The 57,671-nt window shown below is 36.7% G+C and carries 59 protein-coding genes (2 of these 59 cut by a window edge); 12 read left to right on the top strand and 47 right to left on the bottom strand.

The window, feature by feature from the left end; translation table 11 throughout:
* The 5 genes from V6C17_RS14660 to motA form a co-directional block, all read right to left on the bottom strand.
* Positions 1 to 305, bottom strand: the start of a protein-coding gene (locus V6C17_RS14660; RefSeq protein ID WP_333523324.1) for a PAS domain S-box protein. It extends 1,687 nt beyond the left edge of the window; 305 of the gene's 1,992 nt are visible here — the first part of the coding sequence; its start codon is at positions 303 to 305; its stop codon lies off the left edge, out of view.
* 27 nt (positions 306 to 332) lie between these two features.
* The gene (locus tag V6C17_RS14655; RefSeq protein WP_333523323.1) at positions 333 to 1,187 is read right to left on the bottom strand and encodes a CheR family methyltransferase; all 855 of its coding nucleotides are present in this window, start codon (positions 1,185 to 1,187) and stop codon (positions 333 to 335) included.
* 8 nt (positions 1,188 to 1,195) lie between these two features.
* Complete coding sequence (locus tag V6C17_RS14650; RefSeq protein WP_333523322.1) at positions 1,196 to 3,898, bottom strand: response regulator; 2,703 nt, start codon at positions 3,896 to 3,898, stop codon at positions 1,196 to 1,198.
* Positions 3,899 to 4,028: 130 nt separating this feature from the next.
* A complete protein-coding gene (locus tag V6C17_RS14645; protein WP_333523321.1) occupies positions 4,029 to 4,778 on the bottom strand; it encodes a flagellar motor protein MotB in 750 nt (249 codons plus the stop codon).
* Positions 4,779 to 4,781: 3 nt separating this feature from the next.
* The gene (motA, locus tag V6C17_RS14640) at positions 4,782 to 5,567 is read right to left on the bottom strand and encodes a flagellar motor stator protein MotA (RefSeq protein ID WP_333523320.1); all 786 of its coding nucleotides are present in this window, start codon (positions 5,565 to 5,567) and stop codon (positions 4,782 to 4,784) included.
* Positions 5,568 to 6,005: 438 nt separating this feature from the next.
* Between motA and V6C17_RS14635 the strand changes: the two genes are divergently transcribed.
* Positions 6,006 to 6,647 (top strand): L,D-transpeptidase, encoded by a 642-nt coding sequence (locus V6C17_RS14635; RefSeq protein ID WP_333523319.1) that lies wholly within the window; start codon positions 6,006 to 6,008, stop codon positions 6,645 to 6,647.
* A gap of 91 nt (positions 6,648 to 6,738) precedes the next feature.
* Here V6C17_RS14635 and splB read toward each other — a convergent pair whose 3' ends face one another.
* The 4 genes from splB to V6C17_RS14615 form a co-directional block, all read right to left on the bottom strand.
* Positions 6,739 to 7,764 (bottom strand): spore photoproduct lyase, encoded by a 1,026-nt coding sequence (splB, locus tag V6C17_RS14630; RefSeq protein WP_333523318.1) that lies wholly within the window; start codon positions 7,762 to 7,764, stop codon positions 6,739 to 6,741.
* 78 nt (positions 7,765 to 7,842) lie between these two features.
* Complete coding sequence (gene hydE / locus V6C17_RS14625; RefSeq protein ID WP_333523317.1) at positions 7,843 to 8,883, bottom strand: [FeFe] hydrogenase H-cluster radical SAM maturase HydE; 1,041 nt, start codon at positions 8,881 to 8,883, stop codon at positions 7,843 to 7,845.
* 159 nt (positions 8,884 to 9,042) lie between these two features.
* Positions 9,043 to 9,669, bottom strand: a complete 627-nt coding sequence (locus V6C17_RS14620) for a peptidoglycan-binding protein (RefSeq protein WP_333523316.1) — start codon at positions 9,667 to 9,669, stop codon at positions 9,043 to 9,045.
* Between the two features lie 9 nt (positions 9,670 to 9,678).
* A complete protein-coding gene (locus V6C17_RS14615; RefSeq protein WP_333523315.1) occupies positions 9,679 to 10,446 on the bottom strand; it encodes a serine hydrolase in 768 nt (255 codons plus the stop codon).
* Positions 10,447 to 10,667: 221 nt separating this feature from the next.
* On the opposite strand from V6C17_RS14615, the gene V6C17_RS14610 reads away from it, so the two are divergent.
* A complete protein-coding gene (locus tag V6C17_RS14610) occupies positions 10,668 to 11,183 on the top strand; it encodes a hypothetical protein (protein ID WP_333523314.1) in 516 nt (171 codons plus the stop codon).
* A 56-nt stretch (positions 11,184 to 11,239) separates the two neighbouring features.
* Here V6C17_RS14610 and V6C17_RS14605 read toward each other — a convergent pair whose 3' ends face one another.
* From V6C17_RS14605 to pdxR, 3 genes are all read right to left on the bottom strand, one after another.
* Entirely contained in the window at positions 11,240 to 12,211 is a 972-nt protein-coding gene (locus tag V6C17_RS14605) for a D-2-hydroxyacid dehydrogenase (protein WP_333523313.1), read from the bottom strand.
* A gap of 26 nt (positions 12,212 to 12,237) precedes the next feature.
* Complete coding sequence (locus tag V6C17_RS14600) at positions 12,238 to 13,146, bottom strand: sugar phosphate isomerase/epimerase family protein (protein WP_333523312.1); 909 nt, start codon at positions 13,144 to 13,146, stop codon at positions 12,238 to 12,240.
* A gap of 109 nt (positions 13,147 to 13,255) precedes the next feature.
* The gene (gene pdxR / locus V6C17_RS14595; protein WP_333523311.1) at positions 13,256 to 14,641 is read right to left on the bottom strand and encodes a MocR-like pyridoxine biosynthesis transcription factor PdxR; all 1,386 of its coding nucleotides are present in this window, start codon (positions 14,639 to 14,641) and stop codon (positions 13,256 to 13,258) included.
* Positions 14,642 to 14,813: 172 nt separating this feature from the next.
* Here pdxR and pdxK point away from each other — a divergent pair, with 172 nt between their 5' ends.
* The 3 genes from pdxK (at position 14,814) to V6C17_RS14580 (ending at position 17,095) form a co-directional block, all read left to right on the top strand.
* Positions 14,814 to 15,617 (top strand): pyridoxine/pyridoxal/pyridoxamine kinase, encoded by an 804-nt coding sequence (gene pdxK, locus V6C17_RS14590; protein ID WP_333523310.1) that lies wholly within the window; start codon positions 14,814 to 14,816, stop codon positions 15,615 to 15,617.
* Between the two features lie 214 nt (positions 15,618 to 15,831).
* The gene (locus tag V6C17_RS14585; RefSeq protein WP_333523309.1) at positions 15,832 to 16,254 is read left to right on the top strand and encodes a universal stress protein; all 423 of its coding nucleotides are present in this window, start codon (positions 15,832 to 15,834) and stop codon (positions 16,252 to 16,254) included.
* A gap of 148 nt (positions 16,255 to 16,402) precedes the next feature.
* Entirely contained in the window at positions 16,403 to 17,095 is a 693-nt protein-coding gene (locus V6C17_RS14580; RefSeq protein ID WP_333523308.1) for an FkbM family methyltransferase, read from the top strand.
* Between the two features lie 65 nt (positions 17,096 to 17,160).
* On the opposite strand, the gene V6C17_RS14575 is transcribed toward V6C17_RS14580, so the two are convergent.
* The 14 genes from V6C17_RS14575 to V6C17_RS14510 form a co-directional block, all read right to left on the bottom strand.
* Positions 17,161 to 17,361 carry a small, acid-soluble spore protein, alpha/beta type gene (locus tag V6C17_RS14575; protein ID WP_333523307.1) on the bottom strand — a complete coding sequence of 67 codons (201 nt, stop codon included), beginning with the start codon at positions 17,359 to 17,361 and terminating at the stop codon, positions 17,161 to 17,163.
* Between the two features lie 178 nt (positions 17,362 to 17,539).
* Positions 17,540 to 18,031, bottom strand: a complete 492-nt coding sequence (locus V6C17_RS14570; protein ID WP_333523306.1) for a ferritin — start codon at positions 18,029 to 18,031, stop codon at positions 17,540 to 17,542.
* A gap of 110 nt (positions 18,032 to 18,141) precedes the next feature.
* Complete coding sequence (locus V6C17_RS14565) at positions 18,142 to 20,220, bottom strand: thioredoxin domain-containing protein (RefSeq protein ID WP_333523305.1); 2,079 nt, start codon at positions 20,218 to 20,220, stop codon at positions 18,142 to 18,144.
* A gap of 129 nt (positions 20,221 to 20,349) precedes the next feature.
* A complete protein-coding gene (locus tag V6C17_RS14560) occupies positions 20,350 to 21,033 on the bottom strand; it encodes a 4Fe-4S double cluster binding domain-containing protein (protein WP_333523304.1) in 684 nt (227 codons plus the stop codon).
* Between the two features lie 93 nt (positions 21,034 to 21,126).
* Positions 21,127 to 21,996: a LysR family transcriptional regulator gene (locus tag V6C17_RS14555; protein WP_333523303.1), complete on the bottom strand. Its 870-nt coding sequence runs from the start codon at positions 21,994 to 21,996 to the stop codon at positions 21,127 to 21,129.
* 222 nt (positions 21,997 to 22,218) lie between these two features.
* Complete coding sequence (locus V6C17_RS14550) at positions 22,219 to 23,139, bottom strand: DUF6612 family protein (RefSeq protein ID WP_333523302.1); 921 nt, start codon at positions 23,137 to 23,139, stop codon at positions 22,219 to 22,221.
* Positions 23,140 to 23,389: 250 nt separating this feature from the next.
* Entirely contained in the window at positions 23,390 to 23,611 is a 222-nt protein-coding gene (locus V6C17_RS14545) for a helix-turn-helix domain-containing protein (RefSeq protein ID WP_333523301.1), read from the bottom strand.
* Between the two features lie 10 nt (positions 23,612 to 23,621).
* Positions 23,622 to 24,095 (bottom strand): DUF2975 domain-containing protein, encoded by a 474-nt coding sequence (locus V6C17_RS14540; protein ID WP_333523300.1) that lies wholly within the window; start codon positions 24,093 to 24,095, stop codon positions 23,622 to 23,624.
* Between the two features lie 456 nt (positions 24,096 to 24,551).
* Entirely contained in the window at positions 24,552 to 27,239 is a 2,688-nt protein-coding gene (locus V6C17_RS14535; RefSeq protein ID WP_333523299.1) for a 7TM diverse intracellular signaling domain-containing protein, read from the bottom strand.
* 61 nt (positions 27,240 to 27,300) lie between these two features.
* A complete protein-coding gene (locus V6C17_RS14530; protein WP_333523298.1) occupies positions 27,301 to 28,317 on the bottom strand; it encodes a hypothetical protein in 1,017 nt (338 codons plus the stop codon).
* 139 nt (positions 28,318 to 28,456) lie between these two features.
* Positions 28,457 to 29,065, bottom strand: coding sequence for a dienelactone hydrolase family protein (locus V6C17_RS14525; protein WP_333523297.1), 609 nt, complete (start codon positions 29,063 to 29,065; stop codon positions 28,457 to 28,459).
* Between the two features lie 101 nt (positions 29,066 to 29,166).
* Positions 29,167 to 29,901: a sulfite exporter TauE/SafE family protein gene (locus V6C17_RS14520; RefSeq protein WP_333523296.1), complete on the bottom strand. Its 735-nt coding sequence runs from the start codon at positions 29,899 to 29,901 to the stop codon at positions 29,167 to 29,169.
* Positions 29,902 to 30,071: 170 nt separating this feature from the next.
* Positions 30,072 to 30,725, bottom strand: a complete 654-nt coding sequence (locus V6C17_RS14515; RefSeq protein WP_333523295.1) for a trimeric intracellular cation channel family protein — start codon at positions 30,723 to 30,725, stop codon at positions 30,072 to 30,074.
* A gap of 108 nt (positions 30,726 to 30,833) precedes the next feature.
* Positions 30,834 to 34,493, bottom strand: a complete 3,660-nt coding sequence (locus V6C17_RS14510; protein WP_333523294.1) for a dynamin family protein — start codon at positions 34,491 to 34,493, stop codon at positions 30,834 to 30,836.
* A 335-nt stretch (positions 34,494 to 34,828) separates the two neighbouring features.
* On the opposite strand from V6C17_RS14510, the gene V6C17_RS14505 reads away from it, so the two are divergent.
* The 3 genes from V6C17_RS14505 (at position 34,829) to V6C17_RS14495 (ending at position 37,178) form a co-directional block, all read left to right on the top strand.
* A complete protein-coding gene (locus V6C17_RS14505; RefSeq protein WP_333523293.1) occupies positions 34,829 to 35,752 on the top strand; it encodes a hypothetical protein in 924 nt (307 codons plus the stop codon).
* Between the two features lie 82 nt (positions 35,753 to 35,834).
* Complete coding sequence (locus V6C17_RS14500) at positions 35,835 to 36,614, top strand: transposase (protein ID WP_333523292.1); 780 nt, start codon at positions 35,835 to 35,837, stop codon at positions 36,612 to 36,614.
* Between the two features lie 63 nt (positions 36,615 to 36,677).
* Positions 36,678 to 37,178 carry a GNAT family N-acetyltransferase gene (locus V6C17_RS14495; RefSeq protein ID WP_333523291.1) on the top strand — a complete coding sequence of 167 codons (501 nt, stop codon included), beginning with the start codon at positions 36,678 to 36,680 and terminating at the stop codon, positions 37,176 to 37,178.
* A 246-nt stretch (positions 37,179 to 37,424) separates the two neighbouring features.
* On the opposite strand, the gene V6C17_RS14490 is transcribed toward V6C17_RS14495, so the two are convergent.
* The 7 genes from V6C17_RS14490 to V6C17_RS14460 all read right to left on the bottom strand — a co-directional run bounded on the left by V6C17_RS14490 (position 37,425) and on the right by V6C17_RS14460 (position 43,714).
* Positions 37,425 to 38,039: a class I SAM-dependent methyltransferase gene (locus V6C17_RS14490; protein WP_333523290.1), complete on the bottom strand. Its 615-nt coding sequence runs from the start codon at positions 38,037 to 38,039 to the stop codon at positions 37,425 to 37,427.
* Between the two features lie 25 nt (positions 38,040 to 38,064).
* Positions 38,065 to 38,877 carry an amidohydrolase family protein gene (locus tag V6C17_RS14485; RefSeq protein WP_333523289.1) on the bottom strand — a complete coding sequence of 271 codons (813 nt, stop codon included), beginning with the start codon at positions 38,875 to 38,877 and terminating at the stop codon, positions 38,065 to 38,067.
* A 416-nt stretch (positions 38,878 to 39,293) separates the two neighbouring features.
* Positions 39,294 to 39,890, bottom strand: a complete 597-nt coding sequence (locus V6C17_RS14480; protein WP_333523288.1) for a DJ-1/PfpI family protein — start codon at positions 39,888 to 39,890, stop codon at positions 39,294 to 39,296.
* A gap of 42 nt (positions 39,891 to 39,932) precedes the next feature.
* Positions 39,933 to 40,982, bottom strand: a complete 1,050-nt coding sequence (locus V6C17_RS14475; RefSeq protein WP_333523287.1) for an aminotransferase-like domain-containing protein — start codon at positions 40,980 to 40,982, stop codon at positions 39,933 to 39,935.
* Positions 40,983 to 41,481: 499 nt separating this feature from the next.
* Positions 41,482 to 41,874, bottom strand: coding sequence for a VOC family protein (locus V6C17_RS14470; protein WP_333523286.1), 393 nt, complete (start codon positions 41,872 to 41,874; stop codon positions 41,482 to 41,484).
* A 193-nt stretch (positions 41,875 to 42,067) separates the two neighbouring features.
* The gene (locus tag V6C17_RS14465) at positions 42,068 to 42,799 is read right to left on the bottom strand and encodes an AAA family ATPase (protein ID WP_333523383.1); all 732 of its coding nucleotides are present in this window, start codon (positions 42,797 to 42,799) and stop codon (positions 42,068 to 42,070) included.
* A 27-nt stretch (positions 42,800 to 42,826) separates the two neighbouring features.
* Positions 42,827 to 43,714: a LysR family transcriptional regulator gene (locus tag V6C17_RS14460; protein WP_333523285.1), complete on the bottom strand. Its 888-nt coding sequence runs from the start codon at positions 43,712 to 43,714 to the stop codon at positions 42,827 to 42,829.
* A gap of 151 nt (positions 43,715 to 43,865) precedes the next feature.
* Between V6C17_RS14460 and V6C17_RS14455 the strand changes: the two genes are divergently transcribed.
* The 3 genes from V6C17_RS14455 (at position 43,866) to V6C17_RS16000 (ending at position 45,717) form a co-directional block, all read left to right on the top strand.
* Positions 43,866 to 44,513: a LysE family translocator gene (locus V6C17_RS14455; protein WP_333523284.1), complete on the top strand. Its 648-nt coding sequence runs from the start codon at positions 43,866 to 43,868 to the stop codon at positions 44,511 to 44,513.
* A gap of 217 nt (positions 44,514 to 44,730) precedes the next feature.
* The gene (locus tag V6C17_RS14450) at positions 44,731 to 45,483 is read left to right on the top strand and encodes a hypothetical protein (RefSeq protein ID WP_333523283.1); all 753 of its coding nucleotides are present in this window, start codon (positions 44,731 to 44,733) and stop codon (positions 45,481 to 45,483) included.
* A 9-nt stretch (positions 45,484 to 45,492) separates the two neighbouring features.
* Positions 45,493 to 45,717, top strand: a complete 225-nt coding sequence (locus tag V6C17_RS16000) for a helix-turn-helix transcriptional regulator (protein ID WP_442891510.1) — start codon at positions 45,493 to 45,495, stop codon at positions 45,715 to 45,717.
* Positions 45,718 to 46,078: 361 nt separating this feature from the next.
* Here V6C17_RS16000 and V6C17_RS14445 read toward each other — a convergent pair whose 3' ends face one another.
* The 12 genes from V6C17_RS14445 to V6C17_RS14390 all read right to left on the bottom strand — a co-directional run bounded on the left by V6C17_RS14445 (position 46,079) and on the right by V6C17_RS14390 (position 55,175).
* Positions 46,079 to 46,516 (bottom strand): hypothetical protein, encoded by a 438-nt coding sequence (locus tag V6C17_RS14445; protein WP_333523282.1) that lies wholly within the window; start codon positions 46,514 to 46,516, stop codon positions 46,079 to 46,081.
* Between the two features lie 11 nt (positions 46,517 to 46,527).
* The gene (locus V6C17_RS14440) at positions 46,528 to 46,974 is read right to left on the bottom strand and encodes a LytTR family DNA-binding domain-containing protein (protein WP_333523281.1); all 447 of its coding nucleotides are present in this window, start codon (positions 46,972 to 46,974) and stop codon (positions 46,528 to 46,530) included.
* Between the two features lie 216 nt (positions 46,975 to 47,190).
* The gene (locus tag V6C17_RS14435) at positions 47,191 to 47,622 is read right to left on the bottom strand and encodes an N-acetyltransferase (protein ID WP_333523280.1); all 432 of its coding nucleotides are present in this window, start codon (positions 47,620 to 47,622) and stop codon (positions 47,191 to 47,193) included.
* Between the two features lie 69 nt (positions 47,623 to 47,691).
* Positions 47,692 to 48,036: a PAS domain-containing protein gene (locus V6C17_RS14430; protein ID WP_333523279.1), complete on the bottom strand. Its 345-nt coding sequence runs from the start codon at positions 48,034 to 48,036 to the stop codon at positions 47,692 to 47,694.
* A 152-nt stretch (positions 48,037 to 48,188) separates the two neighbouring features.
* Positions 48,189 to 49,340 carry an aldo/keto reductase gene (locus V6C17_RS14425; RefSeq protein ID WP_333523278.1) on the bottom strand — a complete coding sequence of 384 codons (1,152 nt, stop codon included), beginning with the start codon at positions 49,338 to 49,340 and terminating at the stop codon, positions 48,189 to 48,191.
* Between the two features lie 19 nt (positions 49,341 to 49,359).
* Positions 49,360 to 50,127 (bottom strand): EFR1 family ferrodoxin, encoded by a 768-nt coding sequence (locus tag V6C17_RS14420; protein WP_333523277.1) that lies wholly within the window; start codon positions 50,125 to 50,127, stop codon positions 49,360 to 49,362.
* Positions 50,128 to 50,140: 13 nt separating this feature from the next.
* Positions 50,141 to 50,443 carry an ArsR/SmtB family transcription factor gene (locus tag V6C17_RS14415; RefSeq protein WP_333523276.1) on the bottom strand — a complete coding sequence of 101 codons (303 nt, stop codon included), beginning with the start codon at positions 50,441 to 50,443 and terminating at the stop codon, positions 50,141 to 50,143.
* A gap of 234 nt (positions 50,444 to 50,677) precedes the next feature.
* Positions 50,678 to 51,439 carry a 4Fe-4S binding protein gene (locus tag V6C17_RS14410; protein ID WP_333523275.1) on the bottom strand — a complete coding sequence of 254 codons (762 nt, stop codon included), beginning with the start codon at positions 51,437 to 51,439 and terminating at the stop codon, positions 50,678 to 50,680.
* A 101-nt stretch (positions 51,440 to 51,540) separates the two neighbouring features.
* Positions 51,541 to 51,933 (bottom strand): MarR family winged helix-turn-helix transcriptional regulator, encoded by a 393-nt coding sequence (locus tag V6C17_RS14405; RefSeq protein ID WP_333523274.1) that lies wholly within the window; start codon positions 51,931 to 51,933, stop codon positions 51,541 to 51,543.
* A gap of 335 nt (positions 51,934 to 52,268) precedes the next feature.
* A complete protein-coding gene (locus V6C17_RS14400) occupies positions 52,269 to 53,633 on the bottom strand; it encodes a DUF3360 family protein (RefSeq protein WP_333523273.1) in 1,365 nt (454 codons plus the stop codon).
* Between the two features lie 160 nt (positions 53,634 to 53,793).
* Positions 53,794 to 54,168, bottom strand: coding sequence for a DUF2294 domain-containing protein (locus tag V6C17_RS14395; RefSeq protein WP_333523272.1), 375 nt, complete (start codon positions 54,166 to 54,168; stop codon positions 53,794 to 53,796).
* Positions 54,169 to 54,308: 140 nt separating this feature from the next.
* On the bottom strand, positions 54,309 to 55,175 hold the full coding sequence (locus V6C17_RS14390) for an MBL fold metallo-hydrolase (protein WP_333523271.1): 867 nt from the start codon (positions 55,173 to 55,175) through the stop codon (positions 54,309 to 54,311).
* Between the two features lie 257 nt (positions 55,176 to 55,432).
* Between V6C17_RS14390 and rsgA the strand changes: the two genes are divergently transcribed.
* Positions 55,433 to 56,512 (top strand): ribosome small subunit-dependent GTPase A, encoded by a 1,080-nt coding sequence (rsgA, locus tag V6C17_RS14385; protein ID WP_333523270.1) that lies wholly within the window; start codon positions 55,433 to 55,435, stop codon positions 56,510 to 56,512.
* Positions 56,513 to 56,555: 43 nt separating this feature from the next.
* On the opposite strand, the gene V6C17_RS14380 is transcribed toward rsgA, so the two are convergent.
* Both V6C17_RS14380 and V6C17_RS14375 read right to left on the bottom strand, forming a co-directional pair.
* Positions 56,556 to 57,134, bottom strand: a complete 579-nt coding sequence (locus V6C17_RS14380; RefSeq protein ID WP_333523269.1) for a hypothetical protein — start codon at positions 57,132 to 57,134, stop codon at positions 56,556 to 56,558.
* Between the two features lie 185 nt (positions 57,135 to 57,319).
* A protein-coding gene (locus tag V6C17_RS14375) for an AraC family transcriptional regulator (protein ID WP_333523268.1) crosses the window boundary here: on the bottom strand, positions 57,320 to 57,671 show its end. The gene runs 521 nt beyond the window's last position; the window shows 352 of its 873 coding nt (coding positions 522-873); the start codon falls outside the window, past its right edge; its stop codon occupies positions 57,320 to 57,322.

Here is a 57,671-nt window from a genome sequence, read left to right as displayed (position 1 = left end):
CCTACTGAATATCCCTCACTTATATAGTCAGGTGGGTGATTAATAGCTGTAATAAAAACTATCGGTATATGCCTAGATTTCTCCCTTGCTTTGATAAGCTTGGCTGTTTCAAAGCCATTAAGTCCAGGCATTTGCACATCTAATAAAATGACAGCAAAATCTTCTTGTAATACATACCTTAATGCCTGCTCTCCTGAATCCGCACTAATTAAGTTATATTCTTCAGACGCTAAAACTGCTTCTAAAGCCAATATATTTTCAGGATGGTCATCAACCATTAAAATATTAACCTTTTGCTTAGTCACTATCGCAACATCCCTTTGTTAATTTTATTACTCGGTAAAGCTAATTTTCTTATATATTCTTTGCTCAGCATCAAGCTCAGCATAAGAGTTAGAGATACTTGAATACTTCAAAACTTCTTTATCCCCTAACCCCAAAATGCCATTTTTCCCTAAACTTTGATTGAACAAGTTATAAACTCGTTCCTGCAGTGTCTTGTTAAAATAAATAGTAACATTACGACATATTATTACGTGAAATTCGTTAAAAGAATGATCTGTAGCTAAATTATGCTGAGCAAATATAATGTTCTTCTTTAAGTCTTGAGAGAAAAACACCTCACTATTTTTTACCGAATAGTACTCTGAAAACTCACAATTCCCCCCCGCTTTATGGTAGTTTTTTGTATATTCCTGCATTTTCTCTAATTTGATAATTCCTTGTCTAGCTTTATTCAAAGCCTTGTCACAAATATCGGTCGCATAAATCTTGGTCTTATGGTAGAGCCCTTCTTCATGCAAGAGAATGGCCATTGAGTAAGCCTCTTCGCCACTTGAACAGCCCGCGTGCCATATTCTAATAAAGGGATATTCCCGAAGCTTAGGAACAACTTTAGTTCTCAAGGACCTAAAAAAATCTGGATTTCTAAACATTTCGGTCACATTAATAGATAAATCCGAAAACAATTTTTCCATTACCTCAGGATTGTGCAGCACTTTCTCCTGCAGACCTGATATAGAGTTAAGGCGTTCTGCCATCATCCGCCGAAAAATACGTCTTCTAATAAACTGCTGTGAGTAATTACGAAACTCCAAACCATATACACGATAAATAGCCTCAAGCAAAAGGTCAATTTCAGTTTTTTCTATTTCACATTTTAAAGCTTCATTTAATTTAAATTCCACGTTTGCACCTATCTGTACAGCCAAACACGCATTAGTGACAAAAGTTGTTCCAAGTTAATGGGTTTACTTATGTAGTCAGAAGCCCCAGCCTGCAGGCAATATTCCCGATCATTCTTCATAGCCTTTGCGGTAAGCGCAATAATCGGAATATCTTTAAATTTAGGGATATCACGGATAATTTGTATTGCTGTATATCCATCCATCTCAGGCATCATTACATCCATTAAAATTATGTCAATATGAGGCTGGACCTTTAATATTTCAATTCCCTCTTGGCCATTTTCTGAAACTAAAACCTCCATCTTCTGGTTCTCTAAGGCAGTAGTAAGTGCAAATAAGTTGCGCATATCATCATCAATAATTAACACTTTTTTACCTTCAAGAACCTCTTGCTGAGTGTAGAAATCGTCAAATTCTATTGAACTTGTCTCAGTTAGGCTTGCTGCAGCCTCATGGACAACTGCGACATGAGTTTCTTTGGCATAGTTTGGTATATATAGAGTAAAATTACTTCCCTGACCTAGCGAGCTTTTCACGTCAATAAATCCACCGATAAGTTTAGCTATATCTCTACTGATAGTTAAGCCTAAGCCAGTGCCGCCGTATTTGCGGCTTGTTGTGCCGTCAGCCTGCCTAAACGCTTTAAAAATAATATCCTGTTTATCACTTGCAATCCCAATACCAGTATCAATAACAGAAATAGCAACTACATTTTCAATGTTTCGTTCACCTTTTACAGAAGGCAGTAAATCAATACTAGTCGGTTTAAATTCCAATCGTATACTACCACTTTCAGTAAATTTTAAAGCATTAGAAAGCAGATTTTTTAAGACCTGTTTAAGGCGATGCTCATCAGTATAGATTAACGTAGGAGTATCTGTATTAATATCAGTAATGAATTCAAGCCCTTTACGACGTGCAATTATTTTAAAGGAATTGCCTATATCTTCACATAATTCTTCTACCTTAACTTCGGTAAGATTTAATTCCATCCGTCCAGATTCTATTTTAGATAAATCTAAGATATCGTTTATTAAATTCAGCAGGTCATATCCAGAGGATTGAATAGTATTCGCGTATTCAATCTGCTTCTGTGATAAATTGCCATCTTTATTCTCGGTAAGTACCTGAGCTAATATTAATAAACTATTTAGCGGCGTCCGAAGCTCATGGGACATGTTTGCCAAAAACTCCGACTTATATTTTGAACTTTGTGACAATTGCTTGGCATGTTCCTCAAGAGCAGTTTTGGCCTTCTCCAATTCCCGGCTTTTTATCTCAGCCTGGCTGTATTGTTCTTCGAGCTGCTCATTAATAGCTATAAGTTCTTGTTGCTGTGCATTTAATTCTTCCTGCTGAGTTCGCAGTTCTTCGGACTGCTCCTGAAGTTCTTCTGCCTGGATTTGAGACTCTTTTAAAAGGTTTTCTACACGCATGCGACTATTAATAATACTAAGCGTTACTCCAGCAAAATTGGCGGCTTCTGTTAGCAGTTTTTGCTCAATCCGTCCAAAACTACCGAAAGAAGCCAACTCGACAACTCCTAATATCTCATTCTCAAATTCAATAGGCAGAATCATTATCATTTGAGGATTAGCCTTACCAAGTCCAGAAGTTATTTTTATGTAGTCTTCAGGGATGTTTTTAACCATTATGGGTTCCTTATTTACAGCACATTGCCCAACTAAACCCTCACCATACTTGATTAACTGTGTGTCAAGATTATCGGAAGCAAATGAGCAAATATTTACAAGATATTTCTCGCCATTTATCTCCTCTGTAAGATAAAAAACACCATAACTTGCACCAACAACAGGCGTAATATTCTGTAAGAACAATTTCGCTAAACTATCAAAGTCAGTTGCAGTCTGACACATCTTCACAATTTCAGCGACCTGGTAATTAAGCCAGCTCTGTTCTTGCTCAAGCTCAGCATGATTATCCAGTTCATCTGCCATTTTATTAAAAGCAGTTGCAATCTCGCCAATTTCATCTTTTGCTGTAATATGAATTCGCGGCATATATTCCATACTGCCCGATACAGCAGTGTTTATTACGCTTGTCACCTTATTTAGATTACGAGTCACTGCTTCTACTATCCAGTAAGTTACCCCTATTGCCAGTAAAACACCAGCTATTACACACATATAAATGATTCTAACCGCTGTATTATGAATTTCTTGCGACTTATTTAACTCGTTCTTAATTGCAATCTCTTCTGCATTTTGAAGCTTATCTAATTCACTTATAATGTCAGACCTGACTTGTGCTCCTTCGAAGAGTGCTGGTCTTACTTGACTGTAACTAACCCCACTATCCACACTCGAAACTATTGCTTCTCCGATTTTCTCATAGTTTGATAGAACAGTTCTTATCTTTGTAACGGCTTTACGCGATTCTTCGTCTGTAGTGAATCTATCTAAGGCATCAAGAGCTACGTAGGCATTCATTTTATAAGATTGGGCTATTTTTATATTCTCTGCCATTAATTGAGGATTAGTATTTACCGGAAGACCTCTTAATTCTCTTGACCAGTTATTTAACTCATAGCGAAAAGATGAAATTAAGCGAACTTTTTCATAGCGATGATTGACAATCTGAATAGTGTTCTCATTTAACTCGTTGAACATCTGGATAAAAAAAAGGGAAATAGCAACTATAATTGTCAATATTATTCCTAGACCGTAATATAACTTAGTTCTAATTCTCATTTCTCACTTCTCCATATTTCAACATATGAAAACTTCATTATACATCTTCTACAAAATTATTCCATTACCCTCCTAAAAAACCAAAAATTAGTCAGAAAAAAACGACCCGTCCTAAACGGGTCGTTTCATATTATAGACGAAACGTACGAGAAATAAGTACTTCGACTCGGCGATTTTTAGCCCGTTCTTCCGTTGAATCGTTTGAACCAACTGGTCGGTACTCACCATGACCGATGGCACTAAATCTTTCAGGTTGAAGTTTTTCTTGGGCAAGGATAAATTTCATAAAATTAAGGGCACGCTTCGAACTTAAATCCCAGTTTGATGGGAACTCACGAGTATTTATAGGTACGTTATCAGTATGGCCTGATATAACAATCTTCTGCTGCAATGGAACAATCATTTTAGCTATAACTGAGCCTAATCGGCGTGATTCTGGCAGAAGTTCAGCACTTCCTGATGAAAAAAGCGCCGAATCCTTAATCCTTATTAATAAACCGTCTTCGGTAAGTGCTGTTTGCAAATCTCCTGAAAGATTTCCTTCTTGAATATATTGGTCAATTATCTTTTTGACTTCCATCAATTGAGCATTCTCTTGTAAATAAGCTACCTGTTTGTCATTTGATTTAGCTTCCTGCGGCGGGCCTTCTGTCACTTGCGGCCGCGTTCTAGTACTATCTAAAAGTGCAGGGCTGCCAGCAGAAAAAGCCGCGCTAAAAGCATCTGCTATTTGGTCAAACTTCTTTTGGTCTACCTGAGCAGAGGCAAAGAGCACAATAAATAATGCCAATAGGAGAGTAAGCAAATCCGCATATGGAATAAGCCAGGTTTCATCTATATGTTCTTCATGATGTTTAGCATGGTGTTTTTTCCTAGCCATATTTTATTCCCCCGATTTTTCCGGTTTCAACTGTACACGTTCACTCTGAGGAATAAAAACAACCAATTTAGCTTCTATCGCTGTTGGGGAATCACCGGCCTGTAATGATAATATTCCTTCTATCATCATTTTTTTAACTTCTACTTCTTTCTTGGAAAGCATCTTTAACTTGTTTGCAAAAGGATGCCATAGAACATAACCGGTAAAAATACCTAGCAATGTAGCAACGAAAGCGGCAGCTATTGAATGGCCTAGTTTTTCGATATCCTCAAGATTACCCAGCGCAGCGATAAGTCCAACAACGGCACCTAAAACGCCCAAAGTAGGTGCATATGTACCGGCTTGTGTAAATATTAGAGCACCATCCCGGTGGCGGTCTTCCATGCCTTGTATTTCGGCATCAAGAACATCACTGACAAAATCAGGATCTAATCCGTCTATTACCATACTTAAGCCATTTTTTAAAAATGGGTCATTAATATCAGTAACCTTGCTTTCCAGTGCCAGTATACCTTCACGTCGAGCCGTTTGAGACAGTTCAACAAACATTCTTAAAAGTTCAGGTTTAGGAAAAAGCTCCGGTTTCTTAAACAACTTCTTCATAAGCACAGGAAACTTTTTTATATGATCTATAGAAAAACCATTTAGCAGACAAGCTGCAGTACCTACAAAGATAATCATAAACGCTGCAGGATTAATAAGTGCTGATAAACTTGCTCCTTTTAGAGCCATACCAACTAAAACTGCTGCTATACCTAATACTAGACCAATAATTGTCGAAATTTCCAAATTAATAGCCTCCTATACCCATATACCCCTTGTCGTTTAATGTAATTTATACACTAAAATTCTATCACTAATAATTCGACTTTGTCCACCAATATTCGAACGATTAGCGTATAAAGCTAACGACTTCGGACAATAATAACTAGTTTTTAGTTTCTAGAGGGTTAATCCTGGTAGCGTTAACAGAAATACCCTCTTTTTTTGGTAACTATTTTCAGACATAACATCGACATTAACCGACAAAAATATCTTCAAGATATCTTCCAAATTGTGCACGTGCATCCAGAATTAGAAAGCTGTTTTATGACTCTCTTAATACTACTCTACTTCTTGGTTTTACGCATAGACCATTTTCTATACCTCACTCAAAATGTCGAGGTCTGGATTATTTAGGCTGCTTGGTTTCGGAGAAAAAGCTAATTCTAGGTGAGGTGTGAGATAATGCGAGTATTGTTATGTGTTTTTTACTTACTTGTTACCTGTGTAAGTTTAGCTTTTGCACAACCAGAAATACGCGTTAACATCCCAGCTTTTAAGTTACTGCTAATTGAAAACGACCAGATTATAAAGGAGTATAATATCGCTGTTGGGACCCCTTACGAGCAGACCCCTACTGGTGCTTTCAAAATCTTCTACAAGGAACAGAACCCAACTTGGATACCAGGCAGTAATTTTAATGATCACACTCCAGTTCCCCCTGGACCAGAGAACCCTTTGGGAACTCGTTGGATGGAATTTAAAACAAACTATGGTATCCATGGAACAAATAAAGGCTGGGATATAAGCTACCCAGTGTCAGGTGGTTGCCTTCGAATGCAAGATTCTGATGCCCGTGAAATTTACGAACTTGTCCAGATAGGTACCCCAGTGATTATTACCTATGAAACCTTATTATTAATTGAAAAGCCTGATGGCTTATATCTGAAAGCTTTCCCAGATATATATAATCGCGGAACAAACACCACAGCGAGGTTGCTTGAGTTTTATCAGCCGTATGCTTCAAAATACCCTAATTTCAAAATCCCGCAAAGTCTAACCCAGCCAATAGATACCCCAGTGGAATTGAAACTTTCGTCAAAATAACCATATATATGGGCTATTAGATAGATATGTAACTTTTAGAAGCGTGAGAATTCACGCTTCTAAAAGTTTGTGAACGATTTATTCAAACTTGTTATACGAAATATTCAAGTTTGGTATTTGGAAAATACTCCTTAATTTTTCCTTCCATAAATTCCTTCATTTGAGCCATAGTATCTTTTTCATAAATATATTTTCCATACCCGAACTGACCAAACTTAAATTTGCGGGAACTTTCTTCAAGCGGCAGCTTGGTTTCAGGAAAAACACTTAAGATATTACCTTTAGCACGTTTAGTGAAGCGATGAGTAATTAATTCAAAAGTCAAGTCTGAGTGAGCTTGCCGCGGCATTTTTTTAGCCAGTTCATCAAAAAGCCGGCAATATTCATCTTGCCAACTATCAAAATAGAAGATTGGGGCTATTATAAAGCCTATTGGGTAGCCAGCCTCTGCTGCTTTAGCAGCGGCAGCTACGCGTTCTGCCATGCTGGGCGTTAGATGCTCATATGATCGTATAACGGTATCGGCATTGATGCTGAACCTAAATCTTGTATGCCCATTATGCCTAGCATCAAGGAGTGAATCAATATCCGTAAATTTTGTTACGAAGCGAAACCGCCCATACTTTTCTTTACCAAAGAATTCGATTGTTTCTTTTAAAAGCCCGGTAAGATATTCAGTAGGGACAGGATCAGATGTTGCGGCACCTTCAAAAACAGTTAGCTCTGGTTCACTAGCCAAAATATACTGCCGAGCTTTAGCTAATATCTCATTTAAATTAACATATACTCGTAAATATGGCTTTTTTCCAAGCGTAGTGGACAAATAACAATACTCACACATGCCAGGACAGCTTGTATTTAACGGAAGCTGATAATTAGCTGAAGGTTTACAGGAGGAGAAGTCTTTTGTCTTTCGTACTCCTACAACTAGTGTTTGTTTCGCCTCACGATATGACTGCTGAGGTGTATTTCCCGGTATTCCTGTAATACGATTATGTGATGCCGCGAGCGTGATTGGTACGCCCATTTCATTTAACTTATCATGAATTTTTTGACCTAAAGGATATTCTAATGCATTTTGTTCAAAAATTGCCCGCTTTGGTACAAACCGCTGCATACTTATCACCCTTTACAAACATATTGCTTATAGTATGCTTGCAAGGGAGTTTTTTTATAGTCGACTCCAATCGGGCAACTACCGCTTTTTGGGTCTAAAACCAAATCCTTCAGATATAGTCCGCCCAATACCGGTGACTTTTCCGGTAATACAATTGCGACAATGTGCAGGAGTGTCATTTATACAAATTTTACCTGGATACAGCGCGTAGAGCCTGCGATACTCTCCTTCGGTGACATTAGGCATCACTACGTTAGCCCCACTCTTAAGGGCAATGATACGACCGTTTTTATTTAAGGTCTCCATTGCGGTAGTTGCTGGGATATTTGCATCAGGAAGCAACAGCCTAGTTATTGCCATTACCTTAAGACTTTTTTCAAAAGTTCCACCACTTTCATCGCCGAGAGGTGTATCAGCATTGGGAATAAATGGCCCCACACCGATCATATCGGCATCCAAATCTTTAAAGAAAAGAATATCCTCTGCTAAGGACTCATTAGTTTGATTTGGCAGTCCTATTAAGCAGCCAGTACCAACCTCATAGCCGAGATCTTTTAAATCTTTAAGACATCGTACGCGATTTTCGAAACTCATTCCTGGATTAAGTGCTCGATACAATTCTTTATCGGTAGTTTCAATACGTAGTAAATATCTATCAGCACCAGCAGCTTTAAATGCCGCGTACTCTTCCCGTGATTTTTCACCAATACTTAACGTAACCGCTAAATCCAATGCCTTTATATTTTTTATTATGTATTGCAATTTATCAACTGTGAAATAATCATCTTCCCCAGACTGTAACACAACAGTTTTATAACCATATGATTTTGCTTTTTCAGCAAAGTCAATGATAGTCTGCGGTTCAAGCCGATAACGCTCTATATTCAAATTATCGCGCCGCAAACCGCAATAGAGACAATTCTGTTTGCAAATATTTGAAAACTCAATTAAACCACGCAAGTGAACTGAATTACCGACATTTTCTTCTCGAACTTTATCAGCTTCATCAAACAATTCGCAATTAATTGAATCAGTACTTAACAAGTCGACTATTTCATTTTTAGCTAAACTATGAGTTTTGCGGGCTTTGTAAATGATATTGCTTAAATTTTTGTCCATATCAACCATCCTTAAAACCCAAATTATCAACCCTTGGGCTTCCTAAAACAGAAGATAACCCCTCGATTTTGCAGCTAAGAGTTCCCAAGAATCAATTTTGTTTATCATTATAGCAAAATTCTAGTCAATATAATAGCTTGTTATTGTCTTGGTGTTGAATCACTCAACAACTACAACATCAACATGACGAACGCCATAAGCAAAAGCTTCATCAACGGTATCAACAGCTAAGTCAATTTTATTCCCTTTTATTGCACCACCTATGTCGTCGGCCACAGCATAACCATACCCTGGTATAAATAGCTTAGTCCCCAGCGGTATAAATGTTGGGTCTACAGCGACTAGACCACGCCTTAGGTAATTTCCGCGGTATGTATAATCTGTGCATCCCTCGTCGTATCTGGTATATGCTGTAGCAATCATTGGGATAACTTTTCCAGCGGGATATTGGGGTGTATGGGCAATGCCTGGACGCTTTATAGCTGGTTTTTTTGAGATAGCTGAACTATATTGCCTCAAATAGCTAAATGTCTGCTGACCAACTATCCCATCTGCATATAAGTTGTTTTTCCTTTGGAAATCTTTGACTGCAGCTAAAGTGCTATTGCTGAACACTCCATCATTTTTCCCTTTGTAATAACCAGCTTTTGCTAAATATTTTTGAACTAATATTACGTTTTCACCTTTCATTCCATAACGGGCCACCACTTTAATATCACTTGCCAACACTGTCGAGCTAACTGATATTATCAACATAGATACTAGTATTATCATTTTTAGATTCATACCTAATACCTACTTTCTTCTTAATTCGTTGTATAATTTAGCCGAAATATTAGCAATAAAATCACTTGCATAAACATCTGACTGCTTAGTTCTTGTATAAGCGCTTATTAATATTTGGTCTTTGCCGTCATCTATTACCCCAACATCACAAAGCACATCATCAAGCTGTCCAACCTTGTGGTAGACCGGTGTCATCATATGCCGAGGAATTTCGTCGTGAAATATTGTATTTCCCAAATAGTACTTCAAATCATTTGTTTTTCTCTTATCAAGATATTTATCGGTATATATTGTCTCAAAAACCTTTGCCATCTCAGATGGTGTCGTTACACTATGATAATTATACTTCTTATATGCTTCCTTACTATGTATCTGAGTCTTTTTCAAACGCAAGTCATTCGTGACTTTCTTTAAAGCATCTGGCTTTTTAGTATCTAATTCAATCAAAAGTTCGTCAAATGAAGCATTGTCACTTATAACCATCATGTATCTTATATCATTATCGTACATTGATTTCTTTCTGGCATCTGCCGTTGGGTACAAATACTGGTATGTTGCCATGGCGACAACAAGCTTGCTTGTAGAAGCCGTAGGGAAAACTTCGTTTTCGTTGTAGTCGAATACTTTTCCTGTCTTAAGATTTTTCGCATAAACCCCTACTTTGCCATTAAAACTATTTAAGTCTTTCTTTATTTCTTTCTCCAATGCCGAAGCCGCAAATGCAGTAGTTGAAAACATAAGCAGGACTACTAAAATAATAGGAATTTTCCTTACCATACTTACACCTCTTATGTAAATTTCCTACTTTATTTATAGCACATACTGGTAATCAAAACGATAGGATAAAAGTACCATAATACTAGGACAACTTAACAGTCAAATTTACTCCTATAATACAGCAACTCTGATTTAAGATTCTAATTTAAAGCTAAAATAACGGAATTAATAAGTGAAAAACTGGCAATATTAAATAGGAGTGGGGTTAAGGAGGATCTTAAATGAGTCAGCGAATTCTATTTATAGGCGCCTTACTGCTATTTTTATCAAGTCTAGCTTATGGATTATTTTATGATGGCTATTTAGCAAAAATAAATAATCAAGCTGTTATCTATAATCTTGATATGGCTTTAAACATGGCCGCAAAAGGCGATCTTACTATGTCCAGCGCTTTTGCAAACGAGTTTGGAATTGAAAGCCAATTGCGTGACATCCAATCGCGCATCTCATTGCACCTCGCCCTAGCCGGAGCTATGGCCATTGCACCGTTATGGATTATTCCCAAGCTAGATATGAGCGAACGAATGAAAAGAGTACTAGCTTTGTTAATTATCATGGGCGGAATAATATTAGCAGGCGGCGATATTATTCAAGCATTTGGGCACATTAAAATCGGCTCATACATAGTATTAGCTGGATACAGCTGGATGGCATTAGGTTTGCTTGGCTACTTTTTGTACGGTTTGCTAGCATTATGGATTAATAGTGAAACACCTAGCCGTCGTCGCGGAAGTTAATTTATACTCAAAAAAAGTCCCATAGGTATATCGTTTTGATATACCTATGGGACTTTTTAATTTACAACATTAATGAGTCGTCCATTAAGATATTCCGCTAGATTATTTATTGCAATATCCATGAGCCGCTGCCGCGATTCTTTTGGTGCCCAGGCTATATGCGGGGTGATTATACAATTTTTCGCCTTCAATAAAGGGTTATCTGCCTTAATTGGTTCTGATGATACTACGTCGAGTGCAGCGCCAGCAACTTTGCCGCTGTTTAAAGCATCAGCAAGCTCTTGCTCAACTATTAATGGTCCCCTTGAAGTATTTATAATCTTTACTCCATCCTTCATTTTAGACAATGTATCTTTATTGATAATGCCTTTAGTGCTGTCAAATAGAGGACAGTGAAGACTGATTACATCCGACTTTGCCAATAGTTCATCAAGTTCAACATATTGTAATGTATCGCTTTCTAATTCTTTAATCCGATTACTGTCACAGGCTAATATATTCATGCCCAATGCTTGTGCAATTTTGGCGGCAGCTTGACCAATACGCCCAAAACCAATAATCCCCATGTTTTTACCTGATAGTTCAATCAAAGGATAATTCCAGAAACACCAGTCGGGATTAGTTGTCCAGTCACCATCCTTAACGGCCTGGCTATGAGCGCCGACATGGTGGCACATCTCTAGGAGCAGCGCAATCGTCATTTGAGCAACGGCAGTTGTTCCATATGTAGGTATATTGGTTACAACTATGCCCCTTTTTTTAGCGGCTTCTACATCAACGACATTGTAGCCGGTAGCTAAGACGCCAATATACTTAAGATTAGGCATCGCATTAATAGCTTCAGCAGGCAATGGAGTCTTATTAGTAAATATAATTTCGGCATCACCAACACGTTCGATTATAAGCGAAAGATCGCTGGTATCATAAGCTGTTCTCTCATATATAGTCGTGTCGCAAATCTTTTCGAGCTTGCTCCAGCTCAAATCTCCTGGATTTAAGGTGAATCCGTCCAATACTACTGCTTTCATCAGTAATTACCCCTTTCTTTTAACGCTTATACTCTGTCCCACGCAAGGTTTAATACTCGTTTAGCATTTGCAATAACAAGATCAGGATCTTCATCTTCATATGGTTTTACTTCAAAACTCACTATCGGCCTTTTTTCCTTACTTATGAAGCCAATGGACATTAAAACCCTCAAATACTCCACCAATTCATCAACATCGTTTTCACTATTAGGAAAACCGAAACGAGGATGAGCATCCCCATATGCAGGCAAAGAGGAGTCCTTGACTACACAATTACCCATATGAGCATGAATAATATAATCTTTGATTGGAATGAGCGACTGTTCAGGACTCTCTCTAAGCAGCGGCAAATGACTTAAGTCAACCATTAATCCAAAATTATCATATTCGGCTGTAATTTCTTCAGCAAAACGCTTCGCAAGAGCTACCGGCCCAATAATAGATTTCTTATCAATGTCATAGTCAAAAACCTCAAGAGCTACCTTTATACTTCCTTTTGCTTTAGCATAACCACACAATTCTTTTGTTGACTTAACTAAGGCTTGATAAGCTTCTTCTTTTTTGTCCTCATCATATTTACCACTCAAAAAAGCAAAACCTTTTGCACCCATTTCATAAGCCTCATCAATACCTTCTTTTAAAGTGGTAATAGCTTTCTGCCTGCCAACTTCATCTAGATCATTAATATTAAGACCAGTAGTCAATAGCCTTGGCTGAGCTCCATAAGTAACCGTCATATGGGAGGTTTCGATCATTTTTTTCACTTTGTTACGGGTTGCGGCATCTTTAATCCAAGTGATTTCAGCAACTTCAAAATAATCATCGATTGCTATTTTTTTAAAAGTTTCTGCAATAGGACCTTCCCCTTTACTCACAGGATACGCCATGAAATGAATTAGACCAACTTGCATATACTGCCTTATTGATTCATTCATTTAATCCCCTCCAAAAATTACTAGAGTACTCATTTAGAGCACATATAAAACGTCTACTATTATATTTTTATGTAGCCCATTAGAAATCCTTCCCATTTTTCTGAATACTCTAAAACCAAGCTTCTTTTAAAAGCTTGACGGCACGCGCAATTTCATTGGAGGGTATTTTTGAGAAATACAATATAATTTGCGGTAGTTTTTCAGTGGACTTGTTTATATAGTAATCTCTAACCGGTGCTATGCGACACCCTTTTACGAGAGCTCTTTCGACTAATTCTTTAGCTGTTAACCCTGTTTTCACGGCTAAAATGGTGTGAAGACCAGCTTCACTTACATTGACTTCAACATTTTTTCCTAAAATATTTTTAATTGCATCAAAAAATATCAGCCTCTTGTCTGCATATAACTTTCTAAGGCGGCGGATTTGACGCTCCAAATGTCCATCCGCCATAAACTTTGCTAGGGCTAACTGTTCCGCTGTAGAAGCTGCCTGATTATATAATGAAGCACTTTTTTGATAAACTTCCATAAGTGTATCCGGTAATACCATGTAACTGATCCTTATTGACGGCGGTATTATTTTTGAAAAAGAACCTAGATATACTACATTACCACTTGCATCTAAACCTTTTAAAGCGGGAATGGGGCGGCCAAAATATCGAAATTCACTATCGTAATCATCCTCAATGATGATACCTTTAACATCTTGGGCCCATTGTAAAAGACGATGCCTTTTACCGATTGGCATTATATATCCTGTGGGAAACTGATGTGACGGGCTTACATATACCAGCCTCGCTTCATTTTTAGATAATTCCTCCATATCAATGCCATCTTTACTCATTTTTGTTGGCATTATCTCAAAAGAATGGTCGGTAAATATTCTCCGACCATTTTTAAATCCTGGTTCTTCAAAAGCAATACTATTGTATTCCAGCTTCAACATACTGCACAGAGTATGCAAAAGTGTTTGAATCCCGGCCCCTACGATTATTTGGTCTTTATGAACATGTACTCCTCTCGACTTATGGATATATTTTGCTATCTCGGTTCGCAACTCTTCTTCGCCCTGACTATTGCCATATCTCATTAAACGACCTTTATTTGAGAATACTTTACTTATATACCTTTTCCAAAGAGCAAAGTCGAAACCATCCATATCCATTTCGCCGCTGGAGAAATCATAGATAACTTCTTCCTCTCGCTTTGAGCTGCTGTCTGATTTAATAAGCGTGTGTTTAGTTTTTATCGGAATAATATTACCTTCGAATTTATTTACAGAATAACGTGAGCGATTAAAACTTTGTATATACCCTTCACTCAACAACTGCTGGTAAGCTTTTTCAACTGTTATCTTACTAATCGATAAACTATTTGAGAGCCCACGTATTGAGGGCAGTTTTTCTCCTTGCTGAAGACGGCATTGTTCAATCTCCTGGCGAAAATGGTTGTAAAGCTGTATATAAAGAGGGTCTTTTTTAGTCTCGCTAAGCATTATAAGTTCCAGACAATTCAACTCCCTTAAAACTGACCCTATTAAAAATGTCAGTTCTGTACATTTTAAAAGACTCAATTATATTTTATAATACTAAATATAATTTTCAAGCTATTAAATTTTACATATAGAATTTTATTATAGCTTGTATTTTTTATTGGAGGTTATTGAAATGACAATATTTAAAGCACTTACAGTAGCCGGCTCAGATACAAGCGGCGGTGCTGGCTTACAAGCAGATTTAAAAACCTTCCAGGAGTTAGGTATTTATGGTATGACTGCAATTACAGTACTAGTTGCTCAAAACCCTGCAAACGCTTGGGCACACGACGTATATCCTTTGCCACTCAATGCAATTGAGGCTCAAATGGATACTGTTTTAGCTGGAATTGGAGTAAATGCATTTAAAACCGGCATGCTAGCAACCAGTGAGGTTATATCCTTGGTTGCAAGAAAAATTGACCAATATTCAGTCAAAAATGTAGTTATCGACCCTGTTATGGTGTGTAAAGGTACTGATGAAGTATTGCACCCTGAAGCAGCTATGAGTATTCGTGAACATCTTGCTCCTAGAGCAACCATTATAACGCCAAATGTATTTGAAGCTACCCAGCTTAGCGGTTTTGCAATCCGTTCTGTAGATGATATAAAAGCTGCCGCTGTTGAAATTTATAAACTAGGCCCCGAAAACGTTTTAATTAAGGGTGGAGCAAAATTGGGTACTCCAACCGCAATTGACGTTTTCTATAATGGTGAGGAATTCGAAATCTTGGAATCAGCTAAAGTTGAAACAACTTTTACTCATGGGGCAGGCTGCACTTACGCAGCTGCTATTACAGCAGGTCTAGCTAAAGGGCTGCCTGTACTTGATGCCGTTAAACAGGCTAAAATATTCGTAACAACGGCACTTAAACATTCCTTTAAGCTTAACGAATACGTTGGACCACTTTATCACGCGGCTCATCGATTAAAATAGTATCTAATTTAATAGACATACTAAAGGCCAAAGCGAATAAGAGTATTCACTTTGGCCTTTAGTTATATAAAAAGAAATACAAAATTACAGTTATGCTCTATTTAGGCATAATTCTAAAACATAGACGCTTTGAAGTAACTAATAATTCAGATAAATTATATGGTATAATTATAATAGAGAATAGTTTGCCCAACCACAATAAAGAGGTGATATCATGTTTAGTAAAATTTTAGTCCCTATTGATGGGTCTGCTGAGTCAATTGCGGCATTAAAACAAGCTAGAAAAATAGCTGAGCAGTTTAATAGTTCTGTAACTTTAATTCATATAATTCAACTTTCAACATATGCTCATTCGATACCTGATGCAATTATTCAAAGTTTAGATGAAGGCGGTAAGCAAATAATAATCAAAGCTTTAGAAATATTTAAAGATTATAATGGTCGAGTAACAACGGAGATAGAATACGGTCATCCAGGTATTAAAATAACTGAATACAGTAAAGAAAACAATTTTTCGCTGATTATAATGGGCCGAAGCGGTATGAGTGATGTAGCCAAGCTTTTGATTGGCAGTGTCAGCAATTATGTACTTCACTATGCTCACTGCCCAACATTAATTATTCGGAACGCAGACTAGAGCTTTACTATAACAATGACTTGGATAGTTTGTTATAAAAAGGTTACTTTTTATATTGGCTGCTTGTGATAAACACATTGTTCTGCTTTCAATCATATAATGCATGGAATAGTATGTATTTCTGCGATTAATATTGGGAGGGAACACAGTGGACTTTGCAGTGAAGACCCATCGAATAAACGGGATAGACCTAACAATTTCTGACCATTTTGCTTCTAAAACTACGGATATTATCGCCAGCGAACTTAATCAAGATTGCTATAAATTCAGCCAAATGGCGTTTTCAGAAAACGACAATGTAATTGACGTCGGTGGTCATGTAGGAATGGTATCGATTTTCCTAGCTAAAAAATACCCTTTTATAAATATCTATTCCTTCGAACCATGCCCCGGCAATTACCACAACTTCCTTAAAAATATTGAATTAAACCAAGTAAAAAATATCCATCTATATAATAAAGCCGTTACTAAAGACGGACGAAAGCTGCTAATGGCGTTGCATTGTTCAAACACTGGCGGAGCCACTTCGCAAATGGAAGCTTCAAAAATGATCAACTATTATACACATCAGGTTGATTCTATTGATTTGGATAAGTTTTTGGAAGAAACAGGAATCGAAAAATGCAAATTATTAAAAATTGACTGTGAAGGTTCGGAGTATGAAATATTACTTAATCTAAGAAGATTAGGTATTTTTGAATATTTAACTGGTGAAGTTCATTTGAATGCTCACTTAAGCAGTCAAGGCTACTCACTTGATACATTGTATAAACATTGCCAAGCCTTTATCAAACCAGAAAACATTACTTTCGTGCCTTGCTCAAAATTTGACTGCTTATAATTGCTTCATTCTCTCATTTTTATCCTAGCAATTAAAAACCCTGGATTAAATCCAGGGTTTGAGTATTATTCGGCATTTTGATGAATGCGGCCATTCTCCTCTGCCATTGACTTCTCGGCTCTTTTTATTGCTTCCCTCACTAAAAGACCTGCTTCACGTGTAGTGACATCGCCCCAGTCACCATCCTCTAATTTTTCGCTAAACCCTAGGTCTTTAGCTATCTCGTATTTTAATTTGTCAGACATTATGCCTTTGTGTCTACTCATACTATACTAAACACCTCCTGTAGTTTTATACAGAGCCAATTATAGTATTTGTATCTAGTAATAATATTAGTAAGTTAATTATTGTAAACAACTTTTAGATAATAGTTAGGACAGAAGAGTTTCGTCGCACTCAGAATAATAAAAATTAGGTAAGGTCCGTTGGACCTTACCTAATTTTTTAAGCACGTTTTCCTAATTCTTTATCTAAATAAAGAATTGCCCCTGTACTTTTATCACCGATAATTTTTAATCTCTCTACTATCGCAGTAGCGCTTGCCTCTTCTTCAACCTGTTCATTAATGAACCATTGTAAGAAGATTTGGGCTGCATAATCTTTCTCATTTAAAGCAGTTTCATATAGTTTATTAATCAAACTTGTGACATGCTCCTCATGAGCTAATGTCTGTTCAAACACCTGAAGCGGTGTACCGAATTCAGTTGGAGGAGCTTCGATAGCTTTAAGCTGAACAACTCCACCTCGCTCTTGAAGATAGTCTATAAGTTTCATCGCATGTGATGTTTCTTCTTGATATTGCAGCTTCATCCAGTGGGCAAAGCCACGTAAGTTTTTATTATCACAGTAAGCCGACATTGAAAGGTAAAGGTAAGCTGAGTAAAGTTCTGCCTGAATTTGATTATTGATTGCATCTTGCATTTTTTGATTGATCATAATTGGTTATTCCCCTTTCCTTTTACCAACATTATCTTATTTAAGCTAATTTTAACATAATTTATCATGATTAGCAAGAGATAATTATTATCAAACACCTACCTCTTTTACTATTGCAACTGCTTTATCTGCTCTCCCAGTCTTTCTATACTGCTAATCGGAGGTTTACATGATAAATTGTTGCAAACGTAAGCTGTAGCCTTTCCTTCTAATGGCTGCTGTTCAACAATGTGCGGCAATACCTCATTTATTAGTTCTTTATGCTCAGAGTCATTGAGCATTATAACTGTATAAGGCAAGAACTTATTACCCACTTCATTCAACATAGACCAAGTATCCTCTGAATCGGACGAACCGGCAACAACTATATGCTGCGGTACCGACAAATAATAGCTGAAAGCTATTAGAAAAAACGTAAATGCTTTAGGGTGGCGTTGTGCCTCATATGAAAAAGCCTCAATCTGATTATTTGCTAATTCAAGGACCTCTTTATTCTCTGTTAACCGCGCTAACTGCAAAAGTGCCAACGCAGCAACTGAGTTTCCGGACGGCATAGCTCCATCATAAAGTTCTTTGGGACGAATAAGTAATTCTTCACTATCTAAACCATAGAAGAAAAATCCGCCATTCGCTTCATCCCAAAATAAGGTTTTTAAATCAGAGTATAACTCCATAGCTCTGTGTAAATAAATCGGCTCATAAACTGTTTCATATGTTTCGACCAAGGCCCACAACAAAAATGCATAGTCATCGAGATAAGCGGCATAGGCTGCGTCCCCGTCCCGATATCTAGCTAAAAGCCGCCCATCTTCACGGATTAGTTTGCTATAAATAAAATCAATCGCTCGCTGTGCCATAATAGTATAATCTGAGCGATTCAGTATTCTTGAAGCTTTAGCAAATGCCACTATCATTAGAGCATTCCAAGCAGTTAGTATTTTATCATCCTTATGCGGATGAATTCGATTCTTTCGGTACGTGAACAACTGCTTTCGGCCTTTTTCAAGAATCTTTCTTACCTCATCCTCAGAAAGATTAACTCTGCTGCAGTACTCCTGCAAATTCTCACCGATAAAATTTAGAATATTTGTTCCATCTTCAAAATTACCTTGCTCTGAAGCGCCATAGAATTCGGCAAAAATATCGCCATCTGACTCCCCTAATACTTCGATAATCTCCTTACGAGTAAATACATAAAATTTACCTTCAATGCCTTCAGAGTCGGCATCCTCGGCTGAATAAAAGCCGCCGGTTTTGTCAGTCATATCCCGAGCAACGTAAGCTAAAATTTCCTCGGCGACCCGAGCGAAATCCTCGTTACCAGTACATTGATATGCTTCGAGATAGGTAATGCAAAGCAAGGCATTATCATATAGCATTTTTTCAAAATGCGGGACAAGCCACTTATCATCAGTTGAATAACGTGCAAAACCATAACCTAGATGATCATATATACCGCCCTGACGCATAGCTTTCAAGGTGTTTTCTACCATTGAGAGAGCTTTATGTTCACCTGTTTTATGCCAATAACGAAGTAAGAACATCATATTATGAGGTGTAGGAAATTTAGGTGCTGCTGAAAAACCCCCATGCCTTGTATCGTAACTTTTTTCAAACTGTTTATAAGCTTCAGTGAGAATTTCTTCTGTGAGCTTAACTTCTTTAGCAGGTCTTTGCATACAATAAAGACCTTCAGTAATGTGATTACTAACGGAAACTAACTTATCGCGTGTTTCGTTGTTTAGCCAGTTTTTGTTGATAGTGTTTAGAACATCCATGATACCCGGTCGTCCCCATTTACTATTCTTAGGGTAATAAGTACCAGCAAGAAATGGCTTTTTATCTGGTGTCATGATTATTGTCAGAGGCCAACCACCTTGACCTGTTAGCATCTGGCATACCGTCATATAGATATTATCAACATCAGGACGTTCTTCTCTATCAACCTTAACTGAAATAAAGTGCTGATTTAAAATTTCGGCTACTTCGCTATCCTCAAAGGATTCTCGTTCCATAACATGGCACCAATGGCATGTACTGTAACCGATGCTTAAAAAGACTGGCTTGTTTTCCCGCTTTGCCCGTTCAAAAGCCTCCTCTCCCCATGGATGCCAATCTACTGGGTTATAGGCATGCTGCAGTAAATAAGGACTCTTCTCATCTATCAATTTATTGGCTTTTTTCTCCACTAAATCACCCCTAAAAATCAGTTCCATTACATGGCATCTTCCACAGTTAGTATGTACAAAAAAAGTATCAGCATTACGCTAATACTTTAACTATCAAGCTATATTTTATTCAATCTTTCAACTATTTTCTTATTTACTTCCATGGGGACAAATCGCAACGCAAATTCCACAAACATGCCCCTTAAATTGTGGGTATCTATTTATTTTCCATATGTCGCATCTTTGAACATCAATCAATGATTCCCTTGGCACCCCATTACTCCAAAGGTTACCAACAATAGCTCTTGCCGGGCATGCATCAACACATTTTTTACATTTACCACAATGATTCTTTTCAAGTATATCATTTGCTTGAAGTGGCATATCAGTAAACAAGGTTGACAATCTAACTCTTGGACCATATTGTCTTGTTATTAAAAGAGAGCTTTTTCCTATCCACCCTAACCCGCCCCTTACGGCAGCTGCTTTATGAGGAAATTCACCGCTGATATTGACAAAATCAGTTCTTTTTGAAGAGGGTATGGCATAAGCCTGATATCCTCTCTCCTCTATTTCAATTTTCAGTTGCTCAGTTATCAAATCAAGCCTATCATTTACGCTAAGATATTCATCATAATAAGCTTGATTAGGTCCATCTACAATATTATTCACAATAGGCGGCGAAAGAGGTAGTCCAATTGTTATTGCATATGGGAGATGCCCGATTTGGTTAGGAGCAATATCACCAACATAAGCAAATCCATAAATTAGATCACCGAAATCTCTCAATATGTTTATTATATTATTTTGTGTTTGTAAATCAGTTGCTTGCAAGTTCTTACCCCCTCCAGCTAGTATTGCTCATATTATACTGGAGAGTAACTCCTTTTTGAAATTGAAAAGCATTATGAGTAAAATAAAAAAAGCCTATATCGCAACCTTATTCTCTTGAAGAATTCTCAGTAAAGTGTGCGCCGTGGTTGATAGATTTTTATCCTTGCGAGTAATAGTATACAGCGGAATTTCTAAATTGCTAACTTCTTTAAATATATAAAACTTATCATTTTCTTTAATGAGGTTCTCTACAACGATTCGCGGAAGCAACGCAATACCCAATCCTTCAGTCATTGCATTTTTGACAGCATCAAAATCGCTATATTCGAAAGTCGAATTCAGTCCACGTTCTTGCAGTAATTTATCACACAATTTACGGAAAGTGCATCCTTGTCGAAAATTAATAACTGGATAATCATCAATGCGTGGACACGCTTTATCTTTAATCAGATTTTCATGTCCAACCCAAACAAGTTCTTCAGAATTAATAATAACTGTATTTAGACACTTCTCAGAAATAGTATCATGTACAATACCTATATCATATTTATTATTATTAACCCCATCAAGCACACCATTTGAATTAAGGCAAATTTCTACATTGATCTTCCCTGTAGTATCGCTTGTTTGCATTTGTAATAATGCGGGCGAAAGCCAATAATTAATATAGCTGCTTGATATACCAATTCTCGTATACTGAACTTCTGAAAAATAATTAATTTGAGCAACAGTTTCACTATAAATTTTGATGATTTTTTCAGAAGGATCGATTAGAGCCTTGCCAGCATTGGTAATGTAGAGTTTTTTTCCAATACGTTCAAATAATTGCACCCCAAAATGTTCTTCCAACGTACGAATTTGGGCTGAAACAGTTGGTTGCGTAAAATTAAGTATTTCTGCAGCTTGAGTAATGTTCTCAAGTTTTGCAACTACACAAAATGTTTTCAGCAAACGAATATCCATCGTGCACCTCAAATGATCATTCTATCGAAATATAAAGCAGCATATTTCCGTACTTTTGCTAATTTCTAATATATTAAATTACATAATTATTTATAAAAGTCCTTCATACCTGCACTCCTCCGCTATTCCGGTCTTAGTATAAATAAAAAGGCATAGACCTATGTAGTCTATGCCTTTTTGTGGATAATTACAATATTATAACCCTTACATATTGCTACCTATTCATGTTTTAGGAATTACCGCCTTACCATCCAATTTGATTTCTTTTGCATTGTTTTGCACATCTTGAGGAATTTCTAGCGGACCTACTTGATTATATTTCGAATACGTTATCTGCATATTTAATGTCGATTTTATTAAAAAGTCTTCAATTTTAGTCCTATCCTTTGGATTAGCTATATCTAAAAATATTCCTGCCCCTTTTCGAATCGGTTCTGTCAAATCTATATCTATTTCTTTTATCATATTAGTCGTCTTATCAATTTTTACATTGTATTTTATATCACCAGCAGCTAACAACCCGAGTCGTGCTACCGCAATCGCACTTACAATGTCCTTATCCTGCGCATTATTTTGTTTGACAGCTGCGCCTATAGCATCACTTATTTGTATACTATCCAAAGTTATTTCCATATACTTATAGGATGGTGTTTCCCTTTTCAGCTTCACTGACTTCAACAACTGCAGCATATCCATCCGCGCAGAGACCTTTTCATCTGCTGTAAGTTTTTTGTTTAAGGATGGATCGATAGGCACGATCTGTTTAATCCATTTTCCGTCGCTTAACAAATACATAACTAAATTACCATGGTTTTGTTCTATATACTGCTTTAACATTACCTTATTTTCTTTATTCTGCTCGTCACGATAGCAAAGGTTTATATCCTGTTTTATGGTCAAGGGATTTTCCTGGACTTCCCCATTTATTGCAGCTTGCACTTCACCCATTGGGGTTATAGCTTTTATCGCCATATCATAATGCAAGTTGTTTACATCCATCATGTTTTTATATACTTCGTTTAGATAAGCCTTCTCCGGCGGTAGCTCTTCAGCGGCAAAAGCAAAGGAACTGTTCATAGCTACAAACAACAAGCCCCATACTAAAGCAACTCCCAAATTTATCTTGCGTAAAAATCCTATCATATCATCAAACTCCCCTTATAAATCCCATATCATCCATATATTACTAGTATAAAATATCAGCATATACTTTACAATCCAAATGTCAAAATAATGCGCACACGAAAGAGAAAGTCAACTCTATACAGTTGCTTTATTTGCATAGATTGACTTTCTCTTTAGGTTAGTTATATTATGAAATATTATTGGATGTCCGCTATATCACATAGTAGCGGTTCAAGGAGATACAAGAGTTAATTATACCTATACCTTTTTATTCTTGAGTATCTTCGTCACTTTTGTATTCTAAAATATCTCCTGGCTGACATTTTAAAGCCTTACAGATTGTCTCTAACGTTGAAAGCCTAATTGCTTTTGCCTTTCCATTTTTCAATATAGAAAGGTTAGCCATTGTTATTCCAACCCTCTCGGAAAGTTCTGTTACGCTCATTTTCCTTTTTGCTAACATCACATCAAGATTTATTATAATCGCCATGTTATTCACCTCAAACCGTTAAATCATTTTCTAATTTAATATCTATGGCGTTTTTTAATAGCTTTTGCAGAACAGCCGCAAAGACTGCGATTACCATTGAAGCAAGAATAGGGACCATTCCAAATATTATTAGACCTGGGGCATCGTCTTTCTCTGCTACGAAAAAAACGAATGGCAACATTACCACATACAAAGTACTGATTGTGACTGCACAGTATTTTATAATCGCTAAAGCCTTTACAGATAATTTTGAGAAAGCATTGTTTTTGTCAATATAGCTTAAAATTTTAAGAGCTTGATACAATGCAATGTAAAAAGGTATTGCTGATACATACATGCCTATTACAATGGGATAAATCATATGAGCATAAACTGGATTTACTGGATTTTTAATTAACCAAGGCAGCCCCCAAATACATAAAGCTAGAATTGGTACGCCTATAAGAATAACAGCTAACTTTAGAAAAAGTGTTTCGCGTTTCATGGAAAGCACCTCGCTTATTTATTGTTAAACAGATATTATCATATGTTTTATCGTTTTACAATAAATTATTATCTACTTTCATTATATAATTGTTGTTAATTTAAGGTAAGGATAAAAAGCACCTTAATTAAAAAGCGAGATGCCACTTTATAAGCTGAAACGCCATTTTGTAAATTGACAGTTGACTATTTGTAAAATCAAGCTTACCCGTTCAATCATTAATCCAATATACGAAAAGGTAGGGTCCACACTGCCTCCTCCTGGAATGAAACTATTTAATTGTTTCAACTCGCTTTAACACATAATACCTTTCTAAATCAAATTATTTCCATTAAAAAAATGGAAATAATCGTTTTTGCAACTGTCTTGGCACAATAAAAAGCAATCACTATTTGCCTGTAAAAAGTAAATAGTGATTGCTTTTAACTATAGATTACGCTACTCATCATTACTTTTTTATAAACAATCCGAATTCATTTTAAATATAATAAAAAATGTAGTACCCTCAGGTCCAGTGCAAAATTCAATATCGGCTTTATGTCTAGCTGCGATACCGTAACAGACAGCCAAACCCAAGCCAGTACCATTGTCTTTTGTAGACAAAAACGGTGTGCCAATTTTTGCAGCAATCTCTTCCGAGATACCTGGTCCTTGATCGCGGACAGAAAGTACCACTTTGTCGCCTTCTATAAAGGTAGATATTGTTAATATTTTTCCTGCATTTGCCATAGCCTCAAGCCCATTACGACATAAGTTCAACACCAACTGGCGAAATTCACCGCCATCTAATAACACTTTCGGAATCTGCTGCAAATTCAAGATAACTTCTTTACCCATTTTGACCGCATCTGCCTGTAGCAAAGGTTCTAAAGAAGTTAATATGTAATTAACATCCTCCAGCTTAAAATTCCCACTCTGCGGCTTGGAAATCGATAGATACTCTGTAATAATGTCATTAGCCCGATCCAGTTCACTAATCATCAGATCATAATACTCGCGAAATTTTGCATTAGTTTCTTTTCGGTTCAATAACTGTAGAAAACCTCGTACAGTTGTCATTGGGTTTCGTACTTCATGGCTGATGCCTGCAGCCATTTGACCGATAAGATTCAGCCTATCAAGACGAGCCATTTCTTTTTCAATATTTTTTTGTTCGGTTATATCCTTGTTAAACTCCAGCACGCCGACAGGATTACCATTTACATCCCGCTTAATTAACCAACAGCTTCTTACATCAACCTTTACGCCATCACGCTTAGTTTGGATCAGCTCTCCTATCCAGCGCCCGCTACTTATAAGTTCCTGGTTTATTTCCTGCAGAGGCTGGGGAAATTGAGTGTCTAACAGTTTATAGACCACTTTTCCCAACGCCTCTTCCTTAGTCCATTTATATCCCAGTTCCGCACCATGATTCCAAAAAACTATAACTCCATCCAAGCTACGTTCAATAGTATAATCAGGATCAAGGTCCAAAAGTCTCACCTGCTCCTTCAGCATTTGAGTATAGTCCTGGATCTTTTTTTCGGCCATTTTTCGTTCTTGAATATCACGCACAAAAACTGATAGCCCGTCTTGTGAAGGATATACATTTACCTCAAGCCACAAACCAAGCCTGTCCCAAAAAATCTCAAAATATGCCGGATTTTTGTCATTTGTAATTTTTTGGTAGTGACGATATACCAATGAAACCTCCGAGTGCGAAAACTCGTCCCAAATCACCTTACCCAGCAACTGTTCCTGGGTCTTTCTACATAATCTTTCGGCCTCTTTGTTCAGATAGGTAAACCTGGCCTGATTATCAATGGCAAAAAAACCATCTGTTATGCTTTTAAGAATATGACTAATCTTTTCATTGCTATTGCTTAATTGGTTTGATAAATTTTCCAAGGTAGTATATGCTCTGGAAAACCTGGTAGACAAAGCCAATGCCTGAAAAAAAATAAACACAAATAAGCCTATCGATACCATTTCACAGGTAGTAATAATCCCCATATAAAACAATATATCATTAACTACCGTTGCTAAAAAAATGACTACACCAAGGGCAAAACTAACTGCGCCTTCCTTATTACTTAGAACTGCTTTTGCCAGCACCCTGAAAACATACAAACAACTCATTATGGTGATAACATCATACCATAGTAAAGTGCGGGCAAAAGATTTCGGTGATACCATAACCACAAATCCCCCAAGCAGCAGGCTGACTAAGGTTAATACTGCAGGAATTTTAGGTGATGTATCTGTGGCATAGAGATGATAAATGAACCATATAAAAACAGGTACTGATAAATAATAGGACAAATACTCTATTTTCATCAGCCATTCCCAAGGGAAATTCGGTATCAGCGTCATTACAATTATTTCGCCTGTTACTATTGTTCTGATAGCTATTAGCAGGCAGAACAGACCGAAATATAAAGCAGGCTTGTCTTTTGGCCTCAGCATATAAAGACCGAAATGATAAACAGCCATAATTGCGAAAGTGCCTAGTAAAAACACTTCAAAACCTAGCTTCTTTCCCCGTAATTCGTACACTGCGTTTTGCAGACCCAACTGCAAACTGGACTTGATTCCGCCTTTATGATGGGCAAAGTTCGATACCTGAATTACAAATTCAACTTCTTGACTATCAGCATAAAAACAAACAACCTGAGGAAAATATTTAGGCTCGGTGTCTGCGGATGTATGGCCGGCAAGCCCCACAGAACGCTTTAATTGCCCATTTATATATAAGTTATAGGCTGTGGACACCTCAGGCATCTTGACAGCTAGATACTGTCCGGCTTTGTCGATTCTGGCCCTTAGCCGGTAAGTGGCATAACCATCACCTGTTGGACTGATTTCCGGTTTATAATTGTTCCACTTGTCAGGTACAGTAAAAAAGCCAGTCATAGCGGCCTTATTTGCTTCATTAAGATCTACTGGCTTCAAATGCTGCAGCCAATAAAATTCCCATTCACCATCCAGCTTTACAACAGCACCACTCGAAAAATCCCACCCTGACAAATCAACCTCGCCATTAGTTGCACGTGGAGGCTTAACCGATTCTAACGAAACATAAAAATAACTGAAGATTCCAACGCTAGCCAGCAGGATACCGACCATGTGGAGCCACAAATATTTTTTTGTGAAAGTTTTTGCCACACTATTGTCTCCCCTATGATTATCCCCAAACTTTATTTAACTGCTCTATTCATCATCCAGTTTAAAAATTTGCCAGTAAGGTTACACGAAATTGATTAGCTGAGTTGCTTACATTACCTTTCTCATAATAATCGCTAATCTCCAGCAGCGTTTTATCATTCATTTGATATCGGTAATAGAGCGCATACCCATTCCAGGAAGTATTGGAGCCTTCGCGGGCAAAATCAGGTGCTCCCCAATTGCGAAACATCCCGGAGTACCTTTCCTGCTTAAAGTAGTTAATACTATAGCTATTCTTTTTGTCTATTCTATGGGCTAAACCAAGACTCAAACCGTTATCATCGCTATCGGCGTTAGAACTGCCAATTTCAGTGTACACTACGTTTTTAGAATCAAAACAGTAGCTGCCAAATAAAGAATATGTGTTGAATATACTTTTATTAGGAGGTATTAGATTAGCCATCGTTGTTGAATAATTGTCGATTGTCGATATTCGACGATAAGTCGCACCTCCGCTAAATCGCTGGTCGATCTTGCGGTTTACCTGCAAGGCATACAGGTTAGCCTCCATGCCGTGAAGAGGCTGAAACAACCCGCTGCCTAAACGGCCGCCGACCAGCTTTAAAGAAGTGTTCCCCTCTTTCCAGCTTGCATCTATTCCCGTCAACTGATTGCTTTCACCTACAGCATCAATAAGCGTTGTCAATACCAGTCCGTCCTGACCTAATACTACATCCTGCCTCCCTACTTTTAACGCCCCGTTTTTATACTTCCACTTAACTCCCCATCGGTCAAAAGCACCGCTGGTATCGTATAATCCATTGCTGTGAGCCTTTTCACCGGCTGCCTGCTCTAGCGCTAGTCGACCGAAAACACTTGTATTGTTTTCAATAGGCATACTGGCATTTAATCTGACACGGGTAATGGTGAATGTTCCTTTGGTAGGAGAATCCGTGTCTCCAGCGCGATCTTGAATACGAATTCGAATATCGCCATTTACTTCTGGTGTTGCCGCTGATCCAACTGTGGCTACTGACAATATAACGGCAGCAGCAATTATTAAAACGCTCTTTTTCAAAATATTTCACTCGTTTCCTTTTTTTCTACAATTCACATCACATTTATACATTAATTACCATAATTATTCCATATTTTGTCGGCAATTCCTGCAATGTTTACATTTTCTTAATATTATGTCTTAATATGTAAAAAAAGTATCAGCTCAATGCTGATACTTTTTTTACAAAGACCAAAATCTCTTTATACGCTATAAAAGATGATTTATTGTTATAGTTTTTCGAAAATGGGTCTGCAAAGCCATGCTTACCACAGATCTTTTTGACGGTAATGTTATCTATTTTAGTTAGTTTGATAATCAGATCATCTACGTCAAAAGATTTTTCTTCAGTGGGAAAAAACAATAACGTGGGACATTTAGGCACCACCGTAGGATTATCTCTTATTCTTGAACCGTAAAATCCCACTACTAAATCACATAACTTCGTCTGACTACATAACCAAGCAAGAGTAGCTCCTATACTATATCCAAGTAAATAGACTTTTTTATAATGAGGTCTTACATTAAATAAAATTTGTTTTAGCTGGTTCAGACTGCCTTCAAAGCCAATATTATTCATAAAGTAATTGTATGCACGCTCTTCTTGATCATAACTGAACTTAATTCTATCTTTCAACAAGTTAGGAATGATAATATCATACTTGCGTTTTGATAATTCTTTACATACATTTATGATATGTTCATTAATTCCATAGATTTCATGAAGAACAATGATAACTGTATCTGAATTATTTTTATGAGTCAGCATTGATGATAACACCTCACTGCAACCTCGTTAGCGCTAAATACAAATAATTAATAAGGAAAGAATAATTTAGTTTAAATATAACATCCATGGGTCTTATTAGCTCAAATAACGCTAAGGGTCATTAGTATTCCTAGTATTAGTACCCCAAATAGAATAATCTTTTTAAATAAATCGTGTGAAATTTTTGGCAAAATTCTACTACCAACAACCGTTCCTACAATCGATGTAAAGACAATAAGTGATAATAGAACTATGTTTTCCTGCAAATACCTGGAGTTAGTATAGGCATAAATCGGTATACGTGTCGAATCAATTATTACAGCAATTAGTGCCGATGAAACAATTAATTCTGTTTTATTTAACTCATATTTCAACAAGTATAACGATCGAATCGCTCCTTGATTGCCAATTAAGCCACCGATTAAACCCGATAGGAAGCCGCCAATAAAATCTATTCTGTCGGGCAATTTATAATTTATATTGATATTAATCAATGATATCAAGGCATATGTAGCTAAAAACAAGCCTACTGCTACTTTTAGCCAGGCACTATCAAGATAAATCTGAGCATAGGATCCAATAAAGGCACCTACAATACTCACAATACCAAAACGTTGTATGATCTTCCAGTTAATATCTTCCCGATATAAGGCTAACCGAGATACATTATTGAAGAAGTGGACAATTGCCGCTAAAAATATAGCTACTTTTACGTCAAAAAATAATGACATAATCGGCATCATGATTGTGCCAACCCCAAATCCAGTAAAAAGCGTCACTACAGAAGTCCCCAATGTAACTAAAACAAGCATAATGTGCACATAAATTGAATCCATTATTACACCTTCTCAATATTTTAAATTTAATATTGATAAGCCATTAACATAATTCATCAACAGAAAGCTTCACCCATAGCAGGTGTATTAATTAGCTTTTTTAAATAAAAAATAAATCCTGCTAGTAAATTCCAAACTAGCAGGATTTATTTTAATTTACACTATGATTTTCAAAAATTGTGCCCCGATTTCTGGCTATCTGTTATTGATTCTTCTGAATCTCTTCCAATGACCGGAAAGTTCCATCCATATTTAATACAGCACAGTCGCAATCCAGTCGTAATAGTAAAGCAAAGATATAATGGGATAGGACTGGCAAAGTACATCTGTGAGTAATAGAAGGTCATGGCTCCAATGATAGCAGTAATTGCATACACTTCTTGTCGGAATACATAAGGAATTTCCTTGACAATCACATCACGGATAACGCTTCCACCTATACCTGTTATTACAGAAACTGTAGTTATAATGCATACAGAATCCAGATTGTGCACAAGTGCCAGTTTGGCACTTGTAGCCGTAAAAGCTCCTAAGCCGATAGCATCAAATATTTGAATGGTGTTTTTATATCGTTCTAACCATCGGTAAGTAAAAAATACACCGATAGTGACTACCAAACTAATGATAAAAAAAGTAGGGTCTCGAAATGTTAACGGGGGCGTATTACCAATAATAACGTCGCGCATTACCCCGCCGCCAATGGCCGTTATTAAAGCTAATACTAATACACCAAAGACGTCCAAACGTTTTTGTATTCCGGTTAATGCACCGGAAACGGCAAAAGCCACTATTCCCATAATCTCAAATATATTCCAAGCTGTCATTGATGGTTCTTCCTCTTTTCAAATACCTGTTATACCACCTAATGGTGGTTATGGCTTTATATTTCCACTAATCACTATATATCACTTGCCCCAGTGGACTCCCTAGTTTCATCCTCTATATAATTCCCTCAAACTTTGCTGGATCTCTATTAACTGTTCTGCAGCAACTCCGCCATCTAAGGCCGATAGTAAGCTCAAATAAAAATCATCAGTCTGTTCCGTCATGTGCAAAATCAGCTCTCTAAACTCACTCTCCATGACATTTCCATATAGAACCTGTATCCGATTTTGTTCATTTTGTAAATAATCATCTGCAGCTGTGTTAAGCACACGATATATCTCATCACTCATTAATTTATTCTCATTGTTTTCGAAAAAAGCTTTGGGATTTTTAAAGTAAGCCATTGCTTTTGAAAATAACCCAGATTGAATATTTTTAAAAGCAGCTTCAAAATCAATTTGTGCTTTTTCCCTAATTTCATAGTAAGAAAATGATAAATCCTGATTCATCTCACTAATCATTTCGATAAGAGTTGTTTGGTACTCTGCTGCTAACTTTTCAGCATAGCGATCAAGTCTTACGGTTGTAGCTCTCATTTCCTGTGCAAATTCAAAGCCAATTTGTTCGAGTAATTCTTCAAGTGAATGCCGCACAGCTTTTTTCAGGTCCCTGCCATCATCGCGTAGCACACTGGGATTGAATGCCTCTTTAAAGAAATCACTAAACCGTAAAAATACCCTTTGCTTAATATAATAAACTAATTCTTCGATTTCCTGATACAGGCGGTTTTGTAAATTTTGTGCGGTCTGCTGTCCAAGTATTGTGTGTATATCAGCTTTCTCTGCTTCGATATTTGCCCTCTTCCGCTGTTTAACCACAGCATCTTCCCTCGTACTATCAATAAGCTTTGTTACCAGATTATACACACGGCTCAGTTCATTTTCCGACGCTGCAACTGCCATGTTAGCCAAATCATTGGTAATAAAATGATAGAAAGTCTCCTCAAAAGCTGTCATTCCTGAAACACGATTGTTTATCTTTTCTTGCTTTTCCTTAAGTGCTTTTAAGCTTGATAATGGATATAAATGCGGGTTTCTTACGCCATATTTTATTAACTGCTCGTGGACGTACTCAATAACAGTTTCCTTTTCTTCCTCGTTATCAGCCAAATCAATAGCATTTATAATAAAAAACATTTTATCTAGTTGAAACGAATCCTTTACACGTCCTAACTGGATTAAAAATTCCCGATCTGCTCTTGAAAACGCATGGTTATAGTAAGTTATGAACAGAATGGCATCGGAATTTTTGATAAAGTCAAACGCTACTCCTGTGTGACGGGCATTAATTGAATCAGCCCCCGGGGTATCGACTAGAGTAATACCCTTGCGAGTTAAAGGACAATCATAATAAAGATCAATCCATTCGACGAAGCAGGATTTCTCTTCCATCGCAACATAATCGCCAAATTCGGTTATCGTTGTATTGAGTACTGTACCCAGTTGTGCGCTAAAAGCATCATACCCACGGGTAAATGCCTGTAAAAAAGCATAATTTGTCTTCTCGCCAGTACCTAGCTGTTCCAAATGTCCATTGATTTTTTCTATTTTTGTCTTTGCAGCAGCTAAGCTATCCACATGAACATCAAACATTTTCAAGGCACGATTTACATCCTCAAGCATGGCACCTTCCTCTTTAAGTTTAACGAGAACAGTTCCATGATGATGCGAATCACTGATCGGCTTAATTCTATTAATCGCCGCTGTAGTCGGATTTGGCGAAACAGGTAATACTTTCTCTCCGATTAACGCATTAGCAAAAGAAGATTTACCGGCACTAAATGCTCCGAATAATGCCACAGTAAACCCTTTATTGTCTAATCTTTCAGCTTTTTCTACCAGCTCAGCTGCAAGCTTCTTAAAGCCCGGCAACCCCTGAACAAGCTGTGCTGTCTTCTTCAGTTTATCAGCTGTTTGTTTCATTAGGTCTCTTTTAGAAGGTAATGGAGTTTTCTCTTGAATGACTGGCTTGCTCACAGGAGTACTAGATTTTTTCTTTACCTGTTCTACATGCCCCGTTTCCCCAGAAACTACCTCAAATTCCTCTTCTTCCACATCAAACAAATGAACACGGTCATCCACTAGCCCATTAGTCTCAGTAAGCAGCCTTTCGAGTTTCGTTTGCTCAATACTCTTGGCTGACTCGTATTTTTTAACTTGCTTCAGAGCGGCAACATATCGTTCCAAGTTCGCGGATTTTTGAGTTAATCTTACCTGGCTGGCTGTATTTTTTTCCTGTAAAGCATTTAGTATTTCAATCTCAATTTCAGATAAAACGCTTTTAGCCAAAAGTTTGATTTCATTTGCCACATTATCCGTATAATTAATAACATAATCACCTGATAAACGTGCCCCCGGTTTTACATGACCGACTAGTAAATCACGCGAAAAATGAACAGTAAAACTCTGAATTTTAGTAAGCAATTCTTTATTTTCGACCCGCTTTTCCTTTAAAAAACGCAGCAGAAACTCACGAAGATGCCACTCTAGCAGTGATTTTGTTTTATCGAGTATATCCTGGTAAAAGTTATTCAGTCTTATTTCTCTTTCAGCTAAGGTTTTTTGTTTGGTAAATAACCATCCGACCTTGAATTCACTCTGACATGATTCAAGATAGCCTTCCGCAAGTGCCCTTGTTTGAAAAGGCATTAAATATGAATTCTTCATGATTTTGTTTACTTCATTATCAAATTCGCTTTCTGCCTTTTCGAGTCCCTCGCCCAAAGAGTTTTTCTCTTCCATCAGCCTATTGTAGTTATCTGCTAACTCTTGCTGTTCTGTAACCGATAGCTCATTTAAAATATCCTTGAAAGGCTCTAGCTCCTGTTCATTCTTTTTCGCTGTTAAATCCAGATGATCTTTGATTATTTTTTGCAGAGAATGAAAGATAGATTGAAGGAGTAAGCTATCTTTTTCTTTTAACCGCTCCGCCAAAAAAGCCTGTAACTTAGGAAATTGATTATATTCATGATCATCTTTTTTTAAAGAAGTATAAAAAATATCAGCCGGTTTTACTCCCCATGATGAAAAAGACTCAACCACACTTGTTTTAAAATCTGAGAATGAAAGTTCCTGATCAGAATGCTTATCAACTTGGTTAATAACAAGATAAACCTCTTTGCCGGCCTCAGTTAGCTCTTTAGTAAACATAAAATTCAATTCTGATTGAACATGATTATAATCCATTACATAAAAAATCAAATCAGCAAGATGAATAGCAGATTCAGTGGCAATACGATGCGCGTCGTCTGCAGAATCAATACCAGGAGTATCCATAATAACGGTGTTAGTCGGCAGCTCTGAGTCAGAATGGCTTATTTCGATGGAATGTATTTGATCTCCATCTTTGCAATAGTTTTTAACCATTTTATAGTCATAAGGAGCAAGATATAAACGAGGTTTTTCATTTTTAAAAAACACCTTTGCATACTCTTCGCCCGCTTTGACTTTTACAAGATTAGCACTAGTTGGAATCGGGCTTGACGGCAGTAAATTTTCGCCCACCAAGCGATTAATTATCGTTGATTTCCCTGCAGAAAAATGCCCGCAAAATGCAATAGCAAACTCCTCGCTAACTAGTTTGCCTGCTAATTGCTTAACTTTTCCAGCATTTTCTTGATCATTGTTATCTACTAAATATTCATAAGCAGCTAAGAGCTGTCCCTTTAATGATCGAATTGTAACTTGGCGATTCGCAGTTTGAATCATAAAAAATTACCCCTTATAAAAAACTTGTAATTCGTTTTATTTTATACTATACAGCTACAAATAGGCAACGATATGTTATCCACTATACAAGATATCTTACGTAAATTATAAAAGATCAAAATTAAGACCTGCGATTTCACGGTTTTTGCTGATAAGTAATGGAAACTTTGATAGCTCTATCGGCAGCTGCTATAACTGACACTGTCAAGAGGGACGGTTCTTTTTGACACTAATCTGCCCTTATGCTACAATAAACCGGTGATACCCCTAGCACAGTTAGTACTGTGCTCTTGGAAAATCATTATGTTGCCGATAGACTAATAAAGGAGGATATCATGAAAAAATTCAACATAGGGCTTTTGCTTGTTGTAGGTATGCTAATTGCCTTCGGAACAATTGGCCCTGCTTCGGCCAAATCTTCTAACGAAACGCCTTCATTTAACTTAACAACCGAACAATGGACAGGCCATAATTTCACGTTTATTGCTTTGCCAGCAGATAAGCAATCTTCCGGATACGATATCTATACAATAGATAATGCTGCTCGTGGGTTTGAAGGCGATCAGTCCGCTCGCATTCCTTATGCGAAACATGCTGGAAAGCAAGTTAAAGTTACAGAAGTTATTCCCTTTCCGGCAGGCCCTAATCAAAACGAGTTTATGGTCTATATGACGGTAAACGATACCAGAGAAAAATTGGTTGGCCGTACCATGCGAGGCCAATTGGAAGGCTTAGTATTGACAGCCGATCTAACGAATGCAAAAAAACAGTTTTTAGGTAAAACCCTTTACCCAAAACTTAGGGAGTTACCAGGGTTGTATGTGCCGGGTTCGAATGAAACCCCTGCCTCTGTACCAGTTCCAATTGGCAGTCCAGTTACTGTAGTTGATGTATATGCAGGCAATCAGTCTCATGAGCCGATTTGGTTAGTTGTTTCATTTAATGGAGAAAAGGCGGTAATGCCTATCGCTTACAGCTGGACCAATATTCCAGTTTCTGCTTGGGCCAAAACAGCTCCATGGCAAGAAGTTTTGTTTACTGAAGATCCACGACTGAGTCTCGGTTGGTCCCACAGTTTGTGGTACCAGATTGAGAGCGGTAACGTAGAAAAAGGTATGACAAAGGGACAAGTAATGCTTAGTTGGGGCAAGCCGCAAAAATCGGAGGCAAATGACTCAGCATGGATTTATGGCAATAAGAAAATTAACTTTGCGGGTGATTTAGTGCACTCTGTGGAAACCATTACAGACACTCATTAGACAATAAATAAACTATAATGTCAGTGGAACCTTAAAATACGGTCCCACTGACATTATAGTAATACTGCGATTGGGGTGTATCATGGCTAGGCAAGCACGAAATAAAAGTTCAACAGGTATATATCACGTTATGCTCCGCGGCAATGAACTTAAGCCGATTTTTCTTGACGAGGAAGACAAGAAAAAGTTTGTAGATACTATGCTCGAAAAGAAAGATGGAGCAACTAGTCGACTGTATGCTTATTGTGTTATGGACAATCACGTACACATGGTTATTCAGGAAGTTCTGCAGCCATTAGAAATATATATGAAGAGGATTGGCGTAACCTACGCGGCTTATTATAATAAAAAGCACAACCGGATTGGACATGTTTTTCAAGACCGTTTTCTCAGCAAGGCAATCGAAGATGATGCTTATTTAATTAGCGCCATACGATATATACATAAGAATCCTTTTGGGTCTGAACTCAGTCCTACACCTAACTATCTATGGAGCAGCTATCCTTCATATCTAGGATATAATGAAGCTTTTCCGTTTTTGCCTGAGATGGAAGATATCCTTGGTCAATTCTCTTCTAATAAGGAGAGTGCGATACAATTATTTAGAGAATTTCATTTGGCAGAAGATAATCAGCACCCATTTCTAGATATCGTTGATAGAAGTGTCGAACAAGCGGAAAATCTTATAACGCGTTTTTTAGAGAGTCGTTCAATGTCTATCGAGGATTTGCGCAAGTATAATAATCAGCATATAGCTGCCGAGTTGGTACAGGTACTAGTTTCCCAATGCAAAATCTCGTGCAGACAAATAGCACAATTGACAGGTATCAACCGCGAAAAAGTGAGAAAACTGACTATTTGATAGGTAGAAAACAATAACTCCGTCAATCTTTTTGATTTAGTTTATAAACTGGAGGCAGCAGTTATGCTAGAATTTATCATTCGTAGAGTTCGACCAGAAGATTTAGACCGTATAGCTGAGATTGAGGCCCTTTGTTTTCCTGCCGCAGAAGCAGCATCGCGTGAAGCATTTCAAGATAGAATTAAGGCCTTTCCCGGCTACTTTCTAGTAGCTGATATAGATGGAACCTTGATTGGCTTTATTAACGGCTGTGTAACAAACAGCTCTGTTATTTATGATGAAATGTTTCATAATATACAGCACCATATACCAAACGGCTCGAACTTATCAGTATTTGGACTAGACGTGATACCCGAGTACCGTCGCCAAGGCGTAGCCGCTCAGCTAATGCAGCATTTTATTCAAATAGCCAAAAATACTGGGCGTAAGAGCATAATTTTAACATGTAAAGGCAGACTAGTTCATTACTATGAATCGTTTGGCTATGCTAATCAGGGAATTTCAGAATCGAAGCACGGTGGTTCTCAGTGGTTTGATATGACACTTGTTTTACAACGAAATTAAACTAAGAAAAACAAGACTAAACTACATACTCTACTCTATAAAAAGACTAAACCTACAGGTCTAATCTGAAAGCCTATCCTCAAACGAATAAAGCGGTCCTCGCTCCACAAAAGAGTCCTCGCCACAAATGGCGAGGACTCTTTTGATAAGTAATCATTTGGCTAAACCACTATTCACAGTCTATTTCTTTTTTTTCAATCTGCCTATGCTAGATTTGTATTTTCAGCAACTCTATATCATACTTGCTTATATTTTTCTTCCAGTCATAACAAACAGTGAATAACTAATTTCAACGCCATCTACATGTTTTGTATCATTATAAAACGTATGTGACGCCAATTCTTTGTAACCAATTTTCCCAAGAACTTTCTTAAGTTCATTTTGATTAAAGCCATTATGCCCATTAAAATCGACCTCGAGTTTATGAAAACTGCCATCATCTTCATTTAGATCTACAATACACAAATATCCATTTTTCTTTAATAATTTATATAATCGTGTCAATGTTGTTTCGATATCAACAATATGATGTAAGGCCATTGATGTATAAATTAAATCATATTTATCTGATAGTGAGGGATGATTATTAATGTCGTGTTGGTAAGCTGTTATATTCTTAACATTATTCTGCTGGATTTTTGTATTTAACATTTCTATCATGCCTTGCGATGTATCAATGCAAGTTATATCTTTGATCTTGTCATATAGGTTGAAGCTAATGAGACCAGTTCCGCAACCAAATTCTAAAGCACTATAGTATTCTTTAATGTCAATGACAGAAGCTATCTCCTCTGAAATGATCTTTGCCCTTTTTATTCTGTTTTCGTTATCCCAATTTATGGACTGAACGTTAAAATCCATTTCTTCCTCCCACCTTAATACCTATTTAAAAACCAAGATCATAAATCCTATTCGCATTGTCAAAAAACACTTTATCATGATGTTTTTCTGGAATTATATGAGCGATAAATTCAATATAATTTGGAATATTAGCCAACGGCCAATCTGTTCCATACAACAATTGGTCATATTTATCGAGGTATTCCAGCCACATTTTTAAGAAGTTAATATAACCGTGCTTTTTAGCTAGGAAGTCTGGCATACTGTCGATCCGGCCTTCTAGGATTCCTGAAAGATCAGCAGCAACATTTTCGTTTTTCTCCATTACCGCGACAGCGTCAATTATCCATGGATTCCCGATATGGCACATGATAAATTGCACTTGTGGGTAGCGTACCGCAGCCTCGTCCAAAGTCATCGGCTGACTGTATTTTAAGATAGCATGACTGGTAGCTGTTAATCCAGTATGAACTGCTACAGGCTTTTTATATTGCATTGCCAGTTGATAAAACGGATCAAGAACCGAATCGTAAACATAAAAGTGATTGTATCCTGGATATAACTTAATGCCGACACAATTTTTTCTCTGCAAATGCTTTTCGACCAGATACGCTTGCTGCACCACTTCTTCAATGTTAAAGCATGAACTGTCCAGTCCGACACAATAACTAAGATATTCAGGATACTCATGTTCGCTCAACTGCAAACTTTGATTCCCCATTACCACTCCGTGTACAATATTATGCTTAGCGTATTGTTCTTTAAGATGCTCACTAGTATTTTTATGACCCGCCATTTCTGCAATCTCGTCAAAATAAGGATGTGAGGCGAAATGAATATGGGCATCGATTATCTTCATTGGGCATTGTCCTTCCTTGCATTTTTCGTGTATTCACTAATCTTTTACATGCAACCTGTTTCTCAAAGAAATTTATATTTTACTTTATCATAACATCGTACATAACTGATGAAAAGTTATATAGAACTAACTTTTTATAATATTCAAACATCGGATGAATCATATACCTAAACATATTCGGAATTGAACTCCTTATCCAAACAGATTAAGCTGCCGTTCAATTAGTAATTATTATTATTCCTTTATTCAATATTAATTTAGTAACGATAATAAAACTGAATGAGATCTGTAAAGAAAAGGCTATAAATCTATACAAGATTTCAGATAACAAAATTTTTAAAACAAAACAAGAGAAAGCTAGTTTAGCATTCTCTTGTTTTTCGTTGATACTTTTACAAAATTTCTTTCTTTATGAATTAAATATTTATATCATACTCCATCCGCTTTGCGGCCATTCTTGCTACATCCTCGCCAAGTAATCGCTTAATAATATGGAAGGACATATTAATTCCAGCAGAAATTCCTCCAGAGGTAATTATCGAGCCTTCATCGATAAATTTTATATCCTTAATGATTTTAAGTTGGGTGAATTCCCGCTCTAGGCGATCAGCATCCATCCAGTGGGTAGTTGCCCTTTTTCCATTCAGTAATCCCGCTTTTGCTAATAGGAATGCACCTGTGCATACAGAAGCCATGATCTTCACTTTATCCTTCTGTAATTTAATCCAATCTATTACCTCTTGGTTATTTATTTCTATCTCTTCTGCTCCATAGCCCCCAGGAATAATTAGAATATCAAAGTCAGGAGCGTTTTCAAAACGATACTCCGGTTGGATCATTAATCCATTTCGAGCTTTTATCATATCTCCATATTGTGATATTGTGTGAACTCTAAACGGTTTATCAACGTGATCTGGAATAGAAGCTATAGAAAAAACTTCAAATGGACCGGCAAAATCCAGCACCTCAACCTCGTTAAATAAGAAAATACCTACATCCCACCGCTCCCCCATAGCCGACCTCCCAGGTAATATACTTGCTAACTATTTAAGGATTTACTGTTGTCCTTCATTTATAATTTTAGATATACGCTTAATACCTTCGTGGATTTTTTCTTCTGACATGTTGGAATAGTTCAGCCGAAAAGTATTCTCGATTACTTTATTTGGGAAAAACGAATCTCCCGGTACAAATGCAACATTCTGTTTGAGACATCTGTTTAGTAACTCTTTAGCTTTCATGTTGATTGGTAATTCTACCCAGGTAAATAAACCGCCCTGCGGCCGAGTAAATTTAATATCACTTGGGAAGTATTTTTCCATTGCATCAACTATAGTATCTCTGCGACGTCTATATACCGTGATAATCTTTTCTATATCTGAATCGAAGTCATATAACTCCATATATTTTGAGATTTCCCGCTGACTTATCGATGATGTGTGTAGATCGGCCCCTTGTTTAATAAGAACATACTTTTCTATGAATTTCGCATCGGCTGCTATCCATCCTATTCTTAGACCCGGACAGAAAGTTTTTGAAAATGTACTAACAAATATTACGAGGCCTTTCTTATCAAGTGATTTTATTGCTGGCAACATTTCCCCTTCAAATCGCAGTTCTCCATATGGATTATCTTCAATAACAGGTACATCATATTTATTTATTATCTCTATAAATTGTTGCCGGCGCTCTAAAGACCATGTTCTACCAGTCGGATTTTGAAAATCAGGAATAACATACACTAGCTTAACACTTTTATTCTGCTGAAGAATTCTTTCTAGCTCATTAATTAGCATTCCATTCTCATCAGTTGGCACTTCAATAAATTTGGCTCTATATGCTCTAAATGCACTTATTGCGGCTAAATATGTTGGACTTTCACACAAAACCACATCGTCATCGTCCAAGAATAATTTCCCGGAAAAATCAAGCGCTTGTTGCGAGCCACTAGTTATTAATATATTAGAATAGTCAACATTAGTCTTAAATTTAGCATTTATCTTTTTGGCAATCTGTTTTCTTAAAGGTTCAAATCCTTCAGTAGTAGAATACTGTAGCGCCTGACTACCCGACTCCTCTAATACTTTTACTGCTACTTTTTTCAATTGCTCAATAGGGAATAACTCAGGTGCCGGAAGGCCTCCTGCAAACTATATTACTTCAGGTCTTTGAGTAATTTTGAGTATCTCACGAATATCGGACGCTCTCATTAATTCCATACGTTTAGCAAAAGTAACACTCATAATTATCTCTCTCCTAAATACACTTATTTACAACAATTACCTAATATACTAGTTTATATGTTAGGTATTTGTAAATATCCACTTACTCTTTCATCGAAAAATTGGATACTAAGCCAATGTTCTTCTATGATAATTCTCTGAGCTGAATACAAAAATGAGCTCTAAGCATAAAAAAAGTCTACTAGTTTTACACTGACTAGTAGACTTTTCGCTATAAGATCTGACGCCTTTAATAAGATACCTCTACTAAAAGATGATTAATCTCTGGTTTACTATAATTCTTATAAATTGGCTTTGAACAAAATAAGACTCGTCCATCATATGCACGGCCTCGTAGTAATTCGTATATGGCTAACTGACGTTAGTCCTCTTTACCATTACCTGCGAAGGTTAAAATAAAACCATTTATATCTTGAATTGCGAATTCCACGGTGCCATAGAAAGTAGTGTGCAAATCTAATATGATGCTCACGCTATTTTTTATCTTTTTATATAATTCCTCAACGTCGTCAACTTTTATATAAAAAGTTAGCCCTCCACCGATTGGTCTATCTTTTAAAATTGGATATTCTTCAATTATATTTCCTCTCTCTTGGAACATTAAATGAACTTCTCCTTGCTTTACCATCGCCCAATTGAATATTCCCTCTTGCGGAACCGAAATCACCAACTCAAATCCTAAAACGCTTTTATAATAATCCACTGTTTGATTAACATTTTCTACCATTAAATTGGGAGTTATTTGTTTCATCATAATCATGTCCTTTCTAAATCAGTTATTTGAATATGTAGGGAACCATAAATTCCTTTTAGGTAATAAAATTCTAACCCCTATGCTTTATTCTTTATCAATATGGAAACCCTTTCCATATTATTTTTTCCCAAAAGTCATTTAGCTTAGCATCGTCATATCACGAACTTTGATAAAATGAATTAGCTGCAAATGACTATTCTAGTAACACTTCTAACATTTTTTTTCGGTTATTAATAAATTCTTTCATCACGATATAGTGTTCGGTATTTTCAAACTCAACAACATCTATACCGTTATCAGCTATTTGTAATATTGTTGCATTTGGATAACCGATTATTATAGGTGAATGTGTTGCAATTATAAATTGTGAGTTAAGCTGCACTAAGTCATGGATTCTTGAAATCATCGCTAGTTGCCGCATAGGAGATAAGGCCGCTTCAGGCTCATCAAGTATATACAGTCCTTGTCCTTTAAATTTATTCATGAAAGTAGCAAAAAACGCTTCTCCGTGTGATTGTTCATGTAAAGATACTCCACCATAAAACTCAGTGACTTTTAGCTCATCAATCTCTGTTGAAAGATTATAGAAGCTTTCCGCCCTTAAAAAAAAGCCATCCTTAGGTTTTTTGACTCCCCGGATTAACCTAATGTATTCATGTAACGAAGAGTGAGAGCTCCTTGTTGAAAATGTAAAATTACGAGTTCCCCCTTCGGCATTAAAGCCCCAAGCTATAGCGATTGCCTCTAGTAATGTTGATTTACCTGATCCGTTTTCACCTATGATAAATGTAACCTGTTTGTCAAATTTCAAAGTATCTAAATTCCTTATTATAGGCAGTGTAAAAGGATATTGATTAAAATTGTCTATTTTGTCTTTTAATAGCTCTATAGAACGCAGATAGTGTTTCATATTAAATGCTTCCATGCTCAAGCCTTATCCCCCTTACGTCCCTTATTTAGCATCATTCATCTTGTCTCTTAATAAGTCAAGGAAATGCTTGCTGCTCGCTGACAGCCTGCGATTTCGCACCCAGACGATTACAGTTTGTGTTGAAACAGCCGGTTCAATAATTGTTTTATAATTTAATTCAGGGTCTGAAATAAGCCCCTCGGTGGACTTAGGAACCAATGCCATACCAATACCTAATTTAGTCCACATTATATTGAGCATGATGCCATCGCTTATGCACACAATCTTTGGCTTAAATCCGGCATTCGTACACCACTCAATAAACATATCTTTCCACCTTAATGGAATGATAAGCGGTTGGCTAGCCAGCTCAATTAGCCTAATAGTTTCTAATTCTTCACCGCAATAGCATTTCGTTCTGTTCATGGCTATAACTAGCGGTTCGTCAGGCAGGGAAATGGACTCGTAAATATCTGAGTCAAAAGGAGCTCGTATAATACCAATCTCGATTATTCCATTATCTAAAAGCTCTAAAATTCGAAAACCATCACCCTCCCATAACTGGAACGTGACATTAGGATACCGACTATGAAATTCACTAATTAAATTTGGTAATAATGTAGCTCCAGAGGTTGTGACTGTGCCTAATGAAATTGTACCGCCAATACCTGAATTAAGCTCGGTCATTTCTTTCATTGTGCCATTTACTAAACCTAAGATTTGTTCTGCCCTTTCTCGAAATAGCTGTCCTGCTTCAGTTAATCTTATTCTGCGGCTGCCACGCTCAAACAATTGGACTCCAAGAGAATCCTCTAATTGCTTCATTTGCCTGCTAAGTGCTGGCTGCGCTATGTTCAGCCGTTTAGAAGCATTACTTATATTTCCCGCTTCCACAATAGCATAAAAATATCTCATTTCCCGAATATCCAATCAGACACCTCTAACTATACTTTTTAGATATACAAAGCATATAATTCCGATAATTCTATTATAGTTTAGTCCATGATATAATTTCAACAGATTCTGTAATTAGGGCGTTTATGAAAAACTAAACTTCCTAATGAAAAAGGAGCTGTCTATTTTGAATTTGCCAATCAGCGGCACTGAGCTATATTCATTCATGTTAGTTATGATGCTAATGATAGTCACACCAGGCGTTAATCAAGTTTTAGTACTTCAATCAGGACTGAATTTTGGTCATAAAGCAGCAATATATAATGTTGCAGGAATTACTAGTTCAATGTTTGTCCACACGTTGCTTTCTGGTTTAGGGATATCTATCATTATCATTAAATCGCCTAGCCTGCTTGGCTTATTTAAGGTGGTAGGGAGTGGATATCTCATATATTTAGCGATTTCTAGTATATTTAATGCCTACCAGCTTCGAAATACCACTGTTAATAGTACCGATCTGACTAATTTGTCAGACTCCGAAATAAGCCGTAAATCGTTTACTAGAGGCTTCACGACAAACGTATTGAATATCCAAACCTCATTTATCTTCTTATCCATATTTCCGCAGTATATGAATCTTAATCAAAGTTTACTTAATCAGTCACTTTTTCTTACACTAATTTTTATATTATTGCTAATTGCATGGTACGCTGTAATAATCTCATTGATTTTTAAAATTAGGCATTATCTGCTGGATATTAATATCCAACGGAAACTAAAAACCGTATCAGGAGTTCTGTTGCTAGTAATGGCTATTAATATGCTTGTGAAATAATTAGAGGGATCGTCGAAGTCTTATTTAAACTCTACTCATAAAGAGTTCAAATAATGTCGGGCCTTTTTCCATATATTTATATCAACAAAGATAAGCTAGATTTAGAAGTAGCATCTCATAACGAGGTGCTTTTTTGTATTAAATCGCAATACTTATCAAGCATTATATTCTATAGTACAATAGTGACAAGTTAGTACTATGATCGGGAGGGAATAGGATGAGTGAACAAGGTATCAAAATACTAAGCCAATCCTTAGGATCTGTTATGTTTAACTTTGCATCTATAAAAAATTTCCGTGCATTATCTTCTACCGGACTAGAACAATCACGGGATGAACTATACGATGAACAACTAACGGCTGTTCTCCAGTTACTTCGCTCACCTGATGGTGACAAGTATCTTATAAAGGAGAAGCTATTAGAAAAGTTCACACCTGCAGGCTTTGCCCAATTTGTTGCCGATAACAGACTAAAAAAAGCACAGGCTTCAATAGACGCAGCAAGTATAATTTTTGCACATACAATACTCGATAGTGTACTATTCCAGTTATGTGAAGTTACAACAATAATAGACCCTAGCCGCTGGGATGACGAAATTAAGGACCGCAAAATAAGCTTTTCTGAAATAAAAGACTCAAATCCTGAACAGATCCGACTGCATCTTCTTAAGAAAAAACTGGCGGAAATAGAAAGAAGTTCATTGTTAGAAAAGTGCGATATCCTATATCGGAGATGTCAAGTCACCAGCGTTATAGAACACGAAAAGTATCAATATAGTAGAGATAAATTAGCTGTGTTTGATACCATACGGCATGATGTCGTTCATGGCCGCCTCGCTCCAGATAAAGGAATTGACAACATTGAAGAACTGTTATCCTATGCAGAGAATACGGGAGTTCACTTTGTCTTAATGGTCTCGAATGGATATGATACGAAAATGGATCCTAATTATATTGTGAGTAATATTTAGTAACATAGAATAAAACACCCGCTAGGCGAAAAACTTCGATATGCAAGACAACAGTTAGGTTACACACAAGAGGAACTTGCAGAAAAGTTAGGGTTTAGCCGGTCGTTAATTAATCACTATGAATTAGGACGCAAGTATCCGCGATTAAAAAAATTACAACTCCTAGCTAACATACTTGGCAGACCGCAAGACTTCTTTTTAGATGATAGAATCACTGTATTATCGCAAGACTAGATCGAAAAGGCTGAAAAAGCGTTAAGATCACCAAAACACTTAGCTTATGATATTGTCATTGGAGAAGCAATAGAAGCAGAGGTTACGCCTGATGAGCTGAGTCAGTTCATAGAGTTATTAAAAAATTCAAAGCAAAAAGCACGAGGATAATAACAACCTCGTGCTTTTATTATAAATGAGTACTTTACTGTACTTACTATAAATACTATGTTTTTTAAGACTTGATTATAAATATATATTGTAAGGGTTATTGTCTATAATTTATCTTAATATACCAAGAATACTCCTTGTTCTTATACAATAGTTAAAGGATAGACGAGCCTTTTATATTACTATTGATTTAAGTGAGTAGGAGCTTGTGTTAGCTTTTTTCGATATCACCATTTTTATAATAACTAAGTTTCTCGTTAAGTTGTCTTGCTTGGTTTTGACCATCTATATACATCATAGCGTAGACTGATACCTTTACAAATAAATTTACAACTATATAGATTATTATAAGATTTTTTTCAATAGTTGGGTTTAACAAGGATAGCCACACTATAACCAGAGTAGTGGCTAGTGCAGAACAGATAGTAAAACTGATTAAATGCGCCTTTTTACCTAAATCCAGCTTATTTGCAAAAGCAAATTTATACAGTGTATAAATACAGGCTAGTATAATAATTTGCCATAACAGCGAAGCTTCTATTGTTTCTATTGAATTAATGCCTAAAAATATCAAAGTAATAATTATTAGTAATCCACTAGCTTGAAAAATATCCGTTAAGAAATACTTAAGGTAATTGCTAAATTGCACAATATCCCTCCTTATAATCCTAATTTACCTTTGAGTATGGGAACATATTGCCTAGATATTACTACCTTCTCCCCGTTTCGAAGCAATGCCTCAAATCGTCCGTAGAAAACAGGACTTAAAGAGTGGATTTTTGCGATATTTAGAATTATCGATTTAGAAGCTCTAAAAAAATCCCAATTTTCATATTCTTTTTCAATTTCATAAAGCTTTAATCTTGTTTCAAAAACCTTTTCGCTACAATAAATAAATACTTTGTTATCTACTGATTCAAAATAAAATACATCGTTAGGATCAATGATATGCATTTGTAAATCTATAGTACCAATTAGTTTTTTCGAAGCTGATTTAATTGCATCAACAAGCTGCAGTAATGAATTATCTACTTCGTTGCATCGAATAATTATTTCTGGTTCAGTTCCGGCAGGTATATTCTCAATGGTGACTTTTATATTGCTCACCTCCACTTTTCACTATATTTCTAGTATATGTTAGTAATTTGATCCATTTCAACCGGCTAATAGCAACCTGCAATTTTAGCTATCTAAGCTGCAATATGTTAATGATCTATCGAACTAAGAAGAGCTATACCTCACAGTAAAGTGTGGTATAGCTCTCATCGTTAATTAGTGTAAGGGCATGTTTTCTATACCCTTATCCAATCTATAAAATACTTATTATTTTTTAACCCACGACATTATATATTCATTAAATCCAGAATCTTCGTTGGGCTGCTCTGCAATAATCGTAAACCCACAATGCTTGTAAAATTCTACCGCACTTTTATTTTGAGAGTAGACTGCTAATTCTAGAGTTGAATATATAGACTTACAGTAGTTAATCAGCTCTTTACCTATACCTTTTCCTTGGCATTCTGGGGAAACAAATAATGCTCCAATAAATGAACCATTAACAATACTAATAAACGCCTTAATAGTATTAGCTTGTTGATAAACAAAGGTCTGCGAAGAGGGTAGATAGGTTTCTTCAACTACTTTATAATTATCAATCCAATATTCTTGGGGTATAAAGCTATGTGCTGCAATATTTGCATCTAGCCAGATGTCCATAACTTCTTTCGTATCAAGCATTTCAAATTCTTTGATCATATTCTCTCCTTATAAGCTTGGCCAATTTCACCTACTATTCCAACCTTTTTCACAAAAGTCACCACCGATTTATTTTTCTAAATTCAACTCAAATCTTTCAAAATATCCAATAAGTTCCCCAGCTTCATTACGCACCGGGTTAATATAGATACGCTGGTTCTTAACACTTACGCCGAGATAAATTTCATTGCCATGTTTTTTTAATTTCTCAACTGCCTCATGGATTTTCACTTCCGATTGAGAATTATGGCATTCAAAAATTGATCTGCCAATTAGTTCCCTATATCCTCGCTCCGAGTAATAGTGATACTCTGCCGCTTTATTCATATATCTAATGATATGATTGCTATCCACATAAACAATAGGATAAGGATACGCATCCAAAATATAAGCTAGCATCTTTTCCCTTTCCATGATTATCCTCCTTAGGTACAGTTTGACAGTATCTCCTATGATCGTAAGGTCTTATTCTCCAAAGCAAGCACCCGCCGAGAGCGTTTGCCATTTAACTGTTTTTCATTAAACTAAAATTACATACGTTTAATTCAATTATCTTTCTTATCCTTTTATTCCTCAAATAACGCTTTTACATTCTTCAGCTCTTCACGAATGCCAATTCCTTGAGGACAATGGCTCTCACACTTAGCACATTCAATACACTTAGATGCGGGAGCTGCAAGCTTCGATATAATTCCATATCTTCTCTGAGCCTCTGGAGATCGGTCGAAAACCCAATAGTCATTATAATTTCCAAAGATATTAGGTATATTGATTCCTGCCGGACAAGGCATACAATATGAACAAGCAGTACAGTTCACTTTTATTCTCTCTTTAAATAGCCTCTTCACTTCATCTACTACGGCAATTTCGTTTGATGTTAATGAATTAGGCGCTGCTTGAGAGGCTACTTTTACGTTTTCTATGACGTGATCCATTGTGCTCATGCCACTTAAAACAACTGATACTTCTGGGTGATTCATTACCCATCTAAGCGCCAACTCCGCTGGTGTTCTTCTCACCTCAGAGTCAATAAGAACATCTTGTGCTTTCTCAGGCAGCCTAATAAGATTGCCGCCCCTAAGTGGTTCCATAATAGCAATTCCAAGCCCTTTTTTTGCAGCGTACTCTAAACCTTCTTTACCAGCCTGGTAGTTTTCATCTAGATAATTATACTGAATTTGGCAAAATGACCAATCATAATAATCTACAATTTCCTTAAACAACGCTACTTCATCGTGAAAAGAAAAACCTGCATATCCTATTCTTCCATCCTTAATAGCTTGATCTAAAAAACCACCAAAATCAGCTTCTTTTAATGTAGTCCAAACACCTTTATTCAAACTATGTACTAAGTAAAAATCAATTTTATCAGTTTCGAGACGTTCCAATTGTTCGTTTAAATATTTGTCCATATCAGAGCGCGTTTTTATTAACCAACTTGGTAGTTTAGTTGCTAATTTTACGCGGTCCCTGTATCCATCTTTTAGGGCTTTCGCGACAAAAGGCTCACTTTCACCGCCTTTAGTAAAACCAGTACCGTGATAAGGGTAGGCAGTGTCTACATAATTTACACCCGCGTCAATTGCATATCTCATCATAGTTATCGCCTTATCTTCATCAATGTGAGTTGGATCACCATCAATAATCGGCAGCCGCATACAGCCGAACCCTAAAACAGAAACCTCTTCATTCGTTTTTCCAAACTTACGATATAACATGATATTCCTCCCAAATAAATTACTTTATATACTGATTGTTCGCATTAATAATCTCTTGCAGTTTAACGTTACGATTAATGAATCTTGTACTACTTCGCTCATATTTCAAGTGTATTGCATTATGAGGACAATGATGTATGCAGGCATAACATCCATCACATCTATGCAAAAATACAGGTTTAAAATTGACTTTAATATTAGCTTTGGGACAGACTTTCTCGCAAACTTTGCAACTGTTGCAGTCTTCTTGTACAATAAACTGCTTATCTCCAGTATTAAGATGTTTTTTCATAAAAAGATTATGAATAACTTTTGAAAAAGCATCTGACACAATCCCTTTTTTAGTAAGTAAATTCCGTCTACTTTGAATATCACTAACTATTTGTTCCAACTTTACTTCAATTTTTTTCGAGTCCTCTTTATTTAGCTGGTCTTCTATCTTAAATAAGGGCAGATAGTTATCAACCATTAATATTTCATTTGTATAGTCAAACTTAATACCTACTTCTTCTCCCGTATTCTCTAGGTGTTTTAGACCTGACGCCGCCTTATTACCATAGGTCATAACTGCATAGAAGTATTCTGCCTTAAATTTGGACATGTGCAAAAAGTCGACTATCATCCTTGGAAGTCCAAATCCATAGCAAGGAAATACAAATCCAATTACTTCATCTTCGAATTCCCTTTTCTCTTGGTTAATCACCTGTGGTATTGAGTAAAGTTCTCCTCCGATTCGCTTCGCAACGTACAAACTATTTCCTGTGGCTGAAAAAACAAAAGTTTTCATATCTCAGTTCACCTTATTCCCACGATGATTGCAATGAAAGAAGCTTGCTAACTTCAGTTACAAGGTCCTCATTTACTCGGCAAATTAAAAATTTTCCGCGTTTTTCAGTATAGATTAACTCAGCGTTTGCCAATTCCTTGATATGGTGTGAAATAGTAGGCGCACCAATATTCAACGACTCAATAATATCTGAAACGAAGCATTCACAGCCTGTCTCAAAGCTGGCCTCATGAGCCTTAGCAATCTTTAAGTACAGCTCTAAGCGATTTTGATTAGAAAGAGCCTTAAAGATTTTTGCCACTTTTTTTGTATCCACTTTTTACGGCATCCCCTTAATTCAATCTATTATATTTCGATAACTTTCGAATTGATTTTAACCAAATTTTGCCGTATTGTCAATGTATCTTATCTATGCTTACTTATTCCAAAATGATTATAAAAAGCACACCTATGATTATCAAAAATCTAATATATTATCCTTTTTGGGGCTTAATGTCATGAAGCTCCTCTGGTTCAATTTAGCCAAAGGAGCTTCATGACATGGTACATTTTATTTCTTCCCTACTGGACATAGTTTCATGCAGTTAAAACACATATATTGATTTCCTAAATGGGCAGCCTGCTTCAATCTCGCATATCGTTCACTGCTAAACATTTCTTTTTGTTCCTCGGGCGAGCTATCCGTCAGCTCAGTCCAAAATCTTATATCTGAGCCTAAGCCGTAGGGCTGCGAGTTTTTCATGCATTTTAAAATATCAGTTTTTCCTTCATCATCTAATGCCCTTCCTGGGCAGTTTTCAACACAAATATTGCAGTGAATACAGGACTCTTCGTTATTCTGGGGTGAAGGATCTAACTCAAGGTTCGTAATAATACTAACAAAGTTAACACGAGTTCCGAAGCTTGGATGTATTACCAGATTGTGACGACCGAAAGTTCCAAGCCCTGCAGCAACCGCAGCATGTCTTTGCGAAAAGTCGGCAATTGCTCTTCGATCATGATGTATCTCAATTGGATAGGATAGCGGTATATTTGCAACCTTTGCATCATAGTTTCGCTCTAAAAATCTCGCTATTTGATATTGGGTCGAACGAGCAAAAGCGCCTAGGTCAATATAACCATTTAAAGCAGCGGTCCAGCTCGGGCTTTCACAACTTGATAATACTTTGTACGCCAATACAATAATTGACTTTGCATCTGGTAGAAATTTTGTAATTTCATACGACTTAGGACTCTGATACGCTGCAGCATTCGCAAAGCCAACGTCATCTACACCTAAGTTTAAAATATATTCTCGAATTGTTTTCTCCATAATCCATCACTCCTTAATAGTTGATTTATTTTATGTGTATATACACTCAAAATAGTAAAAAATAGCCCCCCCATACTACAAACAGGGATTTTCAATCCAGCTCAAGGTACTAGTGCCTCTAACTTCGACAGCAACTGTATTAACTTTGTCAAATCTTCTTCACCGAGGTATTCCTTTAGAGATACTTGGGCCTCTCCCCATAGTTTCCAAGCATTAGTGACTGCAACTTTCCCTTCTTCTGTCAATGTTATTTCTCTGGTGCGCGAATCTTCTCCAGGGTTAATAACAATAAGGCCCGCTTCAGCCATCGGTTTCAAATTACGGTTAAGAGTAGTCCGGTCAATGCGGATCATCTTAGCTAATGCACTGATCGTTATTTTTTCCGCAAGCTCAATGTGGCGCAACAACCCTAATTGGGCAATAGTAAGTCCACTTGGTTGGAGCACTTCATCATAGAACTGGGTGACAGCACGAGAAGCCCGACGAATATTCATACAATTACATATACTCGAACTTTTAGGATATAGTTTATTAATGCGTTCCACAGCAAATTTCCTTTCATACTCACTTTATTACGTGTATATACACTATTGTATGTTTTTATTATAGTGCCGTCAATAGTTAAATCTGGTACTTAAGATTAATCGGCCTAAGTCATATTGGCTAAAAGGGTTTGTAATGTAAATATTTTAGATTTTATAAATCCATATTTTTTAAAAAGCGTTTATATCTAAACCTAACCTTAGATATAAACGCTTTTCCATAAAAATATTCATCTATCTAGCTTGCTTATTATTTTCACATTTCATAATACTTATCTTCGAACTACTTAAACGCTAGCCATAAAAAACGTGGATAGAGTTATTCCGGCTAATGAGGCAGTAATGAGTTTTTCTTGTCGAGTAAGTGTTCTTGTACATTCAGAGGCACTTATCAGCTTGAAGTTTTCTATAAGAACTGCCGCAATCCAGCCAATTACCGGATTAACAGCAATTCCTATAATAAAACATACCGCTGCAATCTGTATTTCAGCCGTACTCTTAATTGTATCTAAACCGACTTCTACAAGGGGCAAATATACACCGAAGATTAGTACAAGCCCTAAGAGCGGCGGAAAAACTGCAATATCTATTGGGAATCCTAGTAGTCCAAATGCTATACCAACTACCCCTAACAAAAAAGCACTTGCACCTATTGGACGCTTTACCATGCCGAGGGGAATCATAAAGCTTCTCCAAACAGCGGCAACCTGCCCCCCACCCAAGACCACTCCAATTATATTTCTTAGCGCAACAATTAAATAGGTGTCATTCATATCAAAAACTGCCTTTTTAGCTTCTTTAGGATAGTTGTTTTCCTGGATAGTTTTTATCGCCACAGCATCGATTGGCCACATAACCACTGCGAGTATTGCAAATGGAAGTGCGCTGATAAAATTACTCGCACTCAGCCCCCATCCAATACCCCATTTTTCATTCCACCATAAACTAGCGTCAATAGTAGGCAAACCTGCTCCTGTTTTAAACGCAGGATAAATACCAAAGGATGCCGATATAACTAGCGCGGCGGCAGCACATATTGGTATGATAAGCCAGCGGAGCTTAAGTTTATTTAAAATTAAAAATAGCACTACTCCCGCTACTATAAGAATAGTAAAAATATCAGGAGAACCTTGAATAATGGACCAAGAACGCAAAGTATCCAGCGAACTGGTTATACCCATAAACCCGAATAATAATATTACTCCACCTTTTGTTCCCGTACCATTGATTTGAACAATCTTGCTAAACCAATTAAAGGAGGCAATCACTAATCCAATTAGTCCGATCATAATTCCTAACGGTAATGGATGGACACCTGAAACAACCATTAATGGGATGATAGGGATTAATGGAGCAAGTGTCCCGGGAGGACCGGCGTAAGGGTTTAAAAAGGCACATAGAATGAGTGTCAGTATACTCCCTAAGACTATTTCAAGCCTTACATTCTCTGTAACAAATGATGGGTCAGTAATACCAAAGCCCTTTGACCAGGCCACTGCAAAAGCAGCAACTATTGCTACTTTTCCTATTGCCCCGGATAACGCGGGTACAAAATCTTCAACCTTAAAGCTATAATCCTTAAAAGGAATATTAATCCTCCATCTTTTAGGATTATAAGACAGAAGGTCTTTTTCTAATAAATCTTTACGCACTTTTATCACTCCTTTTTCTGAAAAAATAAAAACCACTCATCAGCACCCTAATATCTGTAGATAATGTCTTATTTTTACAATAAAAAATCCAATATCTATTAAATCCCCTTCAAGGAATTAGATAGATATTGGATTACGTTCGACTGGTTAAAACCCTTCGTTAGTCTCCCAATTTAGCTTTAAGTTTATCTTCTAAGTTCTCCCCAACAGTAAATACAATGATATTCTCACCAATTCTGGTGCTAACATCAGAGTGTATACTTATAATATCTGTATTAGTTACTGTTTTGACGAGAACCTCTAAGTCATTTCGAGCATTTTCAAATAAGGTAGTACGAAGTTTCTTTAATAACTCTACACCTTGGTTGCTTTCGGCCAGTTTCCGTTCAGACGGACTGAGAAAGCCATTTAATCTTACCACAATCAAGTCTTGTAAAATAAATGTGCGGATTTGCTTGGGCCCTCGCCCCATAACCTCTATTTCAAACTTGCTTATGGCTTCACTTAACTTGGCTTCTATTTGACCTTTCGTCATGAACGTCTCCCCATGGCCTCTTTGATATAATTGATATAGTAGCATATTAGTTTGAAAGATGCAAGAATAGCCGATTTGTATACATTATTCTAGGCTGTAGCTGTCTTAAGCACGCTAATTTCTTTTTGTTACTAGGAACTTCAGCATTTAGAAAACTGTGCCAGACAAAGCTCTAACGCTTTCTCTAAGTCACCATATTTTGCCTCTTTTAAACTCCCGAAATTTCTTCTGAATTCAGCATAGTTAAAATTGGTCTTCAATTTATTCCGAACAATGTTTTCATACTTTAAGAATAGTCTATTATTAATGTTAAAGTTATGAACATCTACACACCCTTGATACTCGTTCGGATCTATGTAGGTTCCTTCAAGAATACCTCGTATATAAGCAATGTTGCTATCAATTATCACATTATCAATAATACCTGAGTGTGATGATACTTTAAGCTTTGCGGAGAAACTTTTAATAAATTCTAACGTCTTAATATAAACTTCTAAATCATGATAGTCTAAATATGGTATTGGATACTCTACTAAATCTCCAACAAACAGCACTGAATCTTTACGGTCAAAGCATATCGAGGAATCTATCGTGTGCCCCGGTGCGTATATAAATTCGATATCGTCCTCCTCAAAGATTAACCGATCATTAAACGTCAATTTAGGTAAAACTAATTCTATATTACCTTTATGGTGATCGTTTAATATTTCAAGTTCATATGCTCCAATTTCGCTAATCCTTCTTCGGCATGTTTCGTGACCAATTATTAATTTATCTTTAAATGCACAATTGCCCCATATATGATCCCAATCCGAATGAGTGTTAAAGACTACAATATCGTTGACATTTGGTTTTTGCGAGATATATTTTTTTATATATTCCATTGAAAGCGGTCCTAAGTGGGTATCACATAAAAACCATCTATTACAAGACTGAATTAAATATATCGTAATATCATCTTCAAAGGTAAAGAGCATTCCTCGGCCAATCTTATTAACTGCTTTCATTAGTTTTCCTCCAAAAAGTGATCTTTACATGTTCGTGAATCTTTTAAGTAATTCCTGTAAAACTTAGAAACATTATCTATACATGGATTACCAAGCTCTAGTTAATATTAAACTAAAAATGTGATATAGTAATATTAAAGGAGTTGATATTATGTTTAAACAACAGAAAGCTCAGTCCGTATTAATGGGGAGGAGCTTTTAAAATAGTATTATAAGCCCTCCCTCTATTGTTATTTTTACTACGGGAGGAAATCAAATTGACAACTTTAAATTTACGTGACTTAGGACTTACTGACGAATTAGAACGAGAAGCTGCTATATATCCCACATTATATATAGCAAGAGTATCAATACAATATAAAGATTATTACACAGTTTTTACTGAAAACGGAGAAATACGCGCTGAAGTCTCCGGTAAATTCGGCTTTATGGCTCAAAGCAATCTAGATTATCCAGTTGTAGGTGATTGGGTTTTAGTTGATCGCACTGACAACCACGGCGGAAACGCTATTATTCACAGCAGACTTTGTCGCAAAAGTGCCTTTGCGCGAAAGGGTGCTGGGACTTCGAGTCAAAGTCAAATTGTTGCTGCAAATATCGATACGGTTTTTATCTGCATGTCTTTAAATAACAATTTTAATCTGCGCCGCTTGGAACGATACCTGGCAATAGCATGGGATAGTGGAGCTTCACCGGTTGTTGTACTAACCAAAGCCGACCTTTGTGATGACCTGCCAGCAAAACTGGCGGAGACCTCCTTGGCAGCTATAGGAACAGATATAGTAATAACGTCCAGCATGAATGAAAATGGATGTACTGATATCAACAAGTACCTCCGCCATGGAAAGTCTGTAGCTTTCGTTGGTTCATCCGGGGTTGGCAAGTCCACACTTATAAATTGTCTGTTGGGCGACAACTTGCTTGCAACAAGGGAAGTTGGCATTGCTGATAAGGGCAGACATACTACAACACATAGACAGTTGTTTCTGCTTCCTACAGGGGGAGTCGTCATAGATACTCCTGGTATGCGCGAATTGCAGTTAGAATCTGCTGATTTGTCTAAATCTTTCGCAGACATAGATGAACTAGCACAACACTGTCGTTTTTCTGACTGCGCTCATCAAAACGAACCAGGCTGTGCAGTAAACGACGCTATCAAAAGCGGCACTCTTGCATCAGAAAGACTTAGAAACTATCAAAAACTGCAAAACGAAATTTCTTATCAGGGAATGACCTCACGACAGCTTGAGCATGAAAAGATTGAAAGAATGTTCAGCAGCGTTGGTGGTATGAAACAAGCAAGAGATTTCATTAAAAATAAGAATAAGCGAAGATAAGCAAAGACCAAGCAATCTAGTTCTAGATTGCTTGGTCTTTATCTTATCTTGAAAGTTCAAAAAATGTCCCACCGCCATACAGAATTAAGGTGCTATTATCTTTTATATAGAAAACACATCTCGTACTTTTAGAATCCGAGACATTAATCCTAGTAACAGAATCATTTTTAATACCAAGGTCTTCAAAGGTAGGGCGATTTCTATTTTCAGTTGCAAAGTCACTTTTTGAAATTATAGTCCTTTCATAGATCGGGGCAACAACGACATCATTCAAATACTTTATATCGTCTCCAAAGCAGCTTGCTTTTTCTTTAGAAAAGCTTAGTCTTTTGCCTACTATCTTTTCAACGTCTTCTTTACTATAAGTTCCGACAGGTCCATAAGCTGCCACTTTTTTTATTACCCACTGCCCGTAAAATATTTCGGCAGACTTATTTTTAGTTGCAGTATCATTAGCGGCAGGATTATTGGGTTGAACTCGTTTGTTATCTTGGTTCTGTGTATTTACAATATTTTGCTGCTCAGGCGCTGATTTACTAGGAGGCGGAGTTTCCTTTTGATATCCACATCCTGCTATAACAATAAATGCACATAGTGCTACGATTATTAATAATATACGCATAGTATTCCTCCGTAGGTTTGTAATTAAATAATTTACCCAAATATCATAATAAAATTTCTTTTGAATTAGTTTTGCTTAAGAACATTTAATTTAAAATACTTGTTACGAAGAAATATAAGGAAAGCATAAAGCTTTCCTTATATTTTTTGTCATAATATAATATTTAGCTAGCTAAATTTATATAGCTATTTTTTCACAACAGGGACCCAAATTTCACTTCTGTATGTTGGAGATGATACATCTTTATGTTCATTCCATAATATCTCTGGTCCTACTTCCAACTCATAGTTCGAGGAGGGAAACCATTCAGAATAAATCCGTCCCCAAATATTTTGAAGTGTTTCAGGAAAAGGTCCAACTGCTTCAAATACTGCCCATGTTAAAGCCGGAACTTTAAGTTCTGAAAAGTTTTCTGGGCATTCCTTAGTTGTTGCTACCCCGATATAATGATCCAGTTCTCCTTTCTCCTCCATCCGTCCCTCAGAAAAGTTTATAGATGCGCTTATCAAGCCACGTGGTTCAACGTTAGAAAGCTGT

Origin of the sequence: Dendrosporobacter sp. 1207_IL3150, assembly GCF_036763085.1 — a bacterium.
In the GTDB taxonomy this organism is placed as follows: domain Bacteria; phylum Bacillota; class Negativicutes; order DSM-1736; family Dendrosporobacteraceae; genus JBAIYU01.
This window is presented reverse-complemented; position numbering and strand designations above follow the sequence as displayed.

Bases quoted from the DNA above. Each gene is read 5' to 3' on its own strand.
- V6C17_RS14650 (WP_333523322.1), bottom strand. From the start codon at position 3,898: ATGAGAATTAGAACTAAGTTATATTACGGTCTAGGAATAATATTGACA.
- V6C17_RS14645 (WP_333523321.1), bottom strand. From the start codon at position 4,778: ATGGCTAGGAAAAAACACCATGCTAAACATCATGAAGAACATATAGAT.
- V6C17_RS14635 (WP_333523319.1), top strand. From the start codon at position 6,006: ATGCGAGTATTGTTATGTGTTTTTTACTTACTTGTTACCTGTGTAAGT.
- splB (WP_333523318.1), bottom strand. From the start codon at position 7,764: ATGCAGCGGTTTGTACCAAAGCGGGCAATTTTTGAACAAAATGCATTA.
- hydE (WP_333523317.1), bottom strand. From the start codon at position 8,883: ATGGACAAAAATTTAAGCAATATCATTTACAAAGCCCGCAAAACTCAT.
- V6C17_RS14620 (WP_333523316.1), bottom strand. From the start codon at position 9,669: ATGAATCTAAAAATGATAATACTAGTATCTATGTTGATAATATCAGTT.
- V6C17_RS14615 (WP_333523315.1), bottom strand. From the start codon at position 10,446: ATGGTAAGGAAAATTCCTATTATTTTAGTAGTCCTGCTTATGTTTTCA.
- V6C17_RS14610 (WP_333523314.1), top strand. From the start codon at position 10,668: ATGAGTCAGCGAATTCTATTTATAGGCGCCTTACTGCTATTTTTATCA.
- V6C17_RS14605 (WP_333523313.1), bottom strand. From the start codon at position 12,211: ATGAAAGCAGTAGTATTGGACGGATTCACCTTAAATCCAGGAGATTTG.
- V6C17_RS14600 (WP_333523312.1), bottom strand. From the start codon at position 13,146: ATGAATGAATCAATAAGGCAGTATATGCAAGTTGGTCTAATTCATTTC.
- pdxR (WP_333523311.1), bottom strand. From the start codon at position 14,641: ATGCTTAGCGAGACTAAAAAAGACCCTCTTTATATACAGCTTTACAAC.
- pdxK (WP_333523310.1), top strand. From the start codon at position 14,814: ATGACAATATTTAAAGCACTTACAGTAGCCGGCTCAGATACAAGCGGC.
- V6C17_RS14585 (WP_333523309.1), top strand. From the start codon at position 15,832: ATGTTTAGTAAAATTTTAGTCCCTATTGATGGGTCTGCTGAGTCAATT.
- V6C17_RS14575 (WP_333523307.1), bottom strand. From the start codon at position 17,361: ATGAGTAGACACAAAGGCATAATGTCTGACAAATTAAAATACGAGATA.
- V6C17_RS14570 (WP_333523306.1), bottom strand. From the start codon at position 18,031: ATGATCAATCAAAAAATGCAAGATGCAATCAATAATCAAATTCAGGCA.
- V6C17_RS14555 (WP_333523303.1), bottom strand. From the start codon at position 21,996: ATGGATATTCGTTTGCTGAAAACATTTTGTGTAGTTGCAAAACTTGAG.
- V6C17_RS14550 (WP_333523302.1), bottom strand. From the start codon at position 23,139: ATGATAGGATTTTTACGCAAGATAAATTTGGGAGTTGCTTTAGTATGG.
- V6C17_RS14545 (WP_333523301.1), bottom strand. From the start codon at position 23,611: ATGGCGATTATAATAAATCTTGATGTGATGTTAGCAAAAAGGAAAATG.
- V6C17_RS14540 (WP_333523300.1), bottom strand. From the start codon at position 24,095: ATGAAACGCGAAACACTTTTTCTAAAGTTAGCTGTTATTCTTATAGGC.
- V6C17_RS14525 (WP_333523297.1), bottom strand. From the start codon at position 29,065: ATGCTGACTCATAAAAATAATTCAGATACAGTTATCATTGTTCTTCAT.
- V6C17_RS14520 (WP_333523296.1), bottom strand. From the start codon at position 29,901: ATGGATTCAATTTATGTGCACATTATGCTTGTTTTAGTTACATTGGGG.
- V6C17_RS14515 (WP_333523295.1), bottom strand. From the start codon at position 30,725: ATGACAGCTTGGAATATATTTGAGATTATGGGAATAGTGGCTTTTGCC.
- V6C17_RS14510 (WP_333523294.1), bottom strand. From the start codon at position 34,493: ATGATTCAAACTGCGAATCGCCAAGTTACAATTCGATCATTAAAGGGA.
- V6C17_RS14505 (WP_333523293.1), top strand. From the start codon at position 34,829: ATGAAAAAATTCAACATAGGGCTTTTGCTTGTTGTAGGTATGCTAATT.
- V6C17_RS14500 (WP_333523292.1), top strand. From the start codon at position 35,835: ATGGCTAGGCAAGCACGAAATAAAAGTTCAACAGGTATATATCACGTT.
- V6C17_RS14495 (WP_333523291.1), top strand. From the start codon at position 36,678: ATGCTAGAATTTATCATTCGTAGAGTTCGACCAGAAGATTTAGACCGT.
- V6C17_RS14490 (WP_333523290.1), bottom strand. From the start codon at position 38,039: ATGGATTTTAACGTTCAGTCCATAAATTGGGATAACGAAAACAGAATA.
- V6C17_RS14485 (WP_333523289.1), bottom strand. From the start codon at position 38,877: ATGAAGATAATCGATGCCCATATTCATTTCGCCTCACATCCTTATTTT.
- V6C17_RS14480 (WP_333523288.1), bottom strand. From the start codon at position 39,890: ATGGGGGAGCGGTGGGATGTAGGTATTTTCTTATTTAACGAGGTTGAG.
- V6C17_RS14470 (WP_333523286.1), bottom strand. From the start codon at position 41,874: ATGATGAAACAAATAACTCCCAATTTAATGGTAGAAAATGTTAATCAA.
- V6C17_RS14465 (WP_333523383.1), bottom strand. From the start codon at position 42,799: ATGGAAGCATTTAATATGAAACACTATCTGCGTTCTATAGAGCTATTA.
- V6C17_RS14450 (WP_333523283.1), top strand. From the start codon at position 44,731: ATGAGTGAACAAGGTATCAAAATACTAAGCCAATCCTTAGGATCTGTT.
- V6C17_RS14435 (WP_333523280.1), bottom strand. From the start codon at position 47,622: ATGATCAAAGAATTTGAAATGCTTGATACGAAAGAAGTTATGGACATC.
- V6C17_RS14430 (WP_333523279.1), bottom strand. From the start codon at position 48,036: ATGGAAAGGGAAAAGATGCTAGCTTATATTTTGGATGCGTATCCTTAT.
- V6C17_RS14425 (WP_333523278.1), bottom strand. From the start codon at position 49,340: ATGTTATATCGTAAGTTTGGAAAAACGAATGAAGAGGTTTCTGTTTTA.
- V6C17_RS14420 (WP_333523277.1), bottom strand. From the start codon at position 50,127: ATGAAAACTTTTGTTTTTTCAGCCACAGGAAATAGTTTGTACGTTGCG.
- V6C17_RS14410 (WP_333523275.1), bottom strand. From the start codon at position 51,439: ATGGAGAAAACAATTCGAGAATATATTTTAAACTTAGGTGTAGATGAC.
- V6C17_RS14405 (WP_333523274.1), bottom strand. From the start codon at position 51,933: ATGAATATTCGTCGGGCTTCTCGTGCTGTCACCCAGTTCTATGATGAA.
- V6C17_RS14395 (WP_333523272.1), bottom strand. From the start codon at position 54,168: ATGACGAAAGGTCAAATAGAAGCCAAGTTAAGTGAAGCCATAAGCAAG.
- V6C17_RS14390 (WP_333523271.1), bottom strand. From the start codon at position 55,175: ATGAAAGCAGTTAATAAGATTGGCCGAGGAATGCTCTTTACCTTTGAA.
- V6C17_RS14380 (WP_333523269.1), bottom strand. From the start codon at position 57,134: ATGCGTATATTATTAATAATCGTAGCACTATGTGCATTTATTGTTATA.